Source organism: Campylobacter rectus, from assembly GCF_004803795.1.
Taxonomy (GTDB): domain Bacteria; phylum Campylobacterota; class Campylobacteria; order Campylobacterales; family Campylobacteraceae; genus Campylobacter_A; species Campylobacter_A rectus.
This window is the reverse complement of sequence record NZ_CP012543.1, coordinates 2,357,033-2,414,703: the sequence shown is the minus strand read 5'-3', so window position 1 is coordinate 2,414,703 and position 57,671 is coordinate 2,357,033. Positions and strand designations below refer to the sequence as shown.

52 protein-coding genes, 6 tRNA genes and 3 pseudogenes (2 of these 61 running past the window's edge) are annotated in these 57,671 nt (G+C 43.3%); 45 read left to right on the top strand and 16 right to left on the bottom strand.

What is annotated here, in order from left to right; all coding sequences use genetic code 11:
- Positions 1-304, bottom strand: partial view of a GTP cyclohydrolase I FolE gene (gene folE, locus CRECT_RS11580; protein WP_002944898.1) — the 5' portion only. Its footprint begins 299 nt before the window's first position; only the first 304 of its 603 coding nucleotides appear in the window; the start codon lies at positions 302-304; the stop codon falls past the left edge of the window.
- A 142-nt stretch (positions 305-446) separates the two neighbouring features.
- Between folE and tig the strand changes: the two genes are divergently transcribed.
- From tig to purN, 7 genes are read left to right on the top strand one after another with little or no spacing between them, the layout of a single operon-like run.
- Positions 447-1,763 carry a trigger factor gene (tig, locus tag CRECT_RS11575; RefSeq protein WP_002944857.1) on the top strand — a complete coding sequence of 439 codons (1,317 nt, stop codon included), beginning with the start codon at positions 447-449 and terminating at the stop codon, positions 1,761-1,763.
- Entirely contained in the window at positions 1,763-2,353 is a 591-nt protein-coding gene (clpP, locus tag CRECT_RS11570; RefSeq protein WP_002944881.1) for an ATP-dependent Clp endopeptidase proteolytic subunit ClpP, read from the top strand. Before tig ends, clpP begins: the two co-directional genes overlap by 1 nt.
- A 10-nt stretch (positions 2,354-2,363) precedes the next feature.
- Positions 2,364-3,410, top strand: coding sequence for a GGDEF domain-containing protein (locus CRECT_RS11565; protein WP_171992756.1), 1,047 nt, complete (start codon positions 2,364-2,366; stop codon positions 3,408-3,410).
- Positions 3,407-3,919, top strand: coding sequence for a peptide deformylase (gene def, locus CRECT_RS11560; RefSeq protein WP_002944902.1), 513 nt, complete (start codon positions 3,407-3,409; stop codon positions 3,917-3,919). Before CRECT_RS11565 ends, def begins: the two co-directional genes overlap by 4 nt.
- Positions 3,916-5,436, top strand: a complete 1,521-nt coding sequence (locus CRECT_RS11555) for a YifB family Mg chelatase-like AAA ATPase (protein ID WP_002944867.1) — start codon at positions 3,916-3,918, stop codon at positions 5,434-5,436. Before def ends, CRECT_RS11555 begins: the two co-directional genes overlap by 4 nt.
- Positions 5,433-6,854 carry a bifunctional ADP-dependent NAD(P)H-hydrate dehydratase/NAD(P)H-hydrate epimerase gene (locus tag CRECT_RS11550; RefSeq protein WP_002944868.1) on the top strand — a complete coding sequence of 474 codons (1,422 nt, stop codon included), beginning with the start codon at positions 5,433-5,435 and terminating at the stop codon, positions 6,852-6,854. Before CRECT_RS11555 ends, CRECT_RS11550 begins: the two co-directional genes overlap by 4 nt.
- Positions 6,836-7,417, top strand: a complete 582-nt coding sequence (purN, locus tag CRECT_RS11545; protein WP_002944910.1) for a phosphoribosylglycinamide formyltransferase — start codon at positions 6,836-6,838, stop codon at positions 7,415-7,417. Before CRECT_RS11550 ends, purN begins: the two co-directional genes overlap by 19 nt.
- A 674-nt stretch (positions 7,418-8,091) precedes the next feature.
- Here purN and CRECT_RS11540 read toward each other — a convergent pair.
- The 5 genes from CRECT_RS11540 to ccoG form a co-directional block, all read right to left on the bottom strand.
- On the bottom strand, positions 8,092-9,468 hold the full coding sequence (locus CRECT_RS11540) for an efflux transporter outer membrane subunit (protein ID WP_171992755.1): 1,377 nt from the start codon (positions 9,466-9,468) through the stop codon (positions 8,092-8,094).
- Positions 9,461-12,598 (bottom strand): efflux RND transporter permease subunit, encoded by a 3,138-nt coding sequence (locus CRECT_RS11535; protein ID WP_002944879.1) that lies wholly within the window; start codon positions 12,596-12,598, stop codon positions 9,461-9,463. Before CRECT_RS11535 ends, CRECT_RS11540 begins: the two co-directional genes overlap by 8 nt.
- Positions 12,598-13,782: an efflux RND transporter periplasmic adaptor subunit gene (locus CRECT_RS11530; protein ID WP_002944893.1), complete on the bottom strand. Its 1,185-nt coding sequence runs from the start codon at positions 13,780-13,782 to the stop codon at positions 12,598-12,600. Before CRECT_RS11530 ends, CRECT_RS11535 begins: the two co-directional genes overlap by 1 nt.
- A 119-nt stretch (positions 13,783-13,901) precedes the next feature.
- Positions 13,902-14,534 carry a TetR/AcrR family transcriptional regulator gene (locus CRECT_RS11525; protein WP_002944875.1) on the bottom strand — a complete coding sequence of 211 codons (633 nt, stop codon included), beginning with the start codon at positions 14,532-14,534 and terminating at the stop codon, positions 13,902-13,904.
- 64 nt (positions 14,535-14,598) lie between these two features.
- Positions 14,599-15,951: a cytochrome c oxidase accessory protein CcoG gene (ccoG, locus tag CRECT_RS11520; protein WP_002944872.1), complete on the bottom strand. Its 1,353-nt coding sequence runs from the start codon at positions 15,949-15,951 to the stop codon at positions 14,599-14,601.
- 131 nt (positions 15,952-16,082) lie between these two features.
- Here ccoG and CRECT_RS11515 point away from each other — a divergent pair, with 131 nt between their 5' ends.
- The 14 genes from CRECT_RS11515 (at position 16,083) to CRECT_RS11450 (ending at position 30,849) form a co-directional block, all read left to right on the top strand.
- Positions 16,083-17,567, top strand: coding sequence for a flavocytochrome c (locus CRECT_RS11515; protein ID WP_002944907.1), 1,485 nt, complete (start codon positions 16,083-16,085; stop codon positions 17,565-17,567).
- 88 nt (positions 17,568-17,655) lie between these two features.
- Complete coding sequence (gene rpsU, locus CRECT_RS11510) at positions 17,656-17,868, top strand: 30S ribosomal protein S21 (protein ID WP_002951513.1); 213 nt, start codon at positions 17,656-17,658, stop codon at positions 17,866-17,868.
- 108 nt (positions 17,869-17,976) lie between these two features.
- Positions 17,977-18,642: a helix-turn-helix domain-containing protein gene (locus CRECT_RS11505; RefSeq protein WP_002944866.1), complete on the top strand. Its 666-nt coding sequence runs from the start codon at positions 17,977-17,979 to the stop codon at positions 18,640-18,642.
- Positions 18,639-19,274: a UPF0323 family lipoprotein gene (locus CRECT_RS11500; RefSeq protein ID WP_002944854.1), complete on the top strand. Its 636-nt coding sequence runs from the start codon at positions 18,639-18,641 to the stop codon at positions 19,272-19,274. The genes CRECT_RS11505 and CRECT_RS11500 overlap by 4 nt, the downstream gene beginning before the upstream one ends.
- A 2-nt stretch (positions 19,275-19,276) precedes the next feature.
- Positions 19,277-20,455, top strand: a complete 1,179-nt coding sequence (locus CRECT_RS11495; protein WP_002944913.1) for a glutathionylspermidine synthase family protein — start codon at positions 19,277-19,279, stop codon at positions 20,453-20,455.
- A gap of 9 nt (positions 20,456-20,464) precedes the next feature.
- Positions 20,465-21,406: a D-2-hydroxyacid dehydrogenase gene (locus CRECT_RS11490; RefSeq protein ID WP_002944900.1), complete on the top strand. Its 942-nt coding sequence runs from the start codon at positions 20,465-20,467 to the stop codon at positions 21,404-21,406.
- Positions 21,403-21,903, top strand: coding sequence for a methyltransferase family protein (locus tag CRECT_RS11485; protein WP_002944908.1), 501 nt, complete (start codon positions 21,403-21,405; stop codon positions 21,901-21,903). Before CRECT_RS11490 ends, CRECT_RS11485 begins: the two co-directional genes overlap by 4 nt.
- Before the next feature lie 14 nt (positions 21,904-21,917).
- Positions 21,918-22,415, top strand: coding sequence for a YajQ family cyclic di-GMP-binding protein (locus CRECT_RS11480; RefSeq protein ID WP_002944861.1), 498 nt, complete (start codon positions 21,918-21,920; stop codon positions 22,413-22,415).
- Positions 22,416-22,587: 172 nt separating this feature from the next.
- Positions 22,588-23,379, top strand: a complete 792-nt coding sequence (locus CRECT_RS11475) for a DUF2314 domain-containing protein (RefSeq protein ID WP_002944853.1) — start codon at positions 22,588-22,590, stop codon at positions 23,377-23,379.
- 937 nt (positions 23,380-24,316) lie between these two features.
- Positions 24,317-25,672 (top strand): coproporphyrinogen III oxidase family protein, encoded by a 1,356-nt coding sequence (locus CRECT_RS11470; RefSeq protein WP_002944906.1) that lies wholly within the window; start codon positions 24,317-24,319, stop codon positions 25,670-25,672.
- 166 nt (positions 25,673-25,838) lie between these two features.
- Positions 25,839-28,406 carry a dynamin family protein gene (locus tag CRECT_RS11465; protein ID WP_002944909.1) on the top strand — a complete coding sequence of 856 codons (2,568 nt, stop codon included), beginning with the start codon at positions 25,839-25,841 and terminating at the stop codon, positions 28,404-28,406.
- On the top strand, positions 28,399-30,234 hold the full coding sequence (locus tag CRECT_RS11460) for a dynamin family protein (protein ID WP_002944862.1): 1,836 nt from the start codon (positions 28,399-28,401) through the stop codon (positions 30,232-30,234). Before CRECT_RS11465 ends, CRECT_RS11460 begins: the two co-directional genes overlap by 8 nt.
- A gap of 89 nt (positions 30,235-30,323) precedes the next feature.
- A complete protein-coding gene (locus tag CRECT_RS11455; RefSeq protein WP_002944882.1) occupies positions 30,324-30,575 on the top strand; it encodes a type II toxin-antitoxin system Phd/YefM family antitoxin in 252 nt (83 codons plus the stop codon).
- A complete protein-coding gene (locus tag CRECT_RS11450) occupies positions 30,565-30,849 on the top strand; it encodes a type II toxin-antitoxin system RelE family toxin (protein ID WP_002944901.1) in 285 nt (94 codons plus the stop codon). Before CRECT_RS11455 ends, CRECT_RS11450 begins: the two co-directional genes overlap by 11 nt.
- A 12-nt stretch (positions 30,850-30,861) precedes the next feature.
- Here CRECT_RS11450 and CRECT_RS11445 read toward each other — a convergent pair whose 3' ends face one another.
- The 7 genes from CRECT_RS11445 to CRECT_RS11415 all read right to left on the bottom strand — a co-directional run bounded on the left by CRECT_RS11445 (position 30,862) and on the right by CRECT_RS11415 (position 38,282).
- Complete coding sequence (locus tag CRECT_RS11445; protein WP_100067273.1) at positions 30,862-31,113, bottom strand: hypothetical protein; 252 nt, start codon at positions 31,111-31,113, stop codon at positions 30,862-30,864.
- Positions 31,114-31,258: 145 nt separating this feature from the next.
- Positions 31,259-32,419, bottom strand: coding sequence for an MBL fold metallo-hydrolase (locus CRECT_RS11440; RefSeq protein WP_002944903.1), 1,161 nt, complete (start codon positions 32,417-32,419; stop codon positions 31,259-31,261).
- Positions 32,420-32,443: 24 nt separating this feature from the next.
- Positions 32,444-34,165, bottom strand: a complete 1,722-nt coding sequence (locus tag CRECT_RS11435; RefSeq protein WP_002944916.1) for an ATP-binding protein — start codon at positions 34,163-34,165, stop codon at positions 32,444-32,446.
- Complete coding sequence (locus CRECT_RS11430; RefSeq protein ID WP_002944912.1) at positions 34,165-35,709, bottom strand: fatty acid--CoA ligase; 1,545 nt, start codon at positions 35,707-35,709, stop codon at positions 34,165-34,167. The genes CRECT_RS11435 and CRECT_RS11430 overlap by 1 nt, the downstream gene beginning before the upstream one ends.
- Before the next feature lie 9 nt (positions 35,710-35,718).
- On the bottom strand, positions 35,719-36,966 hold the full coding sequence (locus CRECT_RS11425; protein ID WP_002944905.1) for an OmpP1/FadL family transporter: 1,248 nt from the start codon (positions 36,964-36,966) through the stop codon (positions 35,719-35,721).
- On the bottom strand, positions 36,967-37,806 hold the full coding sequence (nfo, locus tag CRECT_RS11420; RefSeq protein ID WP_002944873.1) for a deoxyribonuclease IV: 840 nt from the start codon (positions 37,804-37,806) through the stop codon (positions 36,967-36,969). It lies immediately after the preceding gene.
- Positions 37,803-38,282 (bottom strand): hypothetical protein, encoded by a 480-nt coding sequence (locus tag CRECT_RS11415; RefSeq protein WP_002944899.1) that lies wholly within the window; start codon positions 38,280-38,282, stop codon positions 37,803-37,805. The genes nfo and CRECT_RS11415 overlap by 4 nt, the downstream gene beginning before the upstream one ends.
- A gap of 69 nt (positions 38,283-38,351) precedes the next feature.
- Here CRECT_RS11415 and CRECT_RS11410 point away from each other — a divergent pair.
- Positions 38,352-38,426 (top strand) — tRNA-Glu (locus tag CRECT_RS11410).
- A gap of 76 nt (positions 38,427-38,502) precedes the next feature.
- On the opposite strand, the gene CRECT_RS11405 is transcribed toward CRECT_RS11410, so the two are convergent.
- Positions 38,503-38,691 carry a hypothetical protein gene (locus tag CRECT_RS11405; protein WP_039888254.1) on the bottom strand — a complete coding sequence of 63 codons (189 nt, stop codon included), beginning with the start codon at positions 38,689-38,691 and terminating at the stop codon, positions 38,503-38,505.
- Positions 38,692-38,744: 53 nt separating this feature from the next.
- On the opposite strand from CRECT_RS11405, the gene CRECT_RS11400 reads away from it, so the two are divergent.
- The 20 genes and pseudogenes from CRECT_RS11400 to CRECT_RS11305 all read left to right on the top strand — a co-directional run bounded on the left by CRECT_RS11400 (position 38,745) and on the right by CRECT_RS11305 (position 53,016).
- Entirely contained in the window at positions 38,745-39,482 is a 738-nt protein-coding gene (locus CRECT_RS11400; protein ID WP_002944859.1) for a TerC family protein, read from the top strand.
- Positions 39,483-39,609: 127 nt separating this feature from the next.
- Positions 39,610-40,278, top strand: a complete 669-nt coding sequence (locus tag CRECT_RS11395) for a DNA alkylation repair protein (protein WP_002944895.1) — start codon at positions 39,610-39,612, stop codon at positions 40,276-40,278.
- Positions 40,275-41,600 (top strand): MATE family efflux transporter, encoded by a 1,326-nt coding sequence (locus tag CRECT_RS11390; protein WP_002944915.1) that lies wholly within the window; start codon positions 40,275-40,277, stop codon positions 41,598-41,600. The genes CRECT_RS11395 and CRECT_RS11390 overlap by 4 nt, the downstream gene beginning before the upstream one ends.
- A gap of 108 nt (positions 41,601-41,708) precedes the next feature.
- Positions 41,709-41,786: transfer RNA gene (locus CRECT_RS11385), tRNA-Pro, on the top strand.
- Between the two features lie 12 nt (positions 41,787-41,798).
- Positions 41,799-41,875: transfer RNA gene (locus CRECT_RS11380), tRNA-His, on the top strand.
- 5 nt (positions 41,876-41,880) lie between these two features.
- Positions 41,881-41,957 (top strand) — tRNA-Arg (locus CRECT_RS11375).
- A gap of 12 nt (positions 41,958-41,969) precedes the next feature.
- Positions 41,970-42,046, top strand: a tRNA-Arg gene (locus CRECT_RS11370).
- A gap of 15 nt (positions 42,047-42,061) precedes the next feature.
- Positions 42,062-42,146 (top strand) — tRNA-Leu (locus CRECT_RS11365).
- A gap of 184 nt (positions 42,147-42,330) precedes the next feature.
- Positions 42,331-43,073, top strand: a pseudogene (locus CRECT_RS11360) (IS1595 family transposase).
- A 242-nt stretch (positions 43,074-43,315) separates the two neighbouring features.
- Positions 43,316-43,462, top strand: a complete 147-nt coding sequence (locus CRECT_RS13280; RefSeq protein ID WP_002946202.1) for an AAA family ATPase — start codon at positions 43,316-43,318, stop codon at positions 43,460-43,462.
- A gap of 263 nt (positions 43,463-43,725) precedes the next feature.
- Complete coding sequence (locus CRECT_RS11350; protein WP_039888792.1) at positions 43,726-45,003, top strand: DUF3696 domain-containing protein; 1,278 nt, start codon at positions 43,726-43,728, stop codon at positions 45,001-45,003.
- Positions 45,004-45,053: 50 nt separating this feature from the next.
- Positions 45,054-45,917, top strand: coding sequence for a hypothetical protein (locus CRECT_RS11345; RefSeq protein ID WP_039888790.1), 864 nt, complete (start codon positions 45,054-45,056; stop codon positions 45,915-45,917).
- 21 nt (positions 45,918-45,938) lie between these two features.
- Complete coding sequence (locus CRECT_RS11340; protein ID WP_124853034.1) at positions 45,939-46,538, top strand: WG repeat-containing protein; 600 nt, start codon at positions 45,939-45,941, stop codon at positions 46,536-46,538.
- A complete protein-coding gene (locus CRECT_RS11335; protein ID WP_407643369.1) occupies positions 46,516-47,628 on the top strand; it encodes a WG repeat-containing protein in 1,113 nt (370 codons plus the stop codon). The genes CRECT_RS11340 and CRECT_RS11335 overlap by 23 nt, the downstream gene beginning before the upstream one ends.
- 440 nt (positions 47,629-48,068) lie before the next feature.
- Positions 48,069-48,491 (top strand): single stranded DNA-binding domain-containing protein, encoded by a 423-nt coding sequence (locus CRECT_RS11330; protein WP_100067291.1) that lies wholly within the window; start codon positions 48,069-48,071, stop codon positions 48,489-48,491.
- 38 nt (positions 48,492-48,529) lie between these two features.
- Positions 48,530-48,691: a hypothetical protein gene (locus tag CRECT_RS13300; RefSeq protein ID WP_171992753.1), complete on the top strand. Its 162-nt coding sequence runs from the start codon at positions 48,530-48,532 to the stop codon at positions 48,689-48,691.
- A gap of 127 nt (positions 48,692-48,818) precedes the next feature.
- Positions 48,819-49,886 (top strand): ATP-binding protein, encoded by a 1,068-nt coding sequence (locus tag CRECT_RS11320; protein ID WP_002946162.1) that lies wholly within the window; start codon positions 48,819-48,821, stop codon positions 49,884-49,886.
- A complete protein-coding gene (locus CRECT_RS11315; protein WP_002946160.1) occupies positions 49,879-52,113 on the top strand; it encodes a S8 family peptidase in 2,235 nt (744 codons plus the stop codon). Before CRECT_RS11320 ends, CRECT_RS11315 begins: the two co-directional genes overlap by 8 nt.
- A 28-nt stretch (positions 52,114-52,141) precedes the next feature.
- Positions 52,142-52,852 (top strand): SMODS-associated NUDIX domain-containing protein, encoded by a 711-nt coding sequence (locus CRECT_RS11310; RefSeq protein ID WP_002946159.1) that lies wholly within the window; start codon positions 52,142-52,144, stop codon positions 52,850-52,852.
- A 17-nt stretch (positions 52,853-52,869) separates the two neighbouring features.
- Entirely contained in the window at positions 52,870-53,016 is a 147-nt protein-coding gene (locus CRECT_RS11305; RefSeq protein ID WP_002946161.1) for a hypothetical protein, read from the top strand.
- Here CRECT_RS11305 and CRECT_RS11300 read toward each other — a convergent pair.
- Positions 53,008-53,743: pseudogene (locus CRECT_RS11300) on the bottom strand (IS1595 family transposase). The gene CRECT_RS11305 and the pseudogene CRECT_RS11300 sit on opposite strands and share 9 nt — an antisense overlap.
- A gap of 34 nt (positions 53,744-53,777) precedes the next feature.
- Between CRECT_RS11300 and CRECT_RS12370 the strand changes: the two are divergent.
- Entirely contained in the window at positions 53,778-54,401 is a 624-nt protein-coding gene (locus CRECT_RS12370) for a nucleotidyltransferase domain-containing protein (RefSeq protein WP_050771518.1), read from the top strand.
- Positions 54,402-54,606: 205 nt separating this feature from the next.
- Positions 54,607-55,140: a nucleotide-binding domain-containing protein gene (locus tag CRECT_RS12365; protein WP_050771517.1), complete on the top strand. Its 534-nt coding sequence runs from the start codon at positions 54,607-54,609 to the stop codon at positions 55,138-55,140.
- 264 nt (positions 55,141-55,404) lie between these two features.
- On the opposite strand, the pseudogene CRECT_RS12820 reads toward CRECT_RS12365, so the two are convergent.
- A pseudogene (locus tag CRECT_RS12820) lies at positions 55,405-55,626 on the bottom strand (hypothetical protein); the annotation flags it as partial.
- Between the two features lie 422 nt (positions 55,627-56,048).
- On the opposite strand from CRECT_RS12820, the gene CRECT_RS11290 reads away from it, so the two are divergent.
- Positions 56,049-57,671, top strand: partial view of a DUF4214 domain-containing protein gene (locus tag CRECT_RS11290; RefSeq protein WP_004320855.1) — the 5' end (the start) only. 2,016 nt of this gene lie beyond the right edge of the window; 1,623 of the gene's 3,639 nt are visible here — the first part of the coding sequence; its start codon is at positions 56,049-56,051; the stop codon falls past the right edge of the window.

The following is a 57,671-nucleotide window of genomic DNA, read 5'->3' as shown; positions in this document are numbered from 1 at the left end:
GGATGTAGGCTACGTGCACGCGCCCGAAAAACGGCAACAAATGATGCTCGCAAAGGCTGTAAAATTCGATATCGCGCACGAGTACCATTTCGTTGTTGGAGCTGTCAAATAGCGCGTCGTTTAGCACGACTTTGGGGTCTTGCCAGTAGCCGCTCGTTAGAAACTCGAATGCCTTAAAAACGCGCTCGGGAGTTTTGGCTAGCCCCTCTCTGCGCGGATCTTCGCCGACTAGACTCAGCATCTGCTCGACGCAGCTTTCAAATTTTTCTTTTTTTAAATCCTCATTTTTTAAATTTTTTTGCATTCGCATTCCTGATTTAAATTTCGCCTGTTTAAATTTGATAAATGATTTTACTTAAATTCGCCTTTTGCGCGCTTAAATTTATACTATGAATAAGGAAAATTTTGCTACACTCTAGGAAATTTTTATTTTTTAAAGGAAATCGATGCAAATCACAACCAAGGTTATAGATACCGCAAACGCTTCTATAAGCGCGAAAATACCGAGCGCGGAGGTAAAATCCAAGCTTGAAAATTTGGCGAAAAAAGCTGCTAAAAATATGAAAATAGACGGATTTAGAGCGGGCAAAGTGCCTGTGAACGTGGTACTAAAAAGATATGAGAAAGAGCTGACCGCCGATGCCGAGCAAGAGGCGGTAAAAGACGCGATCGACGCGGGACTAAAAGAGCTAAATAGAAAATTTGAAGAGGTTATCGGCGAGCCGGTGTTTGATAAATTTGAAAGAGGCGAGAACGAGATAGACGCCCGGATCGAGATTTCGTTTAAACCGGTCATAAACATCGACGGCTACGAGGAGCTGATAGAGAGCGTCAGCACTCCGCGCGTGACTAAAAAAGAGATCGACGAGAGAAAAAACGAAATTTTAAAAATGATGGCTCCGCTGGAAAAAATAGAAAAGGCGGCGCTAGAAAAGGGCGATTTTGCCAAATTTGACTTCGAGGGCTTCGTAGACGGCGCGGCGTTTGAGGGCGGCAAAGCCGAAAACTACCTGCTAGAAATCGGCTCAGGTCAGTTTATACCGGGCTTTGAGGACGGTATGATCGGACTAAAAGTAGGGCAGGAGCGCGACGTGAAGGTTAAATTTCCCGCAGAATACGGCGCGGCGCACCTTGCGGGCAAAGATGCGACCTTTAAGGTAAAGCTTCACGAAATCCAAGGCAAAAAAGTGCCTGAGGAGATCGATGAAGAGACGTTAAAACAAGTGATGCCGGGCGAGGAAAAGGTGAGCGTCGAGCTTTTTGAAGAGAGGCTAAAAGAGCAGATCAAAGCCGACAAGCACGCCAAAAACGTAAATGAGGAGCTAAAGCCGAAATTTGCCGAAGCTATCGTGGCTAAATTTAACTTCGACGTGCCGAAAAATATCGTAGAACAAGAGATGGATATGCAGTTTCGCGGCGCCTGGAGCGGCTTTACGCCGGAGCAAATGGCTAAATTTAGAGAGGATAAGGATGCCCTGGCTAAACAGCGCGAGACCTACCGAGACGACGCAGTTAAAAGCGTGAAGCTGACGTTTATAATAGACGAGTTGGCGCGCCGCAGAAATATTAAGGTAAGCGATCAAGAACTAATTCAGGCTGTTTATTTCGAGGCGTATCGCTCGGGCGTAGATCCTAAACAGCACCTTGAAAACTACAAAAATCAAGGAATTTTACCCGCGATCAAAATGTCGATGATCGAGGAGAAACTGTTTAACGAGATGTTTGCTCTAAAAAGCGATAAAAAAGAGAAAAAGGCGGAGTGATGAGCTACTACATACCCTACGTCATAGAGCGCACGAGCAAAGGCGAGAGAAGCTACGACATCTACTCGCGCCTGCTAAAAGACCGCATAATAATGCTTAGCGGCGAGATCGAAGACGGCATCGCCTCGGCGATCGTGGCTCAGATGTTGTTTTTAGAGGCCGAGGATCCGGACAAGGACATCTACCTATATATAAATAGCCCCGGCGGCGTGATAACGAGCGGATTTAGCATTTACGACACGATGAACTATATCAAGCCCGACGTCTGCACGATCTGCATAGGTCAGGCCGCATCCATGGGCGCGTTTTTGCTTAGCTGCGGCGCGCAGGGCAAGAGATATGCACTGCCAAATTCCCGCATAATGATCCATCAACCTCTAGGCGGCGCGCGCGGACAGGCGACCGATATCGAGATACAGGCGAAAGAAATTTTGCGTATGAAAGAGATTTTAAACGCGATCTTAGCTAAAAACACCGGTCAAAAACTAGCCAAAATCCAAAAAGATACCGACAGGGACTTTTTTATGAGTTCTGCGGAGGCCAAAGAATACGGGCTTATAGATAAGGTTTTGGAAAAAAGCTTTAAGTAAAGAGTAGAATTTGATAAAGTTAGACAACAAAAAAAACGAGACCGTAGCGGCAGAAAAGGACGATGAAAAAGTCCAGGAAGTCCAGGAGAGCGAATTTAACATTTACGGCTTTTCCGAAGCCATCATAAAAGAGCTAACCGAGGAAAATGTCCCCTCGATCCCGAAAAACTACACCGTTTTTTTTGAGAAGATGCTTGAAAAGCAGCCTGATGATTTTAAAAGGAAAGTCGGCGAGATCATAAAGATCGAAGACGAGATGGGCAGGCTCGAAGACGATAGGCAAATAAGTATCGAGCGCGAGGTGAAAAATAGCTTTATGCAAATAAAATGCATGCTCCAGGCCGTCGCGCTAATTTACAAAAATTTAGCTATCTTAAAAACAATAATAAAAAAACGCTCGAGCATCCTTGATCCAAACACAAATTTGCTAACCATCCAAAATATGTTTAACGAATTTAACGAGGATCTAAATAAGCTAAATTTGCTGATGAACAAGCACATCGAAGTGATAAAAACAAGCTACGAAGAGGTCAGTAAGGTTTTTAAAATCGTAGAGGAGCAGTCGATCTACGACCAAAAATTCGACATCTACAATAGAAAATTTTTCTTAAAAACGCTTGAAGTGGAGGTCGGCTACATCAAAAAATACGGTTACAAATCCTCCGTAATGCTCATAAAACCTAAAGAATCCACGATAAGAGAAATCGGCTCGAAGGGGAAATTAGCGTTGTTAAAAAATATCTCGCGTATGCTACTTCGCACGTCAAGGCGTAGCGACGTATTGGCGTATTACGGAGGAGGGTGCTTTGCGATGCTGATGAAACACACCGACATAGAGAGCGCTAAAAAAGCCTGCGAGCGTATCACGGATATGTTTTACGAGACCTCGTTTATGTTAAAGGGCGAAAAATTCGAATTTGATATGGAAGTCGTCGCAAGCGATTTAAATACCGACAAAACCGTCACCGAGCTGCTATCTGCGATACTTGATATGCTCGCAAGAACAGGCAGAGACGCAGAGCACTATATGGTGCTAGAGGACGGCGGTGAAAAGTGATATTGGAAATTTTAACCTATCCGAACAAAAAGCTTTTCGTTAAATCGCTTGAAGTTAAAGTTTTTGACGAAGAGCTGCATAAATTTTTAGACGATATGTATGAAACTATGATCGCTAAAAACGGCATCGGACTGGCCGCTATCCAGACGGGCGAAGCTAAGCGAATTTTGATCGTAAATTTATTTGACGAAGAGAGCAAAGAGCAGCGTAAAGAGGATCTGCTTGAGATCATAAATCCCAAAATTTTACGCAAAGAAGGCGAGATTATTTATCAAGAAGGCTGCCTTAGCGTGCCGGGATACTACGAGGACGTGAAAAGAGCGGAGTTTATCACGCTGGAGTATCAAGACCGTTTCGGACAGCGCCGAGAGCTCGAGGCCGAGGGGCTTTTATCGGTCGCGATCCAGCACGAGATGGATCACCTCGACGGGCACCTTTTTATCGAGCGCATCGGCTACAACAAACGCAAAAAATTCGACAAAGAGTATAAAAAGCAAAAAACTGCATGAAAGCCCTAAAATGCGCCACTTATAACGACGAATTGCGGCTGGTGGACGTCGAGTCCAGTTTTAACCGCGGCTTGCCGGCGCTAAATATCGTAGGTCTCGCGGGAGCCTCTATAAAAGAGAGCGCCGAGCGCGTAAAATCAGCGCTTCTGTCGTTAAATTTCTCCTTCCCCGCGCAAAAAATCATCATAAATTTATCCCCGTCCGATATGCCAAAATCCGGTAGCCACTTCGACCTACCCATCGCGCTTTTAATCGCTTTGCAAAAAGAGCGCGACTTTGAGCCTATTTTCGTATTCGGCGAGCTGGGGCTTGATGGCGGCGTCAAAAGCACTGCGAGCCTTTTTTCTATCTTGCTTTTTTTGAGCGCGAAAGCGCCGGGTTCTCGCGTGCTGATCCCGCAAGAGATAGCGCAAAAAGCGGGCGCGATACCGAATTTGGAAATTTACGCCGTTTCAAATTTGGCCGAAGCGATCAAATTTTTCCTAGAGCCCGAATTTACCGCCTCGTGCAGAGTGGGCAGCGTTCATCCGCTTTTTTCGAATTTGATCAAAATAGGCGAAAAAAGCTTCGTAAAAAATCAAAATTTCGAGCTAAATTTTAGCGACGTAAAAGGCCAAAGTAGGGCAAAAAGAGCCTGCTTGGTGGCCGCTTGCGGTATGCACAATATTATCTTTGAGGGCAGCCCCGGATGCGGTAAAAGTATGAGCGCCAAGCGCCTGCGCTACATTTTGCCGCCGCAAAGCTTGGAGGAGATTTTGCTCAGCTGCGCTTATAGCTCGCTAAATCAGCAGGAGAGCGAATTTTCCGCTTTGCGTGCCTTTCGTAGTCCGCACCACACATCGACGAAAGGCTCGATATTTGGCGGGGGATCGAGCACGGCCAGGATCGGCGAGGTCGGGCTAGCTAACGGCGGGATACTCTTTTTCGACGAGCTTCCGCACTTTGCGCCGCAGATTTTAGAGAGTCTGCGTGAGCCGCTGGAGGACTACAAAATCAACATCTCGCGCGTAAATTCAAAGGTCACGTATGAGACCAAATTTATGTTCGTAGCCGCGATGAACCCTTGCCCCTGCGGCAATCTGCTCTCAAAAAATCTGGAGTGCAAATGCTCCGAGCTTGAGATCAAGCGCTACAAAAGTAAAATTTCAGCTCCCGTGCTAGACCGCATCGACTTATACTTACAGATGGACGAGGTGAGTGCCGATGATAAAAGCGACGTCGTGAGCGAGGCGATGTGGCAGACCGTGCTGCGCGTATTTGAGACGCAAATCTCGCGCGCTCAAAGCGAGCTAAACGGCAAACTCGGCGACGAAGAGATAGCTAAATTTTGCGTCTGCGACGACGAGGCGAGCGGGGCGCTAGATCACGCAACGCAGAGATTTTCTCTTAGCCGCCGCGCCATAAACAAAACCCTAAAAGTCGCCCGCACGATCGCCGACATCGAGGGCTCGCGTATCATCAAAAAGCCGCACATTTTAGAGGCTTTGAGCTACCGAGTGAAGCAGGAGGGCGCATGAAAAAGCTATTTTGGGATACGGCGGTGCTTGACGCTAGGGCCGTGAGCGAGTTTGGGCTTAGCACCGAAGTGCTGATGCAAAACGCCGCAAATGCGTTAGCTCGCGCCGTGCGGACTAGGTTTAAAAAATCATCGCTAAAACGCCGTAAAATTTTAGGCGTCGTCGGCAGCGGAAACAACGGCGCAGACGTGCTCGCCGCGCTTCGGCTTTTGGGCGGCAAATTTGATTGTTTCGCGTTTTTAGCGAGCGACAAACAAAACGAAACCTCAAAAACCGAGCTAACCAGAGCGCTAAAATGCGGCGTAAATTTGATCTCAAATTTGACGGAAAGCGGTGAATTTGACTGTATCATCGACGGGATTTTCGGAACAGGACTTAGCCGCGAGCTAGACGAGCGGACGATAAATTTGATAAATCTACTAAATGCAAAACCCGCCTACAAGCTCGCCTGCGATATCCCGAGCGGACTTGATAAAAACGGCGTGCCGCAAGGCGCGGTCTTTAAGGCTGATACGACCGTGACGATGGGCGCGCTAAAGTCGGCGCTTTATAGCGACTTCGCAAAGGATTGCGTCGGGCGCGTAAAGGTCGCAAATTTGGGCCTTTCGCGCGAGCTTTACGAGACGCAGACGAGCTTTTACAAGCTTGGTAAGAGCGATTTAAATTTGCCGTTTCGCACCAAACAAAACGCTAACAAGGGCGACTTTGGGCACGTGTTTGTCGTGAGCGGCGAAAAGGGCGGAGCGGCGCGTATAGCTGGACTTGCCGCGCTAACGATCGGTGCTGGGCTTGTTAGCGTCGTGGGCGAAAATTTAAACATTGAGCCCGTTTTGATGCAAAGCGCGCGCATAATGCCGAAAATGCGAGTCGGAGCCGTCGGCATGGGGCTTGGCGAGCTTGATGAAGCGCAAAAAGGCGAGCTTTTTAGCGAGCTAAAAACAAAAGACGCGCTCGTTATCGACGCCGATCTTTGCTACGAGCCGCACACGCTTGAGCTTTTAAATAATAAAAACATCGTGATAACGCCGCATCCAAAGGAGTTTGCGAGCCTGCTAGAGCTTGCGAATTTGGGCGAATTTGACACTCGCGAAGTGCAGAAAAATCGCTTCAAACTCGCTCAAATTTTTAGCCGAAATTTTAAATGTGTGCTTGTTTTAAAAGGCGCAAATACGCTAATCGCGCAAGGCGGCGAGGTCTACGTCATGACGCAGGGTAGCGCCGCGCTAGCAAAAGGCGGCAGCGGAGACGCGCTAAGCGGTATCGTCGCAGGACTGCTTGCGCAGGGTTACGACCCGCTAAAAGCCGCGATCTCGGGCACGTTAGCTCACGCGTTAGCCGCGCGCGAAATCAAAATCAACGACTATGCGCTCACGGCCGCGGACGTCATCAAAGGACTCAAATGCTTACGAAAAAAATAGCGGTTTTATTTAGCGGCGGCGGCTCGAATTTGGAGGCGATTTTGCAGAGTCTGCACGGCAAAGTTTTTGGCGAAACCAAGATCGAGGTCGCGCTAACCCTAACAAATAAAGCTAACGCCGGCGGCATAACAAAGGCCGCAAAATACGGCCTGCAAAGCGTCGTAATCGAGCACGTTAATTTTGCCTCGAGAGAGGAATTTGACGCCGCGGTCGTAGCGCAGATAAAGCGCGCTAACGTCGATCTAACGGTGCTTGCGGGCTTTATGCGCATTCTCACGCCCGTTTTTACGCGAGAGATTCGCGCGATAAATTTGCACCCGTCGCTGCTGCCGCTTTTTAAGGGTGCGCACGCGATAAAAGAGAGCTTTGATAGCGATATGAAGGTGGGCGGCGTGAGCGTGCACTGGGTCAGCGAGGAGCTAGATGGCGGTGCGATCATCGCTCAGCGCGCGTTTGAAAAGAGCGCGGGAATGAGTTTTGAAGCTTACGAGGCCAAAATCCACGCGATAGAGCATGAAATTTTGCCCGAAACCATCGTGCAAATTTTAACCGGCAAAGAGTAAAATTTGGCGTCTAAATTTGAGTCAAATTTATGATTTTTGTGAAGTAGGGCATAAATTTAGCCAAATTTCGACTTGCAAATTTCAAATTTTCGCACCCGTTTTTTACGCTACGTCAAATTTAAAAACATAAATTTGTAAAATCGTCATAATCGCAAACTTCGCTCGACTGTTAAAATATCAAAAACGTTAAATTTGGCCTATTTTGCTCTAATAAGGTGCTTTCGCGTCGCTTGCTAAAATTAAAATGAAATTTGGCGGCGGGTATTGCGCTAAATTTAAGCTCGAAATACGTCTGTAAATTTGATCGTAAATCGCCTTCCTGCTCGCAAATTTTGCCAAAAACCGTAAATTTGAAGCGGTAAATTTACAAAACGTGCGCTCCGGATAAGACGATGTAAATTCGACCGACTTTGCGTATCGCTCAAAGCTAAAACAAATTTACGTCTTTGAATGCAAATTTATCTCAAAAGTCGCAACTAAAATTTATCCAAAGTATCAGGCGCCTAAAAATAGGTTTATAGGAGTCGTGCGAATAACAAAAGCAAGCGCTAAATTTTGAAATTTGAAGGCATAAAGCTAAGATAAATCGCGGCAATAAAACAGGCTAAAAATTTAAAATTTATAGGCGAGGTCACGTCAAATTTAAAGCCGAAAAGCTCCGCCAAAAAATAAATTTACTCGGCTTTAAAACCGCCGCCGAAAGCCTTATAGACGTCCACGACGGAGCTAATGAGATTTAAATTCGCCTCGATGTCTTGGAGCCTAACGGAGAGTAGGTTGCGCTGCGCATCGAGTAGCTCCAGATGCCCGGTGTAGCCCTCCTCGAACTGATCTTTGGCTAACTTATAGATTTTTTCTTGCGAGAGCAGGAGCTCTTTGACTTGATTTAGCGTTAGTTTGGCGTTTTTGCGGTTGTTTAGCGCGTCTGCTACCTCGCCAAGAGCCTTTTTGATCGCCGCTTCGTAGGCTACGGCCGCGATTTGCTCGTTGGTTTCGGCGATACGGACGTTGTTTTTGGTTCTGCCGTAGTCGAAAATTTTCTGCACCAAAGAGCCGCCTATGCTCCACGTGTTGGCGTTGCTGATAAAGATATTTTCAAAATCTATGCTAGAAAATCCGAAAAGTCCCGTTAGCGAGATGGACGGCAGATAGTCGGCCTTTGCGACGCCGATTAGCGCGTTAGTGGCGTTTAGATCGGCGTAGGCTTTAGCTACGTCGCTCCTTCGCAGCAGTATGTCCGCGCTCACGCCTGCACTCACTTCGGGCTCTTTGGGTAGCATTTTAGCGCTCTGCACGGCTCCGTTTAGGATCTCGTCGTTTGATTTGCCTGTTAGCACCGCTAGCGACGTTAGAGCCTGAGACATCGAGGTTTGCACCTCTAGTAGGCTTACTTTGGCGCTTTGTGCGGCGGCTTTGCTTTGCAGATAGGTTGTTTCGTTTATGCCGCCCAGATCAAGCTGCGTTTTGCGAAGCGCCAACGTCTCCTCGTAGGTTTTTAGCGTGTCTTTTAGCACGGCTTCGCGCATATTTAGAGCCACGAGCGCGAAGTAGCTTTTAGCTACGCTAGAGCTTATGCTAAGGCGTGCGGTAGCGTAGTCGAGCTTGGTCGCGTTTAGGCTAGCTTTGGCCGACTCGACGCTGTTTCTCACTCTGCCCCACAGGTCTATCTCGTAGCTTAGGCCTAAATTTACCTGCGAGGTTCGGTAGCGCGTCTGAGGCTGCTTGGTGTAGGTTTCGCCGCTGCTTTTTGCTTTGGTATAGCCGACGTTTAAATTTACGCTAGGAAAAAGATCGGCTTCCGAGATGCCTAGGCTTGCGGCCGCTTTTTGCAAATTTAAATAAGCCGTGCGAAGGTCGGTATTTTTCTCTAGCGCGCTAGCTACGAGGGCGTTTAGGTTTTCGTCGCCAAACTCCTTCCACCACTCGTCTCTGATGTCGCTAGTTTCAAATTTATACGTAGTTTCAAATGTCGTATCGACCTCGGGGATATCGGGTCGAAACGAGCAGCCCGCTAAAAATAGCGCCGCGGCTAAAGTTAAAATTTTATACATTTTTGACCTCCTGTGCTCCGCTTGGTTTTTTGTCCCAGACTTTGTTATTTAGCTTTTCTAGCAGATAGTAAAACATCGGTATGAAAAATATCGCTATCGTAGTGGCCGCTATCATGCCGCCGATCACGCCCGTGCCTAGCGAGTGGCGAGACGCCGCGCCTGCGCCCGTGCTGATAACCATCGGGAAAACGCCCAAAGTAAACGCTAGCGAGGTCATGACGATCGGGCGAAAGCGAAGCCTTGCCGCGTTAACGGCTGCGTCAAATACGCTCTTGCCCGCTAACCTTTCTTGCATCGCAAATTCGACGATAAGGATCGCGTTTTTAGCCGATAGACCGATGAGAAGCAGTAGTCCGATCTGAAAGTAAATGTCGTTTGTTAGCCCTCTAGCCCAAACCGCGGCCAGCGAACCGAAAACCGCGAACGGAACGGCCGTGATAACGGCTAGCGGGATGAGCCAGCGCTCGTACTGCGCGGCTAGTATCAAAAATACGAAAATCATACCGAAGATAAACGCCGTCGTGCCCGTGCCTTGCGAGCTGACCTCCTGATACGCCGTGCCCGCCCAGCTGATGGCGTACTCTTCCGTATTTAGCGTCTGCTCGACTACCTCTTGTATCGCTTTTATCGCGTCGCCCGAGGTGTAGCCCGGTTTTGGGTCGCCTTGGATCTTAGCTGCGGGGAAAAGGTTAAATCTATCAACGATATCGGGGCCCAAAATCCTAGTTAGAGTAGCGACGGAGTTTAGCGGTATCATCTCGCCGCCGCTTGAGCGAACGTAAATTTTACGCAAATCTTCGGGATTGTTTCTAAAACCCTCTTCGCCTCTGGCATAGACGCGGTAAGATTTACCGAAAAGGTTAAAGTCGTTGATATAGTAAGAGCCGAAAGTCGAGCTTATCGCGCTAAAAATTTCGCTCTCGCTAATGCCGAACATTTGGGCTTTTTGCTTATCGACGTCGATTTTAAACTGACGGTAATTAGTCTCTAGCGTCGAGCGCACGCCGGTTAGATCCGGGCGCGCATTCGCCGCGGCGACTACTTTTTTCACGTCCGCTTCGATCTGGGCGTAGCTCTTGCCGCTTTTGTTTTGCAGATACATCTCAAAGCCGCCCGTCATCGAAAGACCCATAATGGGCGGAACATTTACTACAAAGCTCATCGACTCCTTCGAGCCCCAAAGCATACCGTTAAAAGGCCCGGTTAGCGCGCCCGCTTGGCTGTCCGGCGTTTTTCTCTCGCTCCAATCTTTTAGTTTGATAAAGCTAATGGCGGAGTTTTCTCTAAGCGCGCCCGCGATCATATCGTATCCCGCAAAACTCATCATAAACTCGATATTCGGGTTACTAAGGATAGCTTGATTGATATTTTTAACTTCTTCTTTGGTTTTTAGCATATTGCTTGACGGCGGTAGCGAAGTGATAACTATCAAAGAACCCTTGTCTTCGGACGGTACGAGGGCGCTCGGGACTTTTTTAAACAGCTCGAACGTCGCATAACCCATAACGCCTATCAAAATAAGGCTGATGATGACGTGGCGAAGCACCTTTGCTACGCCGGCGGTAAAAATTTTAGTGCTCCAGTCGAAAAAGTCGTTAAATTTACGCACTATCCAAAAAGGCTCGCTCTCTTGTCTTTTTAGCATAACGCCGCAAAGCGCCGGAGTAAGCGTAAGCGCGACGAAACCTGAGATACAAACGGAGGTAACCAGCGTGAGCGCGAACTGGCGCTGGATGACACCTACAAAACCCTCCATAAAAGCGACCGGAACGAAAACCGCAGAGAGCACTAGCACGATCGAGATGACGGGGGTTTGCACTTCTTCCATCGCTTTATAGGTTGCTTCTTTGACGGTTACGGTTTTATCCTCGTGTAAAATTCTCTCCACGTTTTCGATGACTATGATAGCATCGTCCACGACGATACCGATAGCTAGGATGAGCGCGAAAAGAGTGATCAAATTTATACTAAATCCCATCGCGTATAGTCCGCCAAACGTCCCGATGATCGAGACCGGAACGGCTAGCATCGGGATGATAGTGGCGCGGATACTCTTTAAAAACATATACATAACGATGATAACCAGGATCATCGCCTCGATAAAGGTCTTTACGACTTCGTCGATAGAGACGTCGATAAATTCGGTCGGATTGTAAGCGATCGTGTGCTTAAAACCGGCGGGGAAATTTTTACTTAGCTCGTCAAGCTTTGCGTTTACCGCCTTCGCCGTGGCTAGGGCGTTAGCATCGTTTTGCATAAAGATTAAAAGCGGGATAGCGTCTTTGCCGTTTAGCATAGCGTCTGCGGCATAGCTAGCGGCTCCGAGCTCTACCTCGGCGACGTCTTTTAGTTTTAGGACCGCTCCGTCGGCGCTTTTTATGATTATATCGCCAAATTGCGCTGCGTTTTTGAGACGTCCGTCCGTGCGAACGGAATAAACGTAAGGGTTGGCGCCGTCTGAGGGCTGCTCGCCTATTTTGCCCGCGGCGTATTGGCTGTTTTGGATTTTTACTTGAGCTATTACGTCGCCGGGAGTTAGCTTGTAGTGAGCTAAAATATCGGGCTTTAGCCAAATTCTCATCGAGTATTCTTTGCTACCGATAGTGACCGTATCGCCTACGCCGCTAACCCTTTTTACTTCGTCGGCGATGTTTAAATTTACGTAGTTATACATCTCGACCAGGTTCATGTTCGGACTCGTAAAGCCGATGACTTCTAGGATCGAGCCGCTGCGTTCGCGCACGGTCACGCCCATGTTTTGCACTTCTTGAGGCAGCCTTGATAGCGCGGCTTGGACGCGGTTATTTACGTCGATCGTGGCTTGTTTGGCCGAGGTACCGATTTTAAAATAAACGTTTATATTCAGCGAACCGCTCGAGCTTGAGGTGCTTTGTATATAGAGCATATTTTCCACGCCGTTTATCTGATCCTCTATCGCGCTGGCTACGGAGTCGGCGATAGTCTGAGCGTCGGCGCCCGTATAGACGGCGCTAACGGAAATTTGAGGCGGGGTTAGCTTCGGATACTCCTCGATGGGAAGCCCTTTTATCGCCATCATTCCCGCTATCACGATGATGATGGAAACGACGGTAGCGAATATCGGGCGATTTATAAAAAATTTAGAAAACATCAATTCGCCTTTTTGGCTTGCTCGGTTCGAGGCGTTAAATCCGGACTCTTGCCGAAGCTTTCCGTTAGATCTTTATCTATCTCGACGGGTGCACCAACGCCGATTTTTAAGAAGTTATTCATTATGATCTTATCTCCCTCGTTTAGCCCTTCGCTAACGACTGCGGCGTCTTTTGTTTGGTAGGTGATTTTTACGTCCTTAGAGGCTACTTTGCCCTCGGATACGACTAGCACGTAGGTCTTGACGTCGGTTTGCTGGAGCGCTACTTGAGGGATTTTAAAGCCGTCTTTTTGATAAAATCCGTCCATTTTTATGTGGCCGAACATACCCGGCAGTAGTTTGCCCTCGTCGTTGTTAAATTCGGCCTTAGCCAGCACGCTGCCCATATTCGTATTTACGACGTTATCGATGAAATTTACCTTGCCGTTAAATTCTTCGGAGCCGACTTTTAGCACGGCGCCAGAGTTCGTCTGCACCCAGAGGCTGCTTTCTTGCATTTTGACGCGGTTTAGGTTATCGACGTCCGAGATATAAAAGTGCGCCTCGATCGGGTTGATTTTGGTTAGGCGCACTAGCTGGGTCGAGTTTGCGACGACTAGCGAGCCCACATCCGCGAGATTATCGCCCAAAACGCCGTCAAAAGGCGCGGTTATGCTCGTGTAGCTAAGGTCTATTTTGGCGTTTTTAGCGTTTGCTCTGGCGCTTAGTAAATTCGCGTTTGCGATCTCGAGCGCAGAAACGGCTGCATCGTAGTCTTTTTGCGAAACGGCGTTTTTCTTGTATAAATTCGAGATTCTGTTAAATTCGGTTTGAGCGTTTTTTAAATTTGCGTTTGCTACGCCGATGGCGGCCTCAAGCGCGTCGTAGCCGGCTTGGTATTTTTCGGGGTCTATCAAAAACAGTTTGTCGCCCGCTTTTACGCTGTCGCCCGGCTTAAAAAATTGTTTGATTATCGTGCCGCTTACTTTAGGATAGATGATCACGTCTTGTTGGCTCGTTAGAGTCGCGGTGTAGTCAAAGCTGATCGGCACGTTTGATTTTTTAGCTACGAATACATCGACTTTTGACGGCGGCATTTGCCGTTGTTGTCCCGCTGCTGCGCTTTTTTTGTCTTTTTCGTCAAAGCAAGCCGTAAAAAGAAGCGATGTCAATAATAAAACCGAGAGAGTTTTAAAATTTCTCATAAAATTTGCCTTTATTTTTTGGGATATTATACATAAAATTTGGGATGTAATATTATTACAAACAAAGTCGGCTACTTTACTCTTATTTATACGAAAAGTCAAATTTTTGAGGGTCGAGATTAGCGTCTTTTCACGCCGTGTAAAAACATATCTATGCGCGTTTTTATATGCTCTTCGCGTTCTTTTTCGTTTAGCGCTATGTCCTCGTTTAGCAAAACCGCATTATAATGATAAGGCTCTCTCACGACTGCGGCGAAAGCGACTGCGGCGACGTAAGGCGAGACGTTTGGGTTTAGCTGGGCTTTTATATCTTCTCGCTCGAAAAAATCTACTAAAATTTTATCGATTTTGCTTAAAATTTGATCCAAAAATTCTTTACCCAAAAGCCCGTTATTTTTCGCGCCTTCGCTCATCATTACTCTTGAGATTAGCGTAGTTTTCTTTTCGCAGATGATGTCGAAAAATATTCCCGCAAATTTAACCAAAAAATCATCCAGCTTGTGGGGTAAATTTAGATCGATTTTCTCGTCTATCTGCGCCCTAAAGTCATCAAATCCTCGTTCGACGATGGCGCGAAAAAGTCCTTCTTTGTTCTCAAAAAATTTGTAGATGCTTGCCAGCGATCCGCCGCTTTTTTTGATAATATCCGTTAAACTCGTGTTTTCGTAGCCTTTTTCGAGGAAAATTTCAAGTCCCGCTTGGATAAATTTCTCTTTTCTTTCGGCGCTTCGTTTCGTCGGTTTCGTGTTCATTTATTCACCCCTCAAATTTTTTAAAAAATCTTAAAGTATGATTATACTATAAAAAAATAATTTTTTACTTGCTCGGGTGGGCAAAGATAGTCTGTCTTTTAATATTTATTTTTTCTTTGTCGTCTGCGGCGTATGCATGGATCTTGATTTTTGTCGTTTGCTCATTCGTGCCGGCAAATGCCGCCTTGGGCGCGCTTAGCACGACTACGACCTTCTTTTTTTCGCCCGCTTTTAGCGAAATTTGAGCCTTGGGGCGCTCGATTTTTATCTGCGCTTTAGCTTCCTCTGCGCTAACGTCAAAGTAAAATTCGTGTGCATTAGCATCCGTGTTTTCAAACAAAAACACGTAGGCATTTTCGACTTCGCCGCTTTTATTTACCTTATATAGCTCGCTCGTGCGGTTGATGTTTAGCAGCATGTTCTCTTTTTTAGCGCTCATTAGCGTTAGCGCGGTCGCGGCGATAGCGATGATGGCGCAGTAGCCGACGGTTTTAAAGCGCAAATACCGCACTTTTTGTTTGGTTTTTAGCGAATTTGAGCTAGTCCAGCTAATTAGACTAGGTAAATTTAGCCCCGACATCGTTTTCGTGCATGCATCGACGCACTCCAGGCAGTTTATGCACTCTAGCTGCATGCCCTTTCTGATGTCGATGTGCGTCGGGCAAATTTTCACGCAGGCCTCGCAGCCGGTGCATTCGTTTTGCGGCTCCGGCGGTTTTTTCCAGAGTTTGGTTTGACCGTCAAAAATTTTACCGCCGCGCGCCTCGTCGTATATGACCTGCACGCTATCACCATCGATCATCACCGACTGCACTCTAGCGTAGGGGCAGACGTAAACGCAAAAATTTTCGCCTAAAAACGCGACGTCAAAAATCAAAAACGCCGCGATAACAAGCCATGCTCCAAGCAAAATTTTATGTTCGGCCGGATCTGAAATTTGAGCAAAAAAGTCCTGCGGCGGAACGAAAAGCCATAGAAAATTCGCCGCCGCGATAAAAGATAAAACGCTCCAGATCGCAATCGCTAGCACATTTTTGACGCCGCTCTCGGCCTGTGTTTGTTTGTTTGAAACGCTTTTGCGGATTTTTAAAATTTTAGTTTGTATAAGGTCGCGATAGATAGTGCGAAATATCGTCTGAGGACAGCTCCAGCCGCACCAGACGCGACCGCCCAAATTCGTCATAAAAAATATGAAAATAAAAAAAATGATGAGCACGAAAGGCATCAAAAACAGCTCTTGGACGTTAAATTTAGCAAAAAGCAGATGCAGTTCGCCGCGCTCAAAGCTTAGTAGGAAAAATTGATTTCCCCCGATGCGAACAAAGGGCAGAAATAGCGCGGTACAGGTGATCAGGATGTAGGCGATATAGCGCTTTGATGCGAATTTGAAATAATTTTTATACTCTTGTTTTGTCATAATTCATCCTAATTACAAAATAGTGATATTTTTTGCTAAATTATAGTTTTAATGTGATTAAAAGCGAATTAAATATCGCTTTTATAATGTTTTATACTATAATTATCTGAATAATCATTAAAGGATGTGCTATGAAAAAAATTTCAAGAAGAAATTTTATCAAAACCGGCCTCGCGGCAGCCGCTGTGGGCGCGCTAAATTTGCAAGCGGCGCAGGATGATGAGATAAAATGGGACGCGGAATACGATGTCTTGGTAGTGGGTAGCGGCCTTAGCGCAAACGTCGCAGGCATCGTAGCTGCCGAGGGCGGGCTCGGCGTGGCGCTACTGGAAAAGATGTCGCGAACGGGCGGCAACTCCGTCATTTCTCAGCTTGATTTTGCCTGCGTGGGCTCCGAACAACAGGAAAAAGCCGGTATCAAAGACTCCATCGAGCTTTTCGTAAAAGATTTAAACAAGGCGGGCAAGGGCTTTAACTACATAGAGCAGTCTTATAGAATCGCTCAAAATTCAAAAAGAGCGTATGAATTCGTCAAAGCAAGAGGCGTGCAATATGCCGAAAAGCTAAAGCATTTAGGCGGACATAGCGTGGCAAGAAGCCTAGAGACCGTAGGCGGTGGCGGAGCGTGCGTGCAGGCGCTAAATTCTCATTTTGAGAGCAAGGGCGGTAAGACGCTAAAGCGCGTAAAAGTCGATGAAATCGTGCTGGATAAAAACGGCGCGGCGATAGGGCTAAAAGTGAGAGAGGAATATAAATTTGATAAAAACCTAGCCGACGACGACGCGCAAAACGTTTCAGGAGACGTTAAATTTTATAAAGCTAAAAAGGCCGTGATTTTTGCAAGCGGCGGATTTTCGGCGGATAAAGCCTTTAAAGCGGCGCAAAATCCAAGGCTCGCTCTAGCCTCCACTCCGTCAAATCCGGGCGCAACGGCCGGCGCGCTAAAAACGATGATAAAAGCGGGTGCGATGCCTGTACAGCTTAGCCTGGGACGCTATTCGTTCGGTATTCCGACGGAGGATTTGATATTTGCCATCTCGGTCGACGGTAAAAACTCAAAGAGATTTATGAACGAAGACGGCGACAGGCAGACTTTGTCCGATAATATTTTAGAAAATATGCAAAAAAACGAAAGCGATCTGTTTCCGACTATAATCTTTGACGAGACGGGATTTACCTCCAGTCATGACCCAAAAAGGCTGCAAAAATTTATAGAAACCGGCAAGATGAAAAAATTTGAGAGCTTAGACGAGCTGGCGGCAGAATTTAAGCTAAACGTGCAAATTTTAAAAGAGGAGATAAAGCGGTATAACGAAAACGTCGCGGCAAAAACCGATGCCGATTTTAAAAAAGATTTAAGCAAATTCGCTCCGATAGAAAAGGCGCCGTTTTACGCGATACTCGGGACTCCCGGCATCAGCTATACTCCGGGCGGCGTGAGAGTAAATTTAAACTTTGAAGTCCTTAATATAAACGATAGCAAGCCTATTAAAAATTTATACGCCGTAGGCGAGGCGACGGGCGGAGTGCACGGATTTACGAGGCTTACTAGCTGCTCGACGCCCGATTGTATCAGCTCGGCGATGATAGCGGCGGAGCATATACTGAAAGGCTAAATTTAAAACCCGGGCGGCGGGCAAAGCTTAAATTTATTAAATTTAAACTATAATCGCCGTCTATTTTAATTGAAAGGTGGTGAGGACGTTGCCTGGTATTAAGGTACATCCTAACGAGTCTTTTGACGAAGCTTACAGAAAGTTCAAAAAGCAAACCGACAGGAACCTTGTCGTGACTGAAGTTCGCGCAAGACGCTTTTTCGAGCCTATGACCGAGATCCGCAAAAAACAAAAAATCGCGGCTCGCAAGAAAATGCTTAAACGTCTATATATGCTTAGACGCTACGAGTCAAAGCTCTAACCAAAAGGGTCGCTTCGGCGGCCTTTTCTTTTTTAAACTCCCGTTTAACTCGCATCAAAGCCAAAATTTGCCATAATCTACGCCAAATTTAACAATCAAAGGAAAAATATGTCCAAAGTGCCCGTGAGCGAGGCCGCGGAAATCTTAGGCGTAACCAAAGAAGCCGTCTACAACCGCATTCGTCGCGGCACGCTAAAGACCTTTGAAAAAGACGGCATAAAATACGTAGTTTTGGACGGCTACGAGCCCCAAACCGCACCCAAATCGGCGCCCAAAACTTCAAAATCCGCCAAAAGCTCGGAGTCAAAAAAAGTGGCGAAAGTCGGCGAATTTGACGTGAATGAATTTCTACTCTCGCAAATTAGCGAACTAAAAGAACAAAATCAAAATTTGCAAGCCGATAAAGAGAGGCTTTTTCGCGAAAAAGAGCAAATTTTGCTAAATAATAAATCCGAAATCGCTCAAATTTACCGCGAAAGAGACGAGAAACTAAGGGGATTTTTAAGCATGCTCGAGCGACCGCTGCTAGCCCGTCAAAACGGCGAATACGTGGCCCCAATCGACGTTGAATTCGTCGAGAGCAAGCCTGAAAACGAAGGCAAATGGATGAGTTTGGCCGAGTTTTTAAAATCGCAAAATTTAAGCGGCAAAAGCCTTAAAAAAACGCAAAATAAAATCATAAAAAACATCGGAAAATCAAAATTTATCAAATTTAAAAAAGGTGTGATAATGGTAAAAAGTAAGAAAATTTCAAAGGAGCTAGATAAAAAATGAGAGTTTTTAAAGGCATAAAAAAAGTAGCAAGCTACGCTGCGGTCGGCGGATTTGGCGCGGTCGTGATAGCTGGGCTGGCCGGCTGCGGCAGCAACGATAACGGAGGAGAAAGTAGCGCGCTAAACGAAGCGGCGCAAAAAACGGGAGCATTCGTCATCATCGAGGAAACGGCGCCTGGCAAATATAAAGTCCTAGAGGAGTATCCGAGCAGCGAAACTCGCGTCGTGCTAAAGGACATCAACGGCACCGAGCGCGTGCTGAGCAAAGAGGAGATGGATAAGCTAATCGCCGAAGAAAACGCCAAAATCGATGCCGGAACGTCAAATTTGACAAATCCGAACGCTCAAAATGCGCAACTTTCAAGCGGCGGTATGAGTATGGGCGAAGCGCTCTTGGCATCGGCTGCGGGCGCGATCATCGGCAGCTGGATCGGCAACAAGCTCTTTAACAACCCGGGCTATCAGGCGCAGCGCCAAAGCGCGTATAAAAACCCGAGCGCCTACTCAAGGAGCGTAGATAGCTTTAACAAAGCCAAAGCCACGAGCTCGGCGGGCAAGCCTAGCGGCGGAAAGAGCGGATTTTTCGGCGGATCAAGCTCGAAGTCCGGCTCAAACTCGAATTTTGGAGGCTGAAAATGATAAATTTAAAAAAAATCAGCCCGCTAAATAACGAATTTTTACGAGAGATCGGCTTTACGTGGCACACCGATCCAGACGGCAGCGACTACGTAGCAGACGAGCTAGTCGAGGTTAGCGAGTCGCAGGCCGAGGCCTACTACAACGCCGCAAACGAGCTATACGATATGTTCGTCGCAGCCGCCCAGCACGTCATCGACAACAACCTCTACCACGAAGTCGGCATCCCGTTTAACCTCGTAGATCTAGTGCGCGAAAGCTGGGAAAACGACGTGCATTGGCATCTCTACGGTAGATTTGACCTAGCCGGCGGACTAGACGGCAAGCCGATAAAACTCATCGAATTTAACGCCGACACCCCGACGGCCGTGTTTGAGACGGCGATCATCCAGTGGGCGGCGCTTAAGTTTAACCGCATGGACGAGAGCGCGCAGTTTAACGACCTTTATGACGCCTTAAAGCAAAATTTTAGGCGCCTCGTGACGCTAGATGAAGAGACCGAGAGCTTTAACGAGCACTACGAGGGCTGGAAAATTTTATTTAGCTCGGTTGCGGGCAGCAGCGAGGATGAGCAGACGGTGAAGCTACTGCAGTATATCGCCGAGGAGGCGGGCTTTCACACGGCGTTTGCTTACGTCGATGAGGTCGTATTTAACGACGAGGAGGGAGTGTTTTTTGACGGCGAAAACTACGAGTACTGGTTTAAGCTCGTGCCGTGGGAGGACATCGCCGTAGAGGAAGGCGAGCTAGCCATAATCCTAAAAAACATCGTCCAAAATCAAAAAGCCATCATCCTAAATCCAGCATACACGCTGCTTTTCCAGAGCAAAGGCATCTTAAAAATTCTTTGGGATCTCTATCCGAATCACCCGCTTTTACTGCAAGCTAGCGACAGGCCGATCGCGGGCAAAAAATGCGTGAAAAAGCCGGTTTTCGGGCGAGAGGGCGCAAATGTGAGCGTGATAGAGGCCGATGGTAGCATTAGCTCGCAAAACGGCGGCGACTACGGTCAAAACCGCGCGATCTATCAGGAATTTTACGAATTTAACAAAGACGCCGCCAATAACAGCTACCAAGCCGGCGTATTTTTCGCCTACGAGGCGTGCGCGCTGGGTTATCGCAGGGGCGGCGAAATTTTAGATAACTACTCCAAATTCGTGGGGCACTTTATCAAATAAGGACGCAAAATGAAAATAGTCTGCCTCGATGCCGCTACGCTTGGAAGCGACGTAAATTTGGACGTTTTTAGGCAGTTTGGCGAATTTGTTAGCTTTGAGACTACCGCCGCAGCCGAGCGCGTAGAGCGACTAAAAGGCGCGGACGTCGTCATCACGAACAAGGTCGTCATCGACAAAGAGACGATGGATGCGTCAAATTTAAAGCTAATCTGCATCAGCGCGACGGGTATGAACAACGTCGATCTCGCCTACGCCGCGTCAAAAGGCATCGCGGTGAAAAACGTCGCGGGTTACTCGACGGTCAGCGTCGTGCAGCATACGTTCGCTTGCCTTTTTGCGCTAACCAATCGCATCAAATTTTACGATAATTACGCGCAAAGCGGCGAGTGGGCGAAGAGCGAAATTTTTACGAATTTAGACCGCAGTATCGGCGAGATAGCGGGCAAAAGCTTCGGCGTTATCGGCCTTGGCGAGATCGGTAGAGGCGTGGCGCGCATCGCGGCGGCATTTGGCGCGAATGTGAGCTACTACTCTACTAGCGGCGCAAACGCAAACGTGGAGTTTAAAAGACAAAATTTGGGCGAGCTTCTGGGTGGCTGCGATATCGTGAGTATCCATGCTCCGCTAAACGAAAAAACGCGAAATTTGATCGGTGAGCGGGAGCTAAATTTGATGAAAGAGGGTGCCTTGCTGATGAACTTCGGACGCGGCGGTATCGTGGACGAAAACGCCGTAGCTCGCGCGATAGACGGGCGAAATTTGCGTTTTGCCGCCGACGTGCTGGAGACCGAGCCCATGCGCGCGGATCATCCGCTACTAAATATCAAAAACAAGGAAAATTTGATACTCACTCCGCACGTAGCGTGGGCGAGTTTTGAAGCTAGAGAGCGGCTCGTAGCGATGATCGCGGAAAATATAAAAGAATTTTTAAACGGGTCTTGCAAAAAATGAAATTTAGAAATTTGTTAGGCTACGTCGTCGGAAGCGCTATATTTTTAGTGTTTTTTCCGTATTTGATCCGGCTTATTTCGCAGAAATTTGCTTTTATTATTTTTGAAAATCAAATTTTACCTATTGTTTTCGGCGCGCCTTTTCTTGCGCTCGGAGCTATTTATATCATTCTTTCAAACATCCAAATGAAACGCATAGGCAAAGGAAATCCCGCCGATGGCTTTAACGTGGCTATCGGCGAACGGACGAAAAATTTGATGACCGAGGGCATTTATAAACACACGAGAAATCCGATGCTTTTTGGCGTTTTCACGCTTTATATCGGCATTTCATTACTTACAAATTCATACGCCGCACTGGTTTTTCCCGCGATTTTTATCGCTTATATGAGCTGGTATGTGAAAAAATTTGAGGAGCCTAGGTTGCTTTTGGATTTTGGCGACGAATACGAGCGGTATCTGCGTAAAACGCCGATGATCGTTCCTTTTTTAATTTAAATTAAGGAGTAAAAATGGCTAGCGAACACAGTTTTGACATCAGCGCGGCGGTCGATATGATGGAGGTCAAAAACGCGCTAGAAACGGCGAAAAAAGAGATCGCGGCGAGATATGATTTTAAGGGGCTTGCGGCCGAGGTGGAGTTAAACGAAAAGGAAAAAATCATCACGCTTCTTAGCTCTAGCGACAACAAAATCGACGCGCTAAAAGACATCGTGATCTCAAAGCTCATCAAGCGAAACATCCCGCCGGTAGCCGTTACCGAGAGTAAACGCGAGAGCGCGAGCGGCGCAAATTTAAAGGCGACGCTAAAGCTAAACGACACCCTAGATAGCGAAAACGCGAAGAAAATCACCAAAGCGATCAAGGACGCAAAGCTAAAAGTAACTGCGGCGATCCGCGGCGAAGAGGTGCGAGTAAGCGGCAAAAGCATCGACGATCTGCAGGAGTGTATAAGGCTTGTGAAGGGGTTAAATTTGGAGCTACCGATTAGTTTTAAAAACTTAAAATAGCGGCTCGGCTTTTTCTACTTACTCTGCGTTGAAATTTAATTTTAAGCTCGGCAACCTACTTGGTTAGCCTGCGCTAAAAATTAAATTTCGCCTTGATTAAGCGAAAAATCTTTCGCCTTATCATTCTGTATTCAAATTTGATTCATCTAAATTTAAAAAGTAAGGATAAAAAATGGGCTTTTTTAAGAAAATTTTCGGCAAACAAGTCGATCTGGGCGAGCAAATGCCGATTTATTTCGCAAGTAACGAAGAAGACTATATGCAGCGCGCATTCGAGCAGGCGCGCGAGAGCTTTAGGTATTTTTGGCGCGAGCTTTACTGGGAGCGCCACAGGGTCGTGCCCGGGCTTGATTTTGCGATGGTTAAAATTTGTTTTTTAGACGTCGTGGACGGCGAGGAAGTCGGCGAGCATATGTGGATAAACGACATTGATTTTGACGGCGAGACTATCTCGGGCACGCTCGTAAACGAGCCTGACGCCGTGCAAAACGTAAAAAACGGCGACCGCGTGAATGCAAAAATAGACGAGATGAGCGACTGGATGTTTGCAGTGGGCGGACGCGCGTACGGCGGATTTAGCGTGCAGGCGATGCGCTCGCGCATGCAAAAGGGCGAGCTAAAAGAGCACGATAAAGCGTGGGGGCTTGATTTTGGTGATTTTAACGATATTTTGGTGGTTTATGAGCAAAAAGAGCATCCGGAAAATTTAACCGAGCATCCGATGAGCGAAAATATGCGTGAGCAGTTCGAGCAATACGTCAAAGAGCACCCAAGTATCGTCTCTGACGCCGATGAGCTCGGATTTACGCAGCTGCACCACGAGGCGCTCGCGGGCAATCTAGCGCTCATAAACGTACTGCTGGCAAACGGCGCGGACAAAAATATACGCACGAAAAGCGGTAAAAGAGCGATTGATTTTGCCGAGAATTTGGGCTGGAAAGATATCGTTAAAGCGCTTGCTTAATCGACCTTTAGGCCAAATTTAACGCTTAGCTAAATTTGGCTTAAATTTAAGAATTCTTGAGATTTATCTTTACGGCGTTGTTTTGCATGCTAGTCGCGAGGTGCGTAGTGCTAAAATAGTCAAAAAATATCGAAGAATTACAGGCAAGGAAAAATAAACGAATGCTTAAAGCTTTATAGCTATCTAAAATCGCTAGCGGGGTTGAGGAGCGCTACCGCTGATCCTGGCGCGGCGAATGATTGCATATAAAAGCTCGGTGAACAGGGCGAGGAGTGGTTTGTTTTAATAAAAATTTGCGCAAATCAAGAAAGCAAAAACAAACGACGTCCGTCAAACTCTTTTGGATACAAATAAGGCGATTAAATTTAGCTTACCGAAAAATATCAAAAATCACGATAATCGAACTTAAAATAATGCAAATCGGCCCGATCCATACCAGAGAATTTATAAATAAAAAGCTGCCGCAAACAGCGTAAAATATAATCTGTTTAAAAAATTGATAAGCCCGTGTTTTTCTGCGGGTTCTTTAATATCGGGCTTGCTCGCAAATACTTCTTTAAACGCTCCAAAAGCAAATATCCGGCCTGCGACATCTTTACGACATACCTGAAGGCTTCTAAAATTTAAAATCAAGCCGAAAATAAAAATCTCTACGCCGAAAGTTATTAAATCTTGTGCTATCTCCGACATCTGCAATTACCTTTAATAAGCCGTATTGTATCTCTAACGCCCTTAAACCGTAACCTAGCTCAAAAACGCCGTCCGCTTTTAGGTCAAATTTGACGATGTTTATATATAAAAATATATAAGCGCGACCGTAATATCGCCGCTAAAATTTACGCAAAATTTATTTAAATAAGTTAAACTAGCGCTTTAAAATTTTATTTTCAGCAAAATATAAGTAAAATACGCGATAAATTTAAAAAAGGAATTAATTATGGGGTTTAAGAATATTGTAGAAAAATTTGCGGTTAATTACGCCCATAATACTATGCAAAAATCACTCTATAGCGGCCTTAATATCAATATTTTAGATCAAAAATACGCCAAAAAGCCAAAGCAGGGTACCGAATACATGCTCTACGCGCACGTGCCCTTTTGTCATACGTTTTGCCCGTATTGCTCGTTTCACAAGTATCATTATGAACAAGAGATAGCTAAAATTTACTTTGAAAATTTAAGGCAAGAGATGCGACAGGTCAAAGACGCGGGATTTAACTTCACATCCCTTTACGTCGGCGGCGGCACGACGCTCATAAACGAACCCGAGCTCGAAAAGACGCTGATTTTGGCCAAAGAGCTTTTTGATATCAAAGACGTTTCCTGCGAGAGCGACCCAAATCACATCGAGCCTGAAAATTTAAAGCGTTTTCAGGGTCTCATCGACCGCTTAAGCGTCGGCGTGCAAAGTTTTAGCGACGAGATCTTAAAAAAGGTCGCCAGACACGAGAAATTCGGCTCTAGCGAGGTTTTACAAGAAAAGCTTAAAAAAGCCATGGGTATCTTGCCGACTTTGAGTTTAGATCTTATCTTTAACCTCCCGAACCAAACCAAAGAGCAGCTGCTAAACGACGTAAAAATCGCAAAATCCATCGCTCCCGAGCAGATCACTTTCTATCCGCTGATGAAATCTCCGCTCACGCGCGACGCGATCGCAAAGTCGCTAGGCGTCGCGGATAGCGACAACGAGCGCGAATTTTATGAGCTGATCTGCGAAAATTTTAGCGATTATCATCAGAGCAACGCCTGGGCGTTTGGCCGCGATAACGCAAATTTACGCGACGAATACGTCGGCAGCCACCACGAGTATCTTGGCGTGGGCAGCGGCGCATTTAGCTTTTTAAACGGCGAGCTCGTCATCAACGCCTTTAATCTCCTCGACTACGGCCGCCGCGTCAAAAACGGCGAGAGCCCGGTCATCGCAAAATGCGGCTTTACGAAAAAAGAGCGACTCAAATACATCTTCCTCACCGAGCTCTTTGACGGCGGCGTAAATATCGCACAATACAACGAATTTAACCGCGCGGATATCAAAAAAGAGCTCTTTGTCGAGCTAAATTTGCTAAAGCTCGTAAGCGCGATCTACGAGGATGGCGGCCGCATAATACCGACCGGCTTTGGCAGATACCTCTGTCTCGTGCTCATGCGCGACTTTTACGCGGGTATGGACAAGGTGCGCGCGATATTTAAGGACGATGCGAAGATCAAACGCAGCAAAATTTTACGCATAATGAACGAAAATACGGAGCCAAGTTTCGACGACGCCCTCATCTCTCCGCGCGCTGCGGTGTAAACCCGGTCAAATTTGACGCGGTTTTGCCGCTAAATTTGACTCCTCTGCGAACCGCTTTAAATTTATCGCGAAAATAACCCGCCGCCCAAGCTTATTTGAATTTAATTTATGCTAAATTTCGCCCCAAAGCGACCTTGCGGACGCAAATTTTATCAAAGGCGAAGCGGTGGATACGGATAAATTTTTAAGCGAAATTTGGGGCGCTCTTAAGCTATTTTTAGACCCCAAAACGCAAATTCTCGCAGACGAACGAAATCTAGCCGTTTTGCTCGCCGCGGATACGGAAAATTTCGATAGATTTATGGCGCTAAAGGAGTTTAGAGATATCCTTCACGCGCTTGGTCTAAAGGCCGACATATACAGTCTCCAGTGCGCCCAACTAGGTGCGATAAACGCTCTAAAATTCGCAAAAATCTCAAAATCAAAACTACTCGCCGCGCTAGAAATCCTGCAAAATGAAAACATAATCTCCGCTGAGCATTTTAAGCGGCTTTCGGCGTTTTTGTGCTCTCTTGGCACAGATTTGCCGACCCAAAATGAACACGATGGCTCAAATTTTAAAAAATCCGACGTCTTTCACCAAAAAATAGACGCGTTAAACGATATCTGCGAGCGAATTTTATCGCTAAACCCGAGCGCGGACGTCGCAAACACGGCGGCAAAAGCGCGGCAAAAAGCGCGTGAGCTAGAGTTTAACGTCGCGGTTACGGGCGTCATAAACGCGGGTAAATCAACCTTGCTAAACGCGCTGCTGAGCAAGAAAATCCTAGGCGCCTCAAACGTCCCCGAGACGGTAAATTTGACCGTGCTAAAGTATGCGCCCGAGCCTTTTGCAAAAGTAAATTTTTGGAGCGAAGCGGAGCTAAGGGAGCTTGGAATAGCGCAAGATCAAGATGATGATATAGCCGAAATTTACGGCGATTTGAGCGTCAAATTTGAAGGCGATCCAAGCAAGGCGGCGCAAAATTTAAGCGACAAATTCGGCGCGGACGGCGATACGTCGCAAGCCAAATTTGACGGCTCTAGCGCAAAGCCAAATTTAACCGCCTTAAGCAACGGCGAAAAAAATCAAGACGCCAAATTTGAAAGCCTCGTCGTAAGCTTGCAAGACGGTAAAACAAACGACCTGAATCAAACGCAGATAAGCCGAGATATAACGCAAACGCAACACGGCAAATTCGCGGCCGTAAGCCAGCCGCAAAACCAAACTAAAGACGGCGAGCCGCAAAAACAAACGCAAAAAAACAGTGTTCAAACATCAAAAAACCAAGCCGTGCAGCCAAACGCCGCGCAAAATTTAATCCAAGAAAGCCAGCTGCAAGCGAGCCAAATTTGCGCCGATCTGCCTGCAAGCAAAACGGTCAAAACGGACGAGATCAAGCGCTACACCTCGGCGGACTCAAAATACGCAAAATTTGTAAAAAGCGTCGAGCTTTACGAAAATTTGGAGCTTTTAAAGGATAACGTGCGCATCATCGACACGCCCGGCATCGACGACGCGGTGGCTCTGCGCGAGGAGCTGGTGAGGCGATTTATGCGGGAGTGCGACCTGATGGTACACCTGATGAACGTCTCGCAAAGCGCCACGCAAAAGGATCTGGACTTCATAGTCTCAAGCCTGCAAAACTCCCACACTGTGAGGCTCGCCGTGCTACTCACGCACGCGGACGTGCTAAAGGATGGCGAGCTAAACGAGGTCGCCGCCTACGCCAAAAAGAGCGTCGAGGAGCGCACGCGGGAGCTGGGTGTCGGGGCGGAGTTTTTCGCCGTGAGCGCCAAAAGCTACTTTGAGGGCGGGCAAAACAGCGGCGTCGAGGAGTTTAAGGAGTATCTTTACGAGACGCTTTTTGGTCAAAATAGCCAAAAATCTCGCCTTGGTATCGAGGCGTATAAAAAGGAGCTCGGCCGCGTCTGCGCGCAGTTTGCGGCGGATACGCAAAGCGAGATTTTAAAGCTAACGGGCTCAAATTTGAGCTTATCGCAAAAGCTTTTTGAACTAAACGAGCAAAAAGCCGCGCTAGCTAGCCGTCTAGAGGACGTGAGGGGCGCGGTAAAAGAGGAGCTGGAACGCCTAGATACGGCTAAAACCGCGGCTAGCTACGAGCTGGGCCTAAGGTCGCTAGCGCAAACGCTAAAGCAGCGCGTTGCGGATGACGTAAGCTACGCGGCCTCTAAAAAACAAAAGATTGACCCGCAGCGTCTCTCGCGCATCGCGCAAACTACGATCAAAGACGGCGTTGCCGCCTTGATGCGTCAAAATCGCAACGAAATCGTGCGGCAAATCACCGCGTGCACGCAAAATATCGCGCTAAAATTCGGCGAATTTGAGGGCAAAACGGCGGTGGCCGAGGTCTTTAGCATAAACGACTATCTGAACTCAAAAGGGATAAATTTAGAGTGCGCCCAGGTCGCAGACGCGGTGACTAGCGCGGCAAACTCGGGCGCGCAAGGCGTAGCCGAAGCCGCCAAAGTAGCCGCGGAGGAGTTTTTGGGCACCCGGCGGATAAAAAATTTCGTTTTCGAGCTTAGCGAATTTGAAAAAAGAGAGTTTAAAAAGCAAATCGAAGCCGCGCTAAAAGAGCAAGAAAAGGCGCTTGCGATCAGCGAAGAGGCGCTAAAAATCGAGCTTGCCGAGCTATCGAAAACTAGCGGGCGGGACTCGCGCGAGCTAGAGCGACTAAACTCGCAAAGCGAGGCGATAAATGCTATAAATTTGGAGCTGCAAAGTGTTTGAGGAGTTTATAAACGCGTATAAAACGCGGTATTTTAAGATATTTTCGGACGATTTTCACGGGCGATTTAGGCGGCTGCAAAACGAGCTAACCGAGCCCAAATTTCACCCGAGCGCCGAACTAAAACAGGAGCTAAATAAACTCGATCTGTTTTTATCCAGCCCGCTTACGGTCGCTACCCTCGGGCAGTTTTCTAGCGGCAAATCGACGTTTTTAAATGCGCTTTTGGGTAGCGAGATTTTACCATCAGGTCTAACTCCCGTGACTTCAAAGCCGACTTTTATCAGATACGGCGCCGCACCCGCTCTTAGCGTGCTTTACGAAAACGGCAGAGAGTTGTATCTGGGCGTCGAGGAGATAGGGCGATTCGCCGATCAGCGCGTGTTTGGCGATGAGGTGAGCAGGCTTTGCGTTTATGCGCCCTCTGAAATTTTAAAGCTGGTAAATTTCGTCGATACGCCCGGGCTAAATTCGCTCTCAAAGGCCGACACTGCCGTCACGCACGAAGTGCTAAAAGACGTCGCGGGCGTCATCTGGCTAAGCCTAGCCGACAACGCCGCGCGCGCTAGCGAAGCCACTCAGATCGAGGAGTTTTTAGCGGACGGTGGCAAAACGGCGATCTGTTTGCTAAATCAAAAAGATAAGCTAAGCAACGATGAGCTTGAGCGCCTCAAAACTCACGCGCAAACGACGTACGGGCGATTTTTTGAGCGCATTATCGCAGTTTCTGCTAAGCAAGCCGTAAAAGCGCAAGCCGCGGGCGACGCGACGCTTTTAGCAGAGTCAAATTTTGGCGCGGCGATAAGCGCCATCCGCGAGCTTTTTGGCGGCGAAGAGATAAAAGAAAAATTCGTGCGCGAAAAGTGCGCTAGGCTGGTCGCCGTAAACGCTGCTCAGCACGAGCGAATCGCTAAAATTTACGAAAAAGCGGGCGAGATAATCGCTAAATTCGACGCCGAGCTGGAGTCAAATTTAAAAGCCGTACAAGAAAAATTTAAGCCGAAAATCGAGCTAGCCTTTAACGAGCTAAAACACGTCGCAAAGCTCGTCGCAGACGAGATCCTAGCTAGCCTAAAAAGCGAGAAAAAGTATAAATACTCGCCGCGAAAAACTCTGCTAAAGGGCGAGTATTTTGAAGCTAGCGCGTATGAGGCGGTGGATTTTGACAGCGACGAGGTGTTTTCAAAACTCATCTACAACGACGTGAAATTCGCCAAATTTTTTAGAACGTATAAGCGGGGTTTAAGCGCGCTGCAGGAGGAGATCGGCGTGGCTCTGGATGAAATTTACGCTCGGCTGGAGCGCGAGTTTATGATTTATAAATCCGAATTCGAAAACGCGCAAAAAGAGGACGAAACGCACTCGGACACTGTGTTTGCCGACGTTAGGACATATGCGGGGCAGGTGTATAGGACGTTTTTGCGAGACTATGAGACGGCGAAATTTAAAGGGCTGCAAAAGACGGCGCTGTTTTTTGAAAAGCTAAACCTCAAAGTCGCCGCAAACTACGAAAATGCCGTTAAAATCGCCGTGTATTTTCTAAAAGAAAAGATAGCTGGCTCGATGCGCGCGCACGAGCAAAACGGCTTTGCGCTGTTTATCCCGAGCTTTGACGAGGTACAAGACCGCGTTTTGCTATCGCTAAATTTATACGAATTTGAAAATGAGATGCTGGGAAACGCGTCATTTTTAAATAAAATTTTATCGGCGTTAAAGAGCGAATTTGCGCAGATAAAGGACGAAAAACTAGCTAAGATCGCGGCCCTATCGGCCGGACACGAGAGGCTAAGGGATGAAATTTTAAAAGCGGGCGAATGGTTTGGCGGGTAGTTTTGGTTTTAGTGTAAATTTAGCATTAGATTTAAGCTGTATTTTATACTTTATTTAATACTATTTTAGACATCAAATAAAGGATAAAAATGCAAACCATACAAGCAAATTTTACCGCTAGCATAAGCGAGCTAAAAAAATCTCCGGCTCAAATTTTAAAGCAAGCAAAGGGCAATGTCGTAGCGATACTAAACCATAACGTGCCTAGCGCCTATCTGGTACCAAGCGCCGTGTATGAAAAGATGATCGAAATAATAGACGACTATCATCTAAATAAAGCCGTAGATACTGCGCTGGCAAGTGGCGAAAAGCCCGTAAAAGTAAGCTTAGATGAGCTATGAGTTAGAGTTTTTACCTAGCGCTTTAAAAGAGTGGCAAAAACTGGATAATAGCGTAAAGGCGCAGTTTAAAAAGAAGCTCGCCGAGCGCCTAGAAAATCCCAAAGTAGCTAAGGATAAACTACGCGGCTATGAAAATATCTACAAAATCAAGTTAAAGGATGCGGGCTACCGACTAGCCTATCAAGTAAAAGACGCCCAGATAACAATCATAGTTTTAGTCGTCGGCAGAAGAGAAAACGATGAAGCGTATGAGTTGCTAAAAGATAGAATTTAGCGTCGGCTAAATTTAAGCGACATTTGATAGCCAAGTTAAAATTTGCTCCCAAACAGGCTTTTTGTCGTCGTTTTTAAAGCCTAAAAGCAGTTTGATAAATTTAAAAATAAAAATAGCGAGTAAAACGACGTAAAGGACGAAAACGCCGACTAAAAATTCGTCAAAATACTCTTTTGAGACGAGATAAACGCCCGCGTACAAAAGTACGCAAACGGCGGTGAAGCCTAAAAACAGCTTTGCTTGGCGGAGTAAAAAATCGCTCATTTTAAATCCTTTTAAATTTAGCCGAGACAAGCCCGAATTTAGTTCGTCAAATTGATAAACAAAATGACCCAAACTTAGCGACCTTGCTAAATTTGTGCTAAAAACAAAGTGTGTTAAAAACCCAAATGGTTAAATTTATTTCAATTCATAAAATTTTATAACATACTCCATATCTCTCGTTTGAGAATCTAATATTTCTACCAATATTTAATATATCGCACAATACTATTCTATCTGGATGGTTGTGGTTATTTTCGCTGGCAGAATTTACAAAAATAGAATTTGGAAAATCTTCTAGTATTTGCTTATTCCAAGTATTTTTTGAGCCATGATGAGGTATCTGAAAGACGCCCGTCTTTTCTAGATATTTTTCAAAACATTGTATAAAAGAATCGTAGTATGGCTTTTCTTTATCAGAGGCGCTATCGACTAGCGATATATCTCCAGTCAAAATAGTACCGTTTGACATTAATCCACAAACCCTTGATTTACGAACGTAAAACCGGTAAAAATCATGGATATAACGGCTTAATTTTAGTCCACAGATACAACAGCAGCGCATTAATAGTCTTAGGTCGTCACGCGGGCCGTGGTATAGGCATAGGCTGGATTGATTTTGTTCGCTATTGTTGTGGTGAGTTTTTATATATTTTTTGTAAATATCTTGTAATTCTTGTTTTGAGCTAGGTTTTTTAATAAATTCTTCTAAAGAAGAGTCATCGAGTTTCTTTTTTATCTCACTTTCAATGCCATAATAGTCTTTGGATTTTAATTCTACGTTGTAAAATTTAAACTCCCAGATTTTCTCAAGATCAAATTCTTCTTTATTGTTTATAAATACATTTTTATTAGGTATTTTCATTTTACCTGGAATATCATTTGCGCGTGGTAATTCAATATGGTCATCTCCTAAAATTCCAATACCTCCATTCATATTGTTTGTCGACGGAACAAGTATGATATTTCCTATGTTTGCAGCTATACCGTAACCGTATATAAAACATACAAAAAGCAAGTAATCATCTAGATGGTAATATGGGATAAAAATATTTTTAACTTTAGTATCTCTTAGAAGTTCACTTACACCATTCATATGGTCTTTGTCAAAGTGCGAAATCACAAGCATATCTAACTCTTTATCACACCCTAGTATTTCCTTGAAGTTTTCAACTCTTTCGTTGATTCTATTTTGGCTTGTGCTTCCGCAGTCGTATACGAAACTAAATTGGCGACCATTAACATTAAGGATACCCCAATAAAATAGACCCTGCCCTACCATATCAAATTTAAATTTTCCATGCACCATAGTGACTCCTTTATAATATTTATATTAAAACCCGACCTTCTTATCCTCGCCGAAATTTGAGCTCATCTCGCGTTTGATCTCGCTTTCAAAGTCGCTCATCGTAAATATCCCGTCCTCGCGTACGGCTACTTTTAGCGCGGTATTTTTGAGCGCGAGCATGATTTGCGCGCCGCTTAGCTCAAATTTAGCCAGCTGTTTGACGTCGAAATTTTCCTCAAAGCTCGCATTTTCGGGTAGCACTTTGCGCCAGATCGCAAGGCGAGCGGCGAGGTCGGGCTTTTTAAACTCGATCTTATAATCAAACCTGCGAGAAAACGCGATATCCAGGCTTTGCAAGAAGTTCGTCGTGGCGATGAGCACGCCCTCAAATCGCTCGATTTGCTCCAAAAATATATTTTGCATTTGATTGTGCATCTTGTCCGCGCCGCTGCCGCCCTCGACGCGCGTGCTTAGAAACTGATCGGCCTCGTTTAGCAGCAGCACGGGCTCGCTTTTGCTCTTAGCGCAGATTTCTTTGTAGGTGTCGAAAATTTTACGCACGTTTTGTTCGCTTTCGCCGACGTATTTGCTCAAAATTTTAGAGCAGTCAAAGCTAAGAACCTGCTTTTTTAGGCTCTTTGCGAGGCTTAGCGCGCTCATGGTTTTGCCCGTACCAGGCGGCCCGTAAAAGATGATTTTGGCGTCCACGTTTTTGCGCGACTTGATGCCCCAACTAGATAGGCGCGCTAGTACGCGGCGATCTACTTGTTTTAGGATCGCGTCCAGTAGCTCTTTTACCTTGACGTCCAGCACGACGTCGTTTATGTCGGTAGAGGGCTCGATGAGCTCAAAGATTTCCTGCTCTTTTACGAGAGTTTCTAGCGCTAGTTTTTTGCTTTTGCTCTCGGTTTTTGGGTGCATTACGCTTTGTAAAATTTCGTCGGTTATGTAAAACGTCCTGCTAAAGCCGCCGTAGGTATTTAGCGATTCGTCGTAGTCGATGAGGCCGTTTTCGATTAGCTTTGAGCCCTCGTCGAGTAGGGCGCGATTTTTGATGCGCTCAAATTCGTCCGCACTTAAAATCCCCACAAGCGCGTTTAGATCGCGGTTTGCGTCCGTTTCGCCGACGTATTCTTCCTTTAAAAGCGCGAGGAAAATAAGCTGTTCTTTGTCGTTTAGCGCGTTATCTTTGAAAATTTGCTCGACGGAAACCAAAATTTTGCTTAAATTTAGCCGTTTTTCGATGATGGCTTCTAGCTCTTTCACGTCTTTTTCGAGGCGGCTTTTGGCGTCGCTTGATACGTTTTTGCTAAAAAACGAGAGCTTGCCGTAAAGCTCCACACGCAAGAACTGGTCTTTTAGGTAGTCGAGGTGATCGGCGTAGGGCGCGACTGCAGGCAGCGTGAGCTCAAACTCGCCTTTTTCTAAAATTTTTAGAAAAAGCGGCGATAGCGAGATCTCGCTGTGAAGCAAGCCGAGTAAATTTGAGCCTGCGCCCTCTGCGCCCTGGTTTTTAAAGATAGAAAAGCCCTGCACGATCCAGCCGCTCTCTAACAGGTTTTTTACGTCTGTAAGTCCTGCTAGAAATTTGTACTCCTCGCTGCCAAAAACTGCGCAAAGCACGTCGTAAGCGCTACTTTGCGGAGTGCCTTCGACGTAGCCTTTGCTTAGATGGCGTAAAATTTTCGCCTCGTTTTCGCTGCATTTTATGAGCGAGGAAATTTTAGAATTTTGCTCTTTGCCGATAAACTCTATCAAAAACCGCACTAAATTTCACCCCTTATCTGCTCTTTTAAAACGCGCTTTAGCACCTTGCCCGTCGCGTTTTTAGGCAGTTCGTCTTTAAAATAAATGGTCTTTGGAATTTTAAAATTCGCCAAGTGTTTTTTGAGATGCGCGCGGATCTCTTTTTCATCCAGGCTCATATCTTCTTTAAACTGGATAAACGCCGTGACCTCCTCGTCCGCGTGCTCGTCTCTGACGCCGATAACGGCGGCTGCCTCGACTTCGGGTAGCTTAAAGAGCACCTCCTCGATCTCGCGCGGATAGATGTTGATGCCCTTTGAGATGATGAGGTCTTTTTTGCGGTCGACGATAAAGATATAGCCCTCCTCGTCGATCTTAACGAGATCGCCCGTGCGCAGCCAGCCGTTTATGATCGTATCGTCGGTCGCATCGGGCATGTTTAGGTAGCCTTGCATCACGCAGTCGCCTTTTACGATGAGCTCGCCCACTTCGCCTGCGGGCAGCTCCATCATCTCGTCGTTTATGCATTTTACTTCGTAGCCAGGCAGCGGCAAGCCGACGCTTGAGATTTTTTGCTTTTGCAGCGTGTTTGCCGAGACGATAGGCGAGCATTCGCTAAGGCCATACCCCTCTATCAGCACCGCGCGCGGAAATTTAGCGCGAAAATCGGTGATAGTTTGCTCGGCCAAAGGCGCTCCGCCGCTGATGAAAATTCTAACGCAGTTAAACCAGCGAAAATACCACGGGATTTTGGCCTTGCCGATAGCCGTGTAGATCGCCGGCACGCCTAAAAATACGGTCGCGCGTTTGAGCAGGACTTGTTTTAGGACGTTTGAAAACGGAAAAATCGATCTAACCAAAATGAGCGAACACGCCGCAAATATCGGCAGCAGCACCATCGCCGTGAGAGTGAAACTATGAAACATCGGCAAAAACACCGCAAACCTATCCCGCGTGCGCACGTGAAAGACTTCGTGCGCGCATCCTACGTTTGAGATGAGGTTGCGGTAGCTGATCATCGCGCCCTTTGGCTTGCCCGTGGTGCCCGAGGTGTAGATGATGTGGGCTAGGTCGTCAAGCTTCGGTCGATCGGTCAAATTTAGCTCGATTTTACAGCCTAACGCGTGCGCGTAGCTGATGTTTGTTTCGTCAAATTCGTCTCTATCGCCGATCCAGATGATTTTTTTTATCGCCGTTTTGCTCTCCAGCCCTCTTATCTCTTTTGCAAGTTGAGCGGAAGCAAATAGAAATTTCGCTCCGCAGTCGTTTATGATGTATTCGAATTCTTCGTATTTTAAAAATGTGTTTATCGGCACGGCAATCGCGCCAAGCAGCGTGATAGCAAAGTAGCCGACGATAAATTCGGGCGAGTTGCTTACGATCATCGCGACGCGCTCGCCCTTTTTCACACCCATACCTTGCAAAAACGCCGCCAGCGTAAATGCGTCCTCTCGTAACTGTTTGTAGCTAACTTTACCCGTTTCGGTATAGACCGCGATGCCGCTGCCGTTTTTAGCTATCGCGGCATTTAGCATGTCCTCGAAATTTTCATAAGGGTAGTTCATTACCGCGCCTTAAAATTTATATTTTACGTTCAAATTTATCGCCTGAGCGTTGCCGCGCTCGAATTTGCCGTTTGGATAGAGCCCCTGCGCGTTTGAGTAGTAGCTCACGTCGCGCGCTTTTCTGTCTTGGTAGAAGTAGCTGGCTCCAAGCTCCAAGGCGTCCGTAAATTTATAGTTAAAGCCCGCCGCATAAATAACGGCCTTGGTGTCGGGCAGATCAAAGCCCGTGGTGTCGGCTCTGGATGCGGCCTCGTCGAAAGTGATCGCGCCCATCAGGCGAAGCTTATCCGTCGCGTCGTGCGCTACGCCGATGCGATAGGCGTTCGTATCTTTCCAGTCGCGCTTTTTCGGCGCGTCAAATGCCGCGAAAAACGGGTTTCGCAAGTGCATCGCCGAGGCGCCCGGGTAGTTGAAGTCAAGCTCCCTCCACGCAGACCAGTAGGTTCTCTCAAAGTCAAAAAGCAGCGTGGTGTTTGCGATTTTGTAGGAGAGGGCTAAATTTAAGCTTGCAGGTAGCGGTACGGATAGCTTTGCGCTGCCGCTATATGAACCGCTTGGAAATGCTCCCCTCGGATGCGCCGGCGCTTTGATTTCGGTGTCGCCTTTTAGTTTCATATTTACTTTTGAGCGGTAGGTGGCCGCTAGGCTCAGATTTGAAGTTGGTTTATACGTGATTGCGGCGTTATAGCCGAAATTTATGCGGTCGCCCTTGATGTCTTGGGATGCGGGTAGGGCGCCTGAGATCTCTTGCACGGCCTCTCCCTTGGCGTAAACGGCGCGAAATCCGAAGGCGACGGCTAGATCGTCCGTGAGCGCATAAGCGACGCTAGGATTTGCCTCGATCACTTTTAGGTCGAATTTTTTGGAGGTGGCTTTTGGTAGTTTTTCGTCCCACCTCATCGACATTCCGGCCGGCACGACGACTGATAGACCAAAGCGCCAGTTGCTAAAATGCGGCGTCATAAAGTGAAAGGTCGGCACGAGCGCAGTCACTCTTTTTGACGTAAATTTGGCGCCGTTTTTATGCGTGTACCTCGTTTTTGCCATATGTAGGTATGCAAGCGAGCTCTCCAAATAGTGCCCACCGTCTAAAAATACCATATTCGCCGGGTTGTTATAAGCCGCATCCGGGCCGAAGCTCGTCGCGACGTTTGAGTTTAAAAGCGCGACGCTATCGCCGCTTTGCTCCGGGATTTTAAAGCCCGCCGCATTTAGGTAGCAACAAGCCGCAAGGCAAACGCCGATATATTTTTTCATTTATTCTCCTTTAAAATTTCTTAAAATTTTTATCTCATCCGCCCAGACGCTCTCGTCGATCGTTTCTAGGATCAACGGGATGTCGTCCGTGCGGGGGTCGTTTATGATGTTTTCAAATGTCTTCAAGCCCAAAAAACCCTTGCCTAGGCTCTCGTGGCGGTCCTTTTTGCTGGCTAAGTCGAATTTCGTATCGTTTAAATGCATGCCCCGTAGCATCTCGCGCCCGACTATCTCGTCAAATTCGCCCATCACGCGCTCGTAGTCGTCTTTGATGTCGTATCCCGCGGCAAAGGTATGACAGGTGTCCAGGCACACGCCGATCCTGCTTTTATCGATGCAGTTTTTGATGATAAAAGCCAGGTGTTCAAATTTAAAGCCCAAATTTGAGCCTTGGCCCGCGGTATTTTCGATGACTAGCTTTACGTTTTGGCTATTTTCGAGTAGGAAATTTACCGAATTTGCGATATTTTGAAGGCAAATTTCGGGTGAAATTTCGTTTAGATATGAGCCAGGATGAAAATTTATCATACGAAGTCCGAGCGCTTCTACGCGGTAAATTTCGTCCAAAAAGGCGTTAATCGACTTTTGACGCTGCTCGGGGCTTGGGTGGCCTAAATTTATAAGGTAGCCGTTGTGGGGCAAAACGTGTCCGGGCTCGATATGGGTGGCTTTTAAATTTTGCTTAAATTTGGAAATATTTTGGGGCGTTAGCGGTTTGGCTTCCCATTGGCGCTGATTTTTGACAAACATAGCAAAGGCGTTCGCGCCGATATTTGCCGCATTTAGCGGAGCGTTTTCTACGCCGCCCGCGATGCTCACATGCGCGCCGATAAATTTCATTTAAGCTCTTTTATGATGATTTTTATGCGGTTTTTAGTGTCGAAAAAACCGATATTTTTACCGCAAACTTCGTATTTTATTGAATATTTACTTATATCTTGTATAAAACCGCACGAATTTGTCATTACATTTGCGCCGTCATACAGCGGCTTGCGCTCTAAAATTTCGGCGAAAAAGTCGTCGTATCTCTCTTCAAGAAAGAATTTCTTGTTAAATTCTTTTTTCTCAAAGCATGCGCCGTTCATACAAATTTTGTCGTTTATTTTGAGATTTACCGTATTTACGCCCGAGCTGTAAATTTGCAAATTTAGCTGATTTGCGCTTTTATGCAGGAAGCCCACGTCGTTGATTTTTAGCGGCGGAGTGAGGATGGTGACGATAAATTTATCGGATGTTTTTTGGCTTTGCAGCGCGGTGCAGCCGCCAAATGCTAGACACGCAAGCGCAGCCAAAGCGAATTTAGCAAATTTTTTCATGATTTTTTATCCTTAGTTTAAGCTATTTTTTATTATCTTTAATGTAAAATCCCATTTCCGTCGATTCGTGGCCCCTTCGTCTAGCGGTTAGGACATCGCCCTTTCACGGCGGTAACACGAGTTCGAGTCTCGTAGGGGTCACCACTTCATTTTAAATTTCACAAAAGATTTTAATTTTATCCGCTTATCGCTTAAACGCCCTTTATCTAAATAATTTTTCTTAAAATCCAAATTTAACTGCGGAGCCGTTTGCGGCGTATTTTGCAAAATCAAATTTCATCTCGGCAAATTTTAATCGCTGCCAAATAAGCCAAAATTCGTCAAATTTAATCGCCTCAAAATGCGATGCTTCGCGCGTCAAAAGCGCAAAATTTGATCCCCAAACGCCCATATTTGCCCGCTCAATCAAATTTAAACCCGTTTTGGCTATAATCGCGCCCTAATTTATAAAAAAGGAAAAAAATGTTCGATTGGATTTTTTTGCCCGAGGCGTGGCTGTCGCTCGTGACGCTAACCGGGCTTGAGATCGTGCTTGGTATCGACAACATCATATTTATCGCGATCCTAGTCGGCAAGCTCCCGCCCGAGCAGCGCGACAAAGGCCGCATACTTGGACTTTCGCTTGCGATGCTAACGAGGATTGCGCTTTTGCTTTCGCTATTTTGGATTATGAAGCTCACCAAGCCGCTGTTTAGCGTGTTTGATTTCACGATCACGGGGCGCGATTTGGTGCTGATTTTGGGCGGACTTTTTCTCATCGGCAAGTCCACACTCGAGATCCACTCAAGCGTCAGCGGCGAGCACGAAGAGCACTCGGCGAGCAAGGGGCATGCGAGTTTCTGGATCGTTATCGCCGAGATTGCGGTGCTTGACATCGTCTTTTCGCTCGATAGCGTCATCACCGCAGTAGGTATGGCAAACCACATCGAGATCATGATCCTAGCCGTGATGCTTGCGGTGGGCGTGATGATGTTCGCGTCTAAGGGCATCTCAAATTTCGTCGATAACAACCCGACGATCAAAATTCTCGCGCTTGCGTTCTTGATCCTGATCGGCTTTACGCTCGTGGGCGAGGGGCTCGGACTGCACGTGCCTAAGGGCTATATTTACTTTGCGATGGCTTTTTCTCTGGGCGTGGAGCTCATCAACATCTACGCTCGCAAAAAGTCGGCAAAGCGCGCCAAAGAGGCTCAAAAGTAAATTTGAGCCTTTAAATTTGCTCTCGGCGCGCAGGACGGCAAATTTGACGCTTCGGCTTTTGTTATTGAGGCGTCAAATTTAAACGGGGCGAATTTGAGCGGTAAATTTAAAAAGCAAAGGAGCTAGCGTGGACGTAAAAGGCGAATTTTTAGAGATTTTAGAGGGGCTTAGGAGTAAAAAGCTAGCGGCATTTTCACAAAAACTCATCAAAAGCCCCGAAATTTTAGGCGTCAAGACGCCAGAGCTAAGACGCCTGGCAAAGCAAAATTTCGCTCGGTTAAATTTGGAGCAGATCGCAGGTTACGAGCCGTTTTTTCACGAGGAGTTCATGCTAAAGGGCTTTTTGATAATGCTCATAAAAGACGACAAAGCCAAATTTAAGCTATCGAGCGAGTTTATCAAAACGATGCCAAACTGGGCGGTGACGGACGGCTTTGAGCCTAAATTTGCGGGTGCATGCTACGTGAATGCGCTGCTAAAGCAAGCTCTAAGCTCAAATTTAGAATACGAAAAGCGGTTTTTCTACGTTTATTTTATGCGCAATTTTGGGGCGCTTTCGCTTGAGCGGTTTTTTGAAATTTGCGCCGAGGAAAAGGACGAGCGATACTACGTGCAAATGGCGGCTGCTTGGTGTTTAGCCGAGGTTTTTATCAAATTTGACGGCGCGGGGCAGCAGCTGCTAGAGAGTGAGCGACTGAGTAAATTTACCCACAACAAAACGATCTCAAAGATCCGCGACAGCTACCGCGTGCCAAAAGACGTAAAAGACGCGCTTTTGGAGCTCAAAATCAAGTGAATCTCACAAAAGAGCCCGTAAACAAGCTCGTGCTGCGTCTGGCCGCGCCCGCGGGCGTCGCGATGAGTTTTAACACGCTTTACAACGTGACGGGCGTATTTTTTGCCGCGCGCATCTCGACGCAGGCGTTGGCGGGCTTTTCGATGAGTTTTTTGCTCTACATTAGCGTCGTGGGCGTGGGGCTCGGTTTTGGCTCGGCGCTAACGGCGCTTGTGGGCAACGCTCTTGGCGGCGGCAAGGATCGTCTGGCTAAAATTTACGCCGCAAAGGGCGTATTTTTCGTGCTTCTTTGCGCAGTTTTCATGGGGCTTTTCGGCTTTATTTTCACGCCGCATCTGCTTAAGATTTTAGGCGCGAACGAGGAGTTTTTACGCGAAGCTATGGCGTATAATCGCGTGATATTTCTTGCTTCGCCCTTTTTCTTGCTCATAAAATCTCTAAACGGCGTGCTGGTAGCCGCGGGCGACACGAAGAGCCTGCGAAACTGGCTTTTTGCGGGACTTTTTATAAATTTAGGCTTTTGCTTTTTTTACGTGGATTTTTGCGGGCTTGGTATCGGCGGGATCGCGCTGGCGACGGCTTCGGTGCAGCTTTTGGGTTCGCTATTTTTAGGCGTCAAAGTCGCAAAAACGGGTATGATAAATTTTTTAAATTTACGCTCATTTGCTCCCGAGCTCGCCATCTACCGCAAAATTTTAGCCCAAGCCCTGCCCGCATGCCTAAACTACCTCTCGATGTCGCTTGGCGGACTCGTGCTCATGCACTTCATCGGCCGTTACGGCACGCACGCGGTCGCAGGTTATGGCCTCGCGCTGCGCATAGAGCAGATCGTTATGCTGCCCACGACTGGCATCGCATCGGCGGTGCTGGGTATCGTGTCGCAAAACTTCGGTGCTCGCGAATACGCCAGAGTGCGCGGATGCTACGCTTATTCGGTCAAATTTTTAGCGATTTACTGCATTTTCGCGGCGGCTTTTTGCCTTGGTTTTGGCGGGATTTTGGTCGGTTTTTTTGACGAGACGCCCGAGGTCGTGAGCGCGGCGAGGAGCTATTTTGCGGTAAATTCGCTAGCGTTTATGGGCTACGCGCTCATAAATCTCTCCGGCTCGACGCTTCAAGGCGTAAAAAGACCGGCGGCGGTTTTTGTTTTAAATTTTATCCGCCAGATAGTGCTGCAAATAGCGCTTTACTCGCTCGTAGCCGATGTTTTTGGTGGCGAGTTGCAAGACATTTTTAAGGCAATGTTTTTTAACGTTTGGTTGATCGGGCTGACGTTTTTCTTTTATACCAAATTCGTTCTTAGACGAGTTTGCGCGACCTGAAACAAAAATTTGCGGCGATTTTCAAATTTAAGCTTATTTTTCTTGACATAGCGTATTTTTTTGGCTACAATGCCCCTTTTCAATAAGTAGGCTAAACTCGCAATGCCTCGGGGTGTAGCGCAGGCTGGTTAGCGCATCTGGTTTGGGACCAGAGGGCCGAAGGTTCGAATCCTTTCACCCCGACCATTTTGTTAGATGGTGAGTGTAGCTCAGTCGGTTAGAGCATCAGATTGTGGTCCTGAGGGTCGTGGGTTCGATTCCCATCACTCACCCCACTTGGGCGCTCGTAGCTCAATTGGATAGAGCGACAGACTTCGGATCTGTAGGTTATGGGTTCGACTCCTATCGGGCGCGCCACTTTGTTTTTATGCGCTCATAGCTCAGCTGGATAGAGCAACGGCCTTCTAAGCCGTAGGCCTCAGGTTCGAATCCTGATGGGCGTACCACTTTATTATTGTTGTGCGGATGTGGTGAAATTGGCAGACACGCCAGACTTAGGATCTGGTGCCTCACGGCGTGAAGGTTCAAGTCCTTTCATCCGCACCATCCAAAACTCCCTAAAATACGATATTTCAAGACTTAAGATTTCAAAAGGTAATCCGACGGGTAACCCAAACTTCTTATTTTTTATGGCTCTCTTTAACTTAAGCTCATACAAAGGGGCAGTAAGTTACGATGAGAACTATGTTCTTGAAAAGTAACGAGCGTAGCGAAGTTAAAAAACAAATATATAGTCCGTTCCCGAATTTCAGAGAAGAAATTTAGAGAAATTCTCAAGTACTTTACAGAAGACATAGAAGCATCAAAGATATCAAATTTAACTAAAATTTCAGAAGTAACGCTATGTAAAATATTTAGAGAAATAAGAATTCTAATGTCTAAAGAGTGTGAAAAGATAAGTAAATTTAGCGGTGAGATTTCCAGCTCGCAAGCTCGCCTAGAAGCTTCGCTTTGAGATTGATGAAAGTTACTTCGGATCTAAAAGAGTAAGAGGAAAAAGAGGTAGAGGTGCAGCAAATAAAACTCCGGTATTCGGTATGCTTAAAAGAGACGGTAAGGTCTATACCCAGATAGTTAAAAACTGCTCTGCTAATGAACTGATACCGATATTATCGGAGTTTAGCGAGCTTGATAGTTCTACTATCTATTCTGATTGTTGGAAAGCTTATGATGGATTAGTAGATTACGGAGCTAAAGCACACTACAGAGTAAAACACTCCAAAAATGAATTCGCTAATGGTAAAAATCACATAAACGGCATAGAAAACTTTTTAGCTGCGACTTCGTCTTGCTACTGCAAGCAGACGGGGATATGCTAAACATAGATTATCTAAATTTAAAGGCATTAAGAAAGGGAATTTCTTACTTCATCTTAAAGAGTGTGAATTTAGATATAATACTAAAACTACACAGGAAAACTTATATCAGAAACTGTTAAAATTGATAAGAGAGAATCCGCTTAAGTTTAATTGAGCCTTTTTTATTTTTCAAATTTCTTTCTCTCGGATTTATTTAATATTCTAGAGCATCCTATATTGGCCCATTTTATCATTAGAGGTTTTGCTTTGACAGGTCGCCTGAATACTATTTTTGTAATTATGTCTATGGTACTCAGGCGTTGCAAAGTATAACGCTTAATTCTAGCAATATTTAAGAGCGCCAAAAACAAACTATAGTATAATCACGGTAAACAAAAAATACATCGAGGGGCTAAAATGGTAAAAGTGGGATTTAATAACTTTAAGGCATTTGGAGAAAATTTGCTGAAATTTTCAGATAAGCCGATAACTTTAGTATATGGTCCCAACAGCTCTGGAAAATCAAGCTTTTTGCATGCCATGCTATATAGAGAATATCTTTAGGCGGCGGAGATATAAATCTTAAAAAGTCAAATTTTGCCGGGGATGAGTTAGACTTAGGTGGACTTGACAACTTTATCCATAAACACGATACAGATAGAGTAATAACCTATACTTATGATTTTGCGGATCAAGAGTCCATAAGATATCTTTTATACTCCAAGTGTCTTGAGCGCTTTCAGGTGCGGTACGAGAAAGGCTCAAAAAACCTAGATCCAAAATATTTATTTCGGCTTATATGCGAAAAAGGCGGGTTGGAGCGATTTATGCGAGAACATAAAGACATAAGCATAGACGCTAACCTAGATATAGACGAACTAAGAGGCATAGTTAAGAATAACTATGGTATAAAAAAAATAGAAATAAAAGTCAGATCAGGGCTACATCAAGACTTCTTTAAACAAGATATATTTATATTGATTAATTCTAAAGAATATGCAAGAATACGACCTTTTTATAATCGAAATACACCATTAGATGATTTTGCGATTTTTAAGAATATGAATATGGCATTTTCTATTGATTTTTTTATGATGGAGTTTGATAAAGAGCATCCCTTTATAAAAACAGTAAAAGATATCACAGATTATAATGAAAACGATGAAGATGTTAGCGAAACAATTATGGACGATAAAGGCTGTATATGCGGTAAAAATGGAGAAGGTATGTATGCATGGTATGGAGAACAAATAAAACACAAAAACATACACGATATCTTAACCGAATTTGATAAAAGTAAAGGTATCGGCGCTTTGCTTGGAAATGTAGCTCTTTGTATATTCCAAGGACTTAACAACTATAGATACAAGGAAGCTATACAATATTTCTCTCCGCTTAGATTTTATCCCGAGAGAAAAGACCTTGTCTTTGATAAATTTAGCGACACGGTAAGCTACGACAAGGTGCATTCCAGTAAAGAGATATGGCAAAAGATTCTACTTGATAAAGACTCAAGAGAAAAACTTAACGTATGGCTATCGGACGACAAAAAGCTAAAATCAACCTACAAGATAGAAGTAGAAAAATTTTATAAAGTCGACGATCCTAAAAATGTAAAGGAATTAGTAGAGCCGGATATTCAAGAGCTAAAATTTTTGGATTTAAGAACAGGGGTGTTTGTGAGCCCTAGGGATATGGGGCTTGGGATATCCCAGTCTTTGCCGATACTGGCTAGTTGTATGGCCCTTGATAACAGCAGTATCTTTATAGAACAACCCGAACTACATCTACACCCTGCTGTTCAGTGTGAGATGGCGGATGAGTTTATACGGTCTAAAAACAATAACAAAAATAATTTTTTTATAGAAACGCACAGTGAGCATATACTGCTTCGTATTATGAGAAGGTTAAGGTACTCTAGCGAAGGTAAAATAAATAAAAACGATGAACTGTACATAACTCCTGACGATATATGTTTGCTTTATGTCGACAACAACGGCAAGAAGACATACATCAAAGAGCTTGGGCTCGACGAGGATGGAGTCTTACTTGATGCTTGGCCTAATGGCTTTTTTGAAGAGGGATACAAAGAGAGGTTCGAGTAAAAATGCTAAAAGAGATATTCTTAACTCCGGAGGTATTTTTAGGAAGTAATATGTCCGTAAGTAATTTTTACAATCTTAAATCACTCTTGGAAAATATAAGCAGAAGCGGCTTTGTCCTGTCTTTGGAAAATAGGGACTGGATTAAATGCGTTTTATCAAATATATCTTCTTGCGCCAAGCATAAGGATCAGCTACTAAAACTGATAGAATATCTTAAGGACAGAGAAAGGATAGAATTTCAGCCCAAAAGCGGAGCAGAGCCGCAAACCGAAGATGATTGGCTTAAAATCGCCGATAGCATAAACAGCATTAGAAGTATAAATTCTATCTTTTCTTGCAAAAAAACCGACCGCACCTTTGTATTAGACGATCTAGAAAATGTAGATATAGGCGACAAGTACGGCTATGGCGGATCTATAGCTAGACTAAAATCGGAAAAAGAGCTAGAAAACGTAGTATCATATGCTAAAAAGCTCACGATAATAGACCCCTACTTTTATCCGGATGTCTATAGATATAAAAGAACTTTGGAAATAATCGCTAAAAACTTCGGCGAGCGTAGAAATAATAAAACTAAAGGAAGTATAATAATACATTGCAAATTTCAGATAGACAATTATAATCCTTGGGAAAAGAGGTTAGATAAATGGCGAAGTATTTGCCGCCATATACGCTCTAACTACGGACACACTTTAACCATATATGTATGGAAGGAAAAGCAAGGGGGCATAAAGATGCATGAGAGGTATCTGGTGACAAATCAGATTGGGCTAGTCGTAGGAGCAGGACTGGACGTAAACGATAGAAGTACGAGTGAATTTGGACTAAAACAATACAATGAGCTAAACGATATAACGTCTCCGTTTGATAAAAATAATCCCTCGTTTGACTTAGTCTATGAGATAACAATGTAAAATACTAAAAAAGGATAATATATGCTTGATTTTTTAAAATCGCTATTTGGAGTACAAGAAGAAAAAAGGCCCGCAAAAGTAATCGTTGTAAAAGCCGCCAGAAGTCCAATCGCTAGTAAAACAAATAATTCTACGATTAAAAAAACGGATACCGTTAAGGCGGACAATGTAAATAAGCCGAATGAGAAGTTATTTGTAAATGAGATAGATGACAAATACGGATACGTAAACGCCAAAGGCGAGCAGGTTATAGAGTGCAAATTTGATGAAGCCTATAGCTTTACTGAAGACTTAGCTGTAGTAAAAAAAGACGGTAAATACGGATACATAAACACCAAAGGCGAGCAGATTATAGAGTGTAAATTTGATTTGGTTCGTAGTTTTAGCGAAGGCTTAGCCAGAGTTAAAAAAGATAGTAAATACGGATACATAAACATCAAAGGAAATTTTGTAGTTAATGACGAGAATGGAAATCGGATAGAAATATCGGGCAAATTTGATGAAGCCTATAGCTTTACTGAAGACTTAGCTGTAGTAAAAAAAGACGGTAAATACGGATACATAAACACCAAAGGCGAGCAGGTCATAGAGTGTAAATTTGATTCGGTTGGGGGGTTTTAGTGGAGGCTTGGCTACAGTTAAAAAAGACGGCAAATACGGATACATAAACACCAAAGGAAATTTTGTAGTTAATGACGAGAATGGAAATCGGATAGAAATATCGGGCAAATTTGATGAAGCCTATAGCTTTACTGAAGACTTAGCTGTAGTAAAAAAAGACGGTAAATACGGATACATAAACACCAAAGGCGAGCAGGTCATAGAGTTTAAATTTGATAATGCCTATAGCTTTACTGAAGACTTAGCTGTAGTAAAAAAAGACGGTAAATACGGATACATAAACACCAAAGGCGAGCAGGTCATAGAGTGTAAATTTGACTATGCCTACAGCTTCAAAGAAGGCTTAGCCACAGTTAAAAATAACTATAGTTATAGTTATTTTACAATCAACACCAAAGGAAATTTTGTAGTTAATGACGAGAATGGAAATCGGATAGAAATATCGGGCAAATTTGATGAAGCCTATAGCTTTACTGAAGACTTAGCTGTAGTAAAAAAAGACGGTAAATACGGATACATAAACACCAAAGGCGAGCAGGTCATAGAGTTTAAATTTGATGAAGCCTATAGCTTTACTGAAGACTTAGCTATAGTAAAAAAAGACGGTAAATACGGATACATAAACACCAAAGGCGAGCAGATTATAGAGTGTGAATTTGATGAGGTTGGGTATTTTATCGAAGGCTTGGCTGCAGTTAAAAAAGACGGCAAATGGGGATACATAAACATCAAAGGCGAGTGGGTTATAGAGTGCAAGTTTGGTTATGCTCATGACTTCAAAAAGGGCTTGACTGAAGTCATGAAAGACGGTCAATGGGTTGTCATCAACACTAAAGGAAATTTTATAGTGTTTGACGAAGACAATAATCAAATAGAAGTCATAAAAGAAGTTTCAGATAAATCAGGCAATGTCTTCTTGCTGTCAAAAAGCGATGATAAATTTGGGCTTTTGGACGCAAACTATAACGTTCTCATAAAAAATAAACTCTACGGCGAATTTGAAGTAGTGCAAAGAATGAATGAAAATACGTTTTTAATAAAGATGGCGGAGAAGGAGTTTTTTATAGATAGCAACGGCGACTTTAAGTAAATTTTTTAAATGGAGTAGCTATAAGTATTTATTAAATATTATAATATTATTTATTATCTTTATAAGCTTCATTTGTGTGATTTTAGTGTCATTTCTAAGCCGCCAGATCAATTTATTGATTATGATATTTGATAAGTTCTATCAAGTTTATATCTTTGAGTAGCTGGTTTATATGTTCCTTTTTTGTAAAAATTCCTTGTATTCTTATGTTAGCTTGTTCTCGTTTTTGCTAATAGGGCGAGTATACTCTACGTGGCCACAAAACGTTACCGTTTTGGTCTCACGAGAGGCTCGCAAGGAGAGTTTGCCACTCCCTTGACCCACGCTTTATCCGAGTATATTTATTAAAAACAGCCTATTTAATTCGGCTGTTTTTAATAAATATTTAAACTTACGGACATATCTCCGTAAGAGCTCGGAGCAGTTAGTCGGTTATCAGTATGGAAAAAGGGATTAACGACGAAAGTGTCTTGGATAAGCTATATGATGCTTATATGGCAAATGACACCATCAATCTGCTTCATGAAGATTTCGATTACATGATTGAGGATTTAAGGGAACAGGGACAGATAAAAGACCTGCCCTATTTTAAAGAGGAAAAAGATAACCTTGTCAATATTGTCGGGAATATTGTAGGCAAGGTCGATGTCATTGAAAGAGAAAACAAGAACGGAGAAGCCTTTAAGGTGGTGAATTTTTCCGTTGTATCCAAAGATGATGAGGAAAATAAGGTATATCATAATTGCTCCGCCTACGGCGAAAAGAGTGATATTCTAAAGGATTTTAAACAGGGAGATTTCGTAAAGTTATTCGGACAGCTTAGAACCTCTATTGATGATAACGGCAGAGAACATAGCAATTAAGGATACTTTCTTCAAAGCTGCTAAAGTCAAAAGAACAGATGAAAGGACAGGAAGAAAAGAAAGAATCCGTCCTTGGAGCTATCAAGAAATATCAAGTGGAAGATAAGCAAAAGCCGAAAGAGAGTAAAGAAAAACCAAAAAGAAATGGAGAGATAAATGTATGTCGGTGTGGTCTTTGGACTGCACCAGCTCTTTTTTAGCAATTTATGAAGAATTGTTAAAATGTTATTTGTTATAGAAGCTAAGAATTAAAATATTTGTCCCATAAGTATAGAAATATGTCCCGATTTATGATATAATGACAAAGAAAATAGGAGGTATGGCAATATGAAAAAACAAAATGTTTTGAATTTAATAAAATACCATGTGGAAAGGAACGAAAATTCCTTTAGAAATGAGGCCATAGCAATAGCAAGGTATTTTGATAGCATTGGTGATTATCAATTATCTGAATATATTATGGGGTTAATATCTGAATCAAATTTATATTCGCCACAGAGTAGCGACTTTGAAAGCGAATTTTTAAAACAAGTGGAAACAAGAAACTTAGAGGCGTTAAATTTACCACTTGAAATAACAGAAGACATAAAAGGTATTATTAATGCCGTAAACCATAATGTTGGGATTAATAAATTTTTATTTGAGGGTTTACCGGGAAGTGGAAAAACAGAAGCAGCGAAAAATGTCGCAAGACTGTTAGATAGATCTCTTTTTAGAGTGGATTTTGAAAATTTGATAGATAGCAAGTTGGGGCAGACTAATAAAAACATCATAAAAGTCTTTAAAGAAATAAATATGATTCCAAATGCGAATAAGATAGTAGTTTTATTTGATGAGATTGATGTTATCGCTCTGGATAGAATTAATTCTAATGATATTAGAGAAATGGGAAGAGTAACATCTACAATTTTAAGAGAATTAGATAGATTAACAGATCTTAATAAAGAAATAGTGCTTATTGCAACAACTAATCTATATTCAAATTTTGATAAAGCATTAATTAGGAGATTTGATGCGGTTATTAATTTCAATAGGTATAGTGATGAAGATTTAATAGAAGTTGCTGAGTATTATTTTTCTTCGTTTATCAAGAATTTTAAAGGAACATCAAAGGATACCAGATTATTTAAAAAAATATTAAAGACAGCTCCGAAATTACCTTATCCTGGAGAGTTAAAAAATATTATAAAAACATCACTTGCGTTTAGTGATGTTGGTTCAGAGTATGATTATTTGAAAAGATTATATAATAGCTTGATAGGGAACTTAGATCAAAAGGGTATCAATCAGCTTCACGAAGAAGGATTTACTGTGAGAGAAATAGAAAAACTAAAAGGGGAATCTAAGAGTGCTGTATCAAGAAAGTTAAAGAAGGAGGAAGTAGATAGTGAATAGGGTATTAGAATTGAAAGGGAAACGCTTTGTGCAAGCCAGTAAAAATGGTATGCGTGGCGGTATAGCTATGAACGGGAAAATAGAAGTTACCACAGAACATTTATTAAGATTAAAATCTCAGTTAAGCCAGATTAAAGAATTTTGGGATAAAGAAACAAAGCCATTTGAAGGGATTTTAGTTAGTGTTCATTATAATAAAATTGTTGCGAAAAGTAATCGAATTGCAGGACTTTTTAAAGGGACGGCTTCTAATGAAGCAATTGTTGGAGCAAAATTTAATATAGATAAGAGTAAACACATCATCACATATTTTCTTGATGAGTATGATTTGACTAAAAGCATAGAGTTGATTACAGATACTTCAAATATATTGTCTCAAAAATTTGTAGGTAAGATCAGCAAGAATATATTTGAAGATAAAAATATTGTTAATCCAACAGTTTTTAAAGATTTTTCTGTAAGTATGTCTATATTTAAACAGGTGATTGCAGATGTATCATATATTGATTCTTTTGAGGTAGAGTTGCCTACGATAGATGTAAAACAGAGCATTATAACTTTGTATGATGTAAGAAAAGATACAAAATTATTATTTGAAAGATTAGGGATAGATATTTTAAGTAGCAGAATTTTAGATAATCAAACTGTTTACTTAGACGAAAAGCAGGTAGAACTACTTTTCGAAAAAGCACCTTATCTTGTTTCAATGGCAACCGTTGATTTGTCAAGTTTATCACCTGATGATTTTATCAATGAGTATCAAACAAAAATGGTAACTATACCATCTCCAACTATTGAACCGACAATTGGTGTGATAGATACTTTATTCGATGAAAGTGTTTATTTTAGCGATTGGGTTGAATACCATGATATGGTCTCAGAAGATATACCAAAAAATCCAAAAGATTATAATCATGGGACAGCAGTGTCTTCCATTATTGTTGATGGAGCAAGATTAAATCCTTGGTTAGATGATGGTTGTGGAAGGTTCAAAGTTAGGCATTTTGGAGTAGCGGTAGGTGCTGAATTTTCTTCATTTTCAATAATAAAGAAAATAAAGAGTATTGTAATAAATAATTCAGATATAAAAGTTTGGAATATTTCACTTGGTAGTAATCTGGAAATTAATGATAACTTTATTTCTGCTGAAGCTGCAACATTAGATAAAATTCAGTTTGAAAATAATGTGATATTTGTTGTGGCAGGAACAAATAAACCAAGTGCAGATATAGTAAAAATAGGCTCTCCGGCAGATTCTGTTAATAGCATAGTTGTAAATTCAGTTAGTAAGAATGGTCTGTCTACTAAATATGCTCGTAAAGGATTAGTATTATCTTTCTTTGCAAAGCCTGATGTGAGCTATTATGGTGGCAGTGAAGAAAAGTACATTAGGGTTTGTGAACCTTTAGGGGCTGCGAGTGTTGCTGGTACTTCTTATGCTGCACCTTGGATTGCAAGAAAATTATCCTATTTAATTGATGTCTTAGGGCTCAATAGAGAAGTTGCAAAAGCTATGATTATTGATGCGGCAAGAGGCTGGGATGAAAAGCCGACCCCTGAGGAAGTTGCATTATATGGGCATGGAGTTGTACCTATTCATATAAATGATATTATCCAAACGAAAGATGATGAAATAAAATTTGTAGTCTCAGATATAAGTGAAAAGTGGAATACTTATAATTATCATTTTCCCGTTCCTTTAAAGGATAATAAATATCCGTATATTGCAAAAGCTACTATGTGTTATTTTCCTTTATGTGATAGATCACAAGGGGTCGACTATACAAATACGGAGCTTAATTTGCATTTTGGTAGAATGGGAGATGATAATAAGATCAAGGATATTAAGGGTGATAAGCAGAATGTTGAAGATATATCAGAGGTGGAAAGAAATTATCTTTTAGAGGATGAAGCCAGAAAACAGTTTAGAAAATGGGATAATGTGAAGTATATTGCAGAAAGTGCCACAAAAAGAATGATACCAAAAGATTCTTATAAAAATAAAAATTGGGGGATGGAAGTAAAGACAAATAACCGATTAGATCCTCAAGATGGCGTAGGAGTTAGGTTTGGTGTTGTTGTAACACTCAAAGAAATGAATGGAGTTAATAGAATTGATGAATTTATCAGAAGTTGTACATTAAATGGTTGGTTAGTAAATGTAATCGATGTTGTTAATAGAGTAGATATTCATCAAAAAGTGAATGAAGAGATTGAATTTGAATAGGACTAATAGTGAAAGTGCAGGGAAACGAATGATAGAAAATATAGGAATTAATTTGATTAGTAGTGGAATTTGTTTTTTGATTGGTGTATTTGTAGCTAATTATAGAAGAATAGGGTTGTTTGTAAAATCACTGATACATTGGAATAAAGATATTAGGTTTAGCATTGCATATCTATATAAAATAAAAATAGACAATAAATATCTTTTAATCAAAGGAAATAAAATAGAACAATTGCAGCCTGTAGGGGGGGGAGTGTATAAAGTTTATAGCTCTTTTAATGTAATTGAAAGAAAACTGAATATTAACTTTGAAAATGAAAGAGGTTTTTATGAGGATGGCGATTTAAGATTTTGTACTAAAGGTAAAAATATTAATAAAGTATTAAAGTGGTTTAAAAGTAGAGAAAATAGAGAGGTAGCTGTATATAGAGAATTTTATGAAGAAATTATAAAGAATAATATATTACCTATCAAAGTACTAAGTGATATGAGTATAGAATTTTTAAAGCAAATAAGGCCTAAAATGACTTATTCTAAGCACTTTAAAAAGAATGAGATATTATTATTTGATATTTATGAGATTCATTTAACGGATAAATACAGAGAGATATTATGTGAATATATAGAAAAAGAAAATGATTTAATTAAACTTGTGGATAGAGAAGATATTGAAAAGGAATGTGTTGATATAAGTGGAAAATCATTTAAAATAGGAGCGCATTCCCAATATATTATTTAAGAAAGATAGGAGATAGAATGAAAGCATTTTATATGTCTAAAGAGATAAAAGAGCTTATTGATGAAATTGATGTTTCTGAGTCAAATTACGAAAAAGCATCAAGCAGATATAAAGCAATTGCAACTTATATAAAAGAATCTGATTTAACAAAAGGCTCAAGATAAGTTGAGCGGATTCTCTCTTATCAATTTTAACAGTTTCTGATATAAGTTTTCCTGTGTAGTTTTAGTATTATATCTAAATTCACACTCTTTAAGATGAAGTAAGAAATTCCCTTTCTTAATGCCTTTAAATTTAGCTAGTCTATGTTTAGCGTATCCCTAGAAATTCTCAATGCCATTTATATGGTTTTTCCCATTAGCGAATTCATTTTTGGAGTGTTTTACTCTGTAGTGTGCTTTGACTCCGTAATCAACTAAACCATCGTAAGCTTTCCAGCAATCAGAATATATAGTAGAGCTATCAAGCTCGCTATATTGCGATAATATAGGTATTAACTCACTAGCAGAGCAGTTTTTAACTATTTGAGTATAAACTTTGCCGTCTCTTTTAAGCATACCGAATACCGGTGTTTTATTTGCTGCCCCTCTACCTCTTTTTCCTCTTACTCTTTTAGATCCGAAGTAACTTTCATCAATCTCAAAGCGAAGCTTCTAGGCGAGCTTGCGAGCTGGAAATCTCACCGCTAAATTTACTTATCTTTTCACACTCTTTAGACATTAGAATTCTTATTTCTCTAAATATTTTACATAGCGTTACTTCTGAAATTTTAGTTAAATTCGATATCTTTGATGCTTCTATGTCTTCTGTAAAGTACTTTAGAATTTCTCTAAATTTCTTCTCTGAAATTCGGGAACGGACTATATACTTATTTTTCATTGACAAAATCATAGTTAAAAACTCCTTTGAAAGTTTTTAACTTATCTTGAGCCTAACAAAATATAGTCCGGATATTTACCTACAAGGATCTATTAAGCTGGGAACAGCAATTAAACCTCTTACTGAAGACGGGGCGTATGATATAGATATTGTTTGCAACATGACTAAAAAAAGAAGACATCATCAGACTCAAAGAGAATTAAAAGACGAACTTGGAAAAGCAGTTAAAAATTACTCGTTAAAGCATGGTATGGAAAATTTTCCAAAAGAAAGCAATAGGTGTTGGACATTAAATTATGTAGATGAATCAAATTTTCATATAGATATCTTACCTGCAGTTCCTTGGAATGATATAGATGATGGAAATATTGCAATTTCAGATAAAAGAAGTGATAACTATGATGATATAACATTTGACTGGGAAGTTAGTAACCCTAAAGGATATTCTGAGTGGTTTAAAAAACAAAGTGATTTTAAAACAATAAAAGAATCATATGCAAAACAATTTTATGCAAAGATAGAAGAAATTCCAGATTATAAAATAAAAACTCCATTACAAAGAATTATACAATTGTTAAAGAGACATGCAGAAGTTATGTTTGCAGATGATATGGAATATAAACCATCTTCTATTATAATTACAACCTTGGCTGCAAAAAATTTATCCTGAATGTACAACTGTTAGTAATGATTTTGAAACATTACTATTGAATGTAATTAGAAAACTTTTAAATGGAATTGAATATAAAAATGAAAATCCCTGTATCTATAATCCGGTTAATAGAAAAGAAAAATTATCTTTGAAATAGGATAGAAATAGACAATATTTTGAAAATTTTTTAAAATGGTATGATCAACTTAAGGTTGATTTTAGCGTGGATAATGAAGCATTGCCTTTAAATGAGAGTTTGTTTTATATACAAAGAAGTTTGCACAAAAATAGTAACGAAATTGGAATTTCATTAAATTCTTTAAGTCATCATCAAAAACCTAAATGGGAAATATCAAGTATTGCTAAGACTGACGTAGGGATAAAAGCAGATTATAGTTGGCATGGTTTCAGATTTAAGCAAATAAAAAGTGGTGAAGCTTTGAATAAAAAAGGAAAACTTAGATTTGAAGTCAATGCACTTACACTTAATATAAAAGACTATGATATATACTGGCAAATAACCAATACTGGTTACGAAGCAATCAATGCAAATTGCTTAAGAGGAGACTTTTATAATTCTAAGCTTGAACAAGGAAAAAGAATAAGAACAGAAGAAACTTGCTATGCAGGTAGACATTATGTTGAGGCGTATTTAGTAAAAAATGGTATTTGTTATGGGAAAAGTAAACCTTTTGAAGTTAATATAATTGATGGTCTTACTTTTGAGTGGTTTAATACCAAAAAACTAGGAGGGTAGTGTATGCCTGATACAATTATAAATTGGTTATTTGGATTAGTTAAAACAATACCTGAAGATATTATTAAAACGCTGATATTAGGTTTTTAATTTTAGTTCTAAGAATACTTGTTGAAAAAGTTAAATTTTTAAAAATATCATATTAAAATTGTTTGATGCAAAGATAGAGATATTTCCTAAAACTGTTTTTATTGAATCTCCAGATTATCATTATACTGCAAAAAAAGAGATAAATTTAGGGGCTCAATTAAACTTAAGCGGATTTTAGCTGCGACTTGCGTCGCTACTTACAAGACCTCTTATCAATTTTAGCACAATATGATAGAGCTCTTTTATAGAAACATCACTTCGTGAGCGTTTCGCTTGTTTTGTATCTTTACTGCTATTGTATCTAAATTCGCATTCCTTAAGATGAAGCAAGAAATTCTCTGTCGCTACACTCGAGAAGATTCCTTTAAATTTAGATAATCTATGTTTAGCATATCCCCGTCTGCTCACAGTAGCAAGCAAAGCGCGGCTAAGCACATACCCTCTTAGATCCGAAGTAACTTTCATCTATTTCAAAGCGAAGCTTCTGGGCGAGTGTGCGAGCTGGAAATCTCACCTGAAAACTTAGATATTTTTAACTTCGCTACGCTCGTTACTTTTCAAGAACATAGTTCTCATCGTAACTTGCTGCTCTTTTGTGTGAGCTTAAGTTAAAGAGAGCCTAAATTTATATAATCTTTTTTACTCATCTTTAAAAACAACTACAACAAACAACTTTTCGGTTAAATTTTTATTGCATTATGCCGCCGGTTTCTTTTCAAATCCCCTATTTACAGCATTTTGCTTTTACTTTACAAAAAATTAGAAAGTCACTATAATACGACTTCAATTTCAAAATTTTACCATAAGGAGAACCTTATATGTCAATCACAAGCAATACTGTCAGCGCGTTATATGCCACACTCTTTAATAGAGCTCCCGAAGGTGCGGGACACGCATTTTGGCTCAATGCGGCCAATAAGCAAAATTTGAGTGTTGAACAACTCGCTCACCAGATGCTACAAACCAAGGCGTCCAAAGACTACTTTGCAGGCAAAGAGTCGAATTTTGAGTTTATCAATCACATCTATAAGAATTTATTCAACAAAACAAGCGCCGACGATCCTCAAGGCGTGCGTTTTTGGACCGATAAACTCGATAAAGGAATTTCAAAAGCGACCATAGTATCGGAGTTGATAAAAGCCGCAACGCAGGGCGTGTTTAGCAAACCTGAAGACATCAAAGCCCAAAAGCTTTTTTTAAATAAGGTAAAAGCGGCCGAGCTTACGTCCAAAGTTATCGAAAACATCTCGGATAAGGGCAGTCTTGCCGATAAGATAGCCGGATTTCAAGCTATCCTTAAAAATATCAAAGACAGTAGCACGCCGACGCAAATCGCTCAAGTCATCAAACAAGAAGCCCTAAAGAACAATTTAAAGATAGCAGACGATAAAAAGATCGCCGAAATTGTAAAATCTCTATTTCCTTCTTGGGATAAGGCTGCGGTAGAACAAGCCCTAAATAACACGACGGCTTCTACGGATATTTATGCTCCAAATCCGGGCGGAAACGGTCAAGGCGGCGGTTCCGGCGGAGGCGGCGCTCAACCTCCTCATACGCCTCAACAACAAAAAGAACAAGCGGTTAAAAAGGCCCAAGACGCTCTTAACGCAGCCCTTAAAGCCGCACAAGATGCAAAAACCGATAAATTGGCGGCAAACTATACTAAAGAAGCTCTTGAAAAAGCGGCGGAAAACAGCAATATCAAATCATACGGCTTGCAGTATCTGGATAAAAAGCTCTCCGAATCGTCCGTAACCGACGAACAAAGAGCGGCTTTAAACAAAGCCAAAGATAACCTCAACAAAATCAGCGGTAAAATCATCGATAAGAAAAATCTAGTAGACGCTCAAGGCAAAGCAAACGTTGCCGATAAGGCCGGCAATCTTGCAGATAAACAGGTTTTATTGGCTAAAGCGGAGCTATCGTTTGCTCAAGCGGATGCCAAAAAAGAATCCGTAGATCAAATTTACAATAAAGCCGCCGCCGATAACAATGCCGCCGTCAGCGCAAAAGAAGTGGCGGAGGAATTAAAAAATCTCATAAACGATACCGCTAAAAATACTATTCAAGAGATTGCCAACGGCATAGACGGCACATCCTTGAAGCCTGCTCAAAAAGAAATGGCGAAAGCCCAGTTGAAACAGTGGGCTAAAGAGTTGGGATTGGGTGATGCGGATAATAAAAACGACGCCTTAAAAAATAAAGCCGATGCATACGAGAAAGATACCAAAAATAAAGCCGGCGCCGCGGAAAAAGCTTTTAACGATGCGGATGAAGCGAAAAAAGCAAACGATAAGGTTTTGAGCGGTGCGGATGTAGCGGCGGCTAAGTCTGATGTCGCCAAAGCTTTACTGGAACTAAAACAAGCCCAAGTGACTGCAGCGCAAAACAATCTTAAAGAGGACGCCAACAATCCCGATCTTAAAGCCGCTTTAGCCAAA

Excerpts from the sequence above, each read along its gene's own strand:
- CRECT_RS11515 (WP_002944907.1), top strand. The coding sequence starts at position 16,083 with ATGAAAAAAATTTCAAGAAGAAATTTTATCAAAACCGGCCTCGCGGCA.
- tig (WP_002944857.1), top strand. The coding sequence starts at position 447 with ATGCAAATCACAACCAAGGTTATAGATACCGCAAACGCTTCTATAAGC.
- CRECT_RS11455 (WP_002944882.1), top strand. The coding sequence starts at position 30,324 with ATGCAAACCATACAAGCAAATTTTACCGCTAGCATAAGCGAGCTAAAA.
- CRECT_RS11425 (WP_002944905.1), bottom strand. The coding sequence starts at position 36,966 with ATGAAAAAATATATCGGCGTTTGCCTTGCGGCTTGTTGCTACCTAAAT.
- CRECT_RS11430 (WP_002944912.1), bottom strand. The coding sequence starts at position 35,709 with ATGAACTACCCTTATGAAAATTTCGAGGACATGCTAAATGCCGCGATA.
- CRECT_RS11350 (WP_039888792.1), top strand. The coding sequence starts at position 43,726 with ATGCGAGAACATAAAGACATAAGCATAGACGCTAACCTAGATATAGAC.
- CRECT_RS11345 (WP_039888790.1), top strand. The coding sequence starts at position 45,054 with ATGTCCGTAAGTAATTTTTACAATCTTAAATCACTCTTGGAAAATATA.
- CRECT_RS11485 (WP_002944908.1), top strand. The coding sequence starts at position 21,403 with ATGAAATTTAGAAATTTGTTAGGCTACGTCGTCGGAAGCGCTATATTT.
- CRECT_RS11505 (WP_002944866.1), top strand. The coding sequence starts at position 17,977 with ATGTCCAAAGTGCCCGTGAGCGAGGCCGCGGAAATCTTAGGCGTAACC.
- CRECT_RS11310 (WP_002946159.1), top strand. The coding sequence starts at position 52,142 with ATGATAGAAAATATAGGAATTAATTTGATTAGTAGTGGAATTTGTTTT.
- CRECT_RS11440 (WP_002944903.1), bottom strand. The coding sequence starts at position 32,419 with ATGGTGCATGGAAAATTTAAATTTGATATGGTAGGGCAGGGTCTATTT.
- CRECT_RS11490 (WP_002944900.1), top strand. The coding sequence starts at position 20,465 with ATGAAAATAGTCTGCCTCGATGCCGCTACGCTTGGAAGCGACGTAAAT.
- CRECT_RS13300 (WP_171992753.1), top strand. The coding sequence starts at position 48,530 with ATGAAAGGACAGGAAGAAAAGAAAGAATCCGTCCTTGGAGCTATCAAG.
- CRECT_RS11470 (WP_002944906.1), top strand. The coding sequence starts at position 24,317 with ATGGGGTTTAAGAATATTGTAGAAAAATTTGCGGTTAATTACGCCCAT.
- CRECT_RS11475 (WP_002944853.1), top strand. The coding sequence starts at position 22,588 with ATGGGCTTTTTTAAGAAAATTTTCGGCAAACAAGTCGATCTGGGCGAG.
- nfo (WP_002944873.1), bottom strand. The coding sequence starts at position 37,806 with ATGAAATTTATCGGCGCGCATGTGAGCATCGCGGGCGGCGTAGAAAAC.
- CRECT_RS11305 (WP_002946161.1), top strand. The coding sequence starts at position 52,870 with ATGAAAGCATTTTATATGTCTAAAGAGATAAAAGAGCTTATTGATGAA.
- CRECT_RS11550 (WP_002944868.1), top strand. The coding sequence starts at position 5,433 with ATGAAAAAGCTATTTTGGGATACGGCGGTGCTTGACGCTAGGGCCGTG.
- CRECT_RS11320 (WP_002946162.1), top strand. The coding sequence starts at position 48,819 with ATGAAAAAACAAAATGTTTTGAATTTAATAAAATACCATGTGGAAAGG.
- CRECT_RS11540 (WP_171992755.1), bottom strand. The coding sequence starts at position 9,468 with ATGTATAAAATTTTAACTTTAGCCGCGGCGCTATTTTTAGCGGGCTGC.
- CRECT_RS11535 (WP_002944879.1), bottom strand. The coding sequence starts at position 12,598 with ATGTTTTCTAAATTTTTTATAAATCGCCCGATATTCGCTACCGTCGTT.
- CRECT_RS11330 (WP_100067291.1), top strand. The coding sequence starts at position 48,069 with ATGGAAAAAGGGATTAACGACGAAAGTGTCTTGGATAAGCTATATGAT.
- CRECT_RS11500 (WP_002944854.1), top strand. The coding sequence starts at position 18,639 with ATGAGAGTTTTTAAAGGCATAAAAAAAGTAGCAAGCTACGCTGCGGTC.
- CRECT_RS11415 (WP_002944899.1), bottom strand. The coding sequence starts at position 38,282 with ATGAAAAAATTTGCTAAATTCGCTTTGGCTGCGCTTGCGTGTCTAGCA.
- CRECT_RS11525 (WP_002944875.1), bottom strand. The coding sequence starts at position 14,534 with ATGAACACGAAACCGACGAAACGAAGCGCCGAAAGAAAAGAGAAATTT.
- CRECT_RS13280 (WP_002946202.1), top strand. The coding sequence starts at position 43,316 with ATGGTAAAAGTGGGATTTAATAACTTTAAGGCATTTGGAGAAAATTTG.
- ccoG (WP_002944872.1), bottom strand. The coding sequence starts at position 15,951 with ATGACAAAACAAGAGTATAAAAATTATTTCAAATTCGCATCAAAGCGC.
- CRECT_RS11450 (WP_002944901.1), top strand. The coding sequence starts at position 30,565 with ATGAGCTATGAGTTAGAGTTTTTACCTAGCGCTTTAAAAGAGTGGCAA.
- CRECT_RS11480 (WP_002944861.1), top strand. The coding sequence starts at position 21,918 with ATGGCTAGCGAACACAGTTTTGACATCAGCGCGGCGGTCGATATGATG.
- CRECT_RS11495 (WP_002944913.1), top strand. The coding sequence starts at position 19,277 with ATGATAAATTTAAAAAAAATCAGCCCGCTAAATAACGAATTTTTACGA.
- CRECT_RS11445 (WP_100067273.1), bottom strand. The coding sequence starts at position 31,113 with ATGAGCGATTTTTTACTCCGCCAAGCAAAGCTGTTTTTAGGCTTCACC.
- CRECT_RS11340 (WP_124853034.1), top strand. The coding sequence starts at position 45,939 with ATGCTTGATTTTTTAAAATCGCTATTTGGAGTACAAGAAGAAAAAAGG.
- clpP (WP_002944881.1), top strand. The coding sequence starts at position 1,763 with ATGAGCTACTACATACCCTACGTCATAGAGCGCACGAGCAAAGGCGAG.
- CRECT_RS11555 (WP_002944867.1), top strand. The coding sequence starts at position 3,916 with ATGAAAGCCCTAAAATGCGCCACTTATAACGACGAATTGCGGCTGGTG.
- CRECT_RS11530 (WP_002944893.1), bottom strand. The coding sequence starts at position 13,782 with ATGAGAAATTTTAAAACTCTCTCGGTTTTATTATTGACATCGCTTCTT.
- purN (WP_002944910.1), top strand. The coding sequence starts at position 6,836 with ATGCTTACGAAAAAAATAGCGGTTTTATTTAGCGGCGGCGGCTCGAAT.
- CRECT_RS11400 (WP_002944859.1), top strand. The coding sequence starts at position 38,745 with ATGTTCGATTGGATTTTTTTGCCCGAGGCGTGGCTGTCGCTCGTGACG.